At 44.6% G+C, this 56,749-nt stretch carries 59 protein-coding genes, 1 tRNA gene, 1 other RNA gene and 1 pseudogene (1 of these 62 cut by a window edge); 23 read left to right on the top strand and 39 right to left on the bottom strand.

Features of this window, described 5'->3' with window-relative positions:
- Positions 1-83 (bottom strand): helix-turn-helix domain-containing protein (locus H6F44_RS23505; RefSeq protein ID WP_190350305.1); only part of this gene is annotated, 83 nt, incomplete at its 3' end.
- A gap of 197 nt (positions 84-280) precedes the next feature.
- Between H6F44_RS23505 and H6F44_RS06990 the strand changes: the two genes are divergently transcribed.
- A complete protein-coding gene (locus tag H6F44_RS06990; protein ID WP_190350241.1) occupies positions 281-553 on the top strand; it encodes a TIGR03643 family protein in 273 nt (90 codons plus the stop codon).
- Positions 550-3,474, top strand: coding sequence for a CHAT domain-containing protein (locus tag H6F44_RS06995; protein WP_190350242.1), 2,925 nt, complete (start codon positions 550-552; stop codon positions 3,472-3,474). The genes H6F44_RS06990 and H6F44_RS06995 overlap by 4 nt, the downstream gene beginning before the upstream one ends.
- A gap of 66 nt (positions 3,475-3,540) precedes the next feature.
- On the opposite strand, the gene ssrA is transcribed toward H6F44_RS06995, so the two are convergent.
- Positions 3,541-3,930, bottom strand: a transfer-messenger RNA (tmRNA) gene (gene ssrA, locus H6F44_RS07000).
- 133 nt (positions 3,931-4,063) lie between these two features.
- Here ssrA and H6F44_RS07005 point away from each other — a divergent pair.
- Complete coding sequence (locus H6F44_RS07005) at positions 4,064-6,712, top strand: ATP-binding protein (protein WP_190350243.1); 2,649 nt, start codon at positions 4,064-4,066, stop codon at positions 6,710-6,712.
- A 33-nt stretch (positions 6,713-6,745) separates the two neighbouring features.
- On the opposite strand, the gene H6F44_RS07010 is transcribed toward H6F44_RS07005, so the two are convergent.
- From H6F44_RS07010 to H6F44_RS07095, 18 genes and pseudogenes are all read right to left on the bottom strand, one after another.
- Positions 6,746-7,549, bottom strand: coding sequence for a DUF6671 family protein (locus H6F44_RS07010; protein WP_190350306.1), 804 nt, complete (start codon positions 7,547-7,549; stop codon positions 6,746-6,748).
- A gap of 83 nt (positions 7,550-7,632) precedes the next feature.
- Positions 7,633-8,085, bottom strand: a complete 453-nt coding sequence (locus H6F44_RS07015; protein WP_190350244.1) for a cupin domain-containing protein — start codon at positions 8,083-8,085, stop codon at positions 7,633-7,635.
- A 246-nt stretch (positions 8,086-8,331) separates the two neighbouring features.
- Positions 8,332-8,562 (bottom strand): hypothetical protein, encoded by a 231-nt coding sequence (locus tag H6F44_RS07020; protein WP_190350245.1) that lies wholly within the window; start codon positions 8,560-8,562, stop codon positions 8,332-8,334.
- Positions 8,559-8,834, bottom strand: coding sequence for a hypothetical protein (locus H6F44_RS07025; protein ID WP_190350246.1), 276 nt, complete (start codon positions 8,832-8,834; stop codon positions 8,559-8,561). The genes H6F44_RS07020 and H6F44_RS07025 overlap by 4 nt, the downstream gene beginning before the upstream one ends.
- Positions 8,835-8,977: 143 nt before the next feature.
- Positions 8,978-10,471 (bottom strand): LCP family protein, encoded by a 1,494-nt coding sequence (locus H6F44_RS07030; protein WP_190350307.1) that lies wholly within the window; start codon positions 10,469-10,471, stop codon positions 8,978-8,980.
- A 165-nt stretch (positions 10,472-10,636) separates the two neighbouring features.
- Positions 10,637-11,560: an ABC transporter substrate-binding protein gene (locus H6F44_RS07035; RefSeq protein WP_242016477.1), complete on the bottom strand. Its 924-nt coding sequence runs from the start codon at positions 11,558-11,560 to the stop codon at positions 10,637-10,639.
- A gap of 68 nt (positions 11,561-11,628) precedes the next feature.
- Positions 11,629-12,162 (bottom strand): hypothetical protein, encoded by a 534-nt coding sequence (locus H6F44_RS07040; protein WP_242016478.1) that lies wholly within the window; start codon positions 12,160-12,162, stop codon positions 11,629-11,631.
- 94 nt (positions 12,163-12,256) lie between these two features.
- Complete coding sequence (locus tag H6F44_RS07045; RefSeq protein WP_190350247.1) at positions 12,257-13,807, bottom strand: type ISP restriction/modification enzyme; 1,551 nt, start codon at positions 13,805-13,807, stop codon at positions 12,257-12,259.
- 12 nt (positions 13,808-13,819) lie between these two features.
- Entirely contained in the window at positions 13,820-14,044 is a 225-nt protein-coding gene (locus H6F44_RS07050; RefSeq protein ID WP_190350248.1) for a type II toxin-antitoxin system HicB family antitoxin, read from the bottom strand.
- Between the two features lie 10 nt (positions 14,045-14,054).
- A complete protein-coding gene (locus H6F44_RS07055) occupies positions 14,055-14,330 on the bottom strand; it encodes a type II toxin-antitoxin system RelE family toxin (protein WP_190350249.1) in 276 nt (91 codons plus the stop codon).
- Positions 14,311-14,739: a DUF433 domain-containing protein gene (locus tag H6F44_RS22800; protein ID WP_199302037.1), complete on the bottom strand. Its 429-nt coding sequence runs from the start codon at positions 14,737-14,739 to the stop codon at positions 14,311-14,313. Before H6F44_RS22800 ends, H6F44_RS07055 begins: the two co-directional genes overlap by 20 nt.
- 112 nt (positions 14,740-14,851) lie before the next feature.
- Positions 14,852-15,166 (bottom strand): XisI protein, encoded by a 315-nt coding sequence (locus tag H6F44_RS07065; RefSeq protein WP_190350250.1) that lies wholly within the window; start codon positions 15,164-15,166, stop codon positions 14,852-14,854.
- On the bottom strand, positions 15,136-15,570 hold the full coding sequence (locus H6F44_RS07070) for a XisH family protein (RefSeq protein WP_190350251.1): 435 nt from the start codon (positions 15,568-15,570) through the stop codon (positions 15,136-15,138). The genes H6F44_RS07065 and H6F44_RS07070 overlap by 31 nt, the downstream gene beginning before the upstream one ends.
- Before the next feature lie 23 nt (positions 15,571-15,593).
- Positions 15,594-16,928 (bottom strand): annotated as a pseudogene (locus H6F44_RS23955) (N-6 DNA methylase); the annotation flags it as partial.
- 93 nt (positions 16,929-17,021) lie between these two features.
- On the bottom strand, positions 17,022-17,843 hold the full coding sequence (locus H6F44_RS07080) for an ABC transporter ATP-binding protein (protein WP_190350252.1): 822 nt from the start codon (positions 17,841-17,843) through the stop codon (positions 17,022-17,024).
- A gap of 2 nt (positions 17,844-17,845) precedes the next feature.
- Positions 17,846-18,859 carry a FecCD family ABC transporter permease gene (locus H6F44_RS07085; RefSeq protein ID WP_190350253.1) on the bottom strand — a complete coding sequence of 338 codons (1,014 nt, stop codon included), beginning with the start codon at positions 18,857-18,859 and terminating at the stop codon, positions 17,846-17,848.
- Positions 18,860-19,476: 617 nt separating this feature from the next.
- Positions 19,477-20,085: a Uma2 family endonuclease gene (locus H6F44_RS07090; RefSeq protein WP_190350254.1), complete on the bottom strand. Its 609-nt coding sequence runs from the start codon at positions 20,083-20,085 to the stop codon at positions 19,477-19,479.
- The gene (locus H6F44_RS07095) at positions 20,082-20,438 is read right to left on the bottom strand and encodes a DUF4351 domain-containing protein (protein WP_190350255.1); all 357 of its coding nucleotides are present in this window, start codon (positions 20,436-20,438) and stop codon (positions 20,082-20,084) included. Before H6F44_RS07095 ends, H6F44_RS07090 begins: the two co-directional genes overlap by 4 nt.
- 108 nt (positions 20,439-20,546) lie before the next feature.
- Between H6F44_RS07095 and H6F44_RS07100 the strand changes: the two genes are divergently transcribed.
- On the top strand, positions 20,547-20,900 hold the full coding sequence (locus tag H6F44_RS07100) for a hypothetical protein (protein WP_190350256.1): 354 nt from the start codon (positions 20,547-20,549) through the stop codon (positions 20,898-20,900).
- A 43-nt stretch (positions 20,901-20,943) separates the two neighbouring features.
- On the opposite strand, the gene sufD is transcribed toward H6F44_RS07100, so the two are convergent.
- The 3 genes from sufD to H6F44_RS07115 form a co-directional block, all read right to left on the bottom strand.
- Entirely contained in the window at positions 20,944-22,329 is a 1,386-nt protein-coding gene (sufD, locus tag H6F44_RS07105) for a Fe-S cluster assembly protein SufD (RefSeq protein ID WP_190350257.1), read from the bottom strand.
- Positions 22,329-23,111, bottom strand: a complete 783-nt coding sequence (gene sufC, locus H6F44_RS07110) for a Fe-S cluster assembly ATPase SufC (RefSeq protein ID WP_190350258.1) — start codon at positions 23,109-23,111, stop codon at positions 22,329-22,331. Before sufC ends, sufD begins: the two co-directional genes overlap by 1 nt.
- Before the next feature lie 354 nt (positions 23,112-23,465).
- Complete coding sequence (locus H6F44_RS07115; protein WP_190350259.1) at positions 23,466-25,610, bottom strand: ATP-binding protein; 2,145 nt, start codon at positions 25,608-25,610, stop codon at positions 23,466-23,468.
- A gap of 375 nt (positions 25,611-25,985) precedes the next feature.
- Here H6F44_RS07115 and H6F44_RS07120 point away from each other — a divergent pair, with 375 nt between their 5' ends.
- Positions 25,986-26,501, top strand: a complete 516-nt coding sequence (locus H6F44_RS07120) for a TIGR02652 family protein (RefSeq protein WP_190350260.1) — start codon at positions 25,986-25,988, stop codon at positions 26,499-26,501.
- A gap of 78 nt (positions 26,502-26,579) precedes the next feature.
- Here the strand turns inward: H6F44_RS07120 and rseP are convergent, their stop codons facing one another.
- Entirely contained in the window at positions 26,580-27,668 is a 1,089-nt protein-coding gene (gene rseP, locus H6F44_RS07125; protein ID WP_190350261.1) for an RIP metalloprotease RseP, read from the bottom strand.
- A gap of 287 nt (positions 27,669-27,955) precedes the next feature.
- Here rseP and H6F44_RS07130 point away from each other — a divergent pair, with 287 nt between their 5' ends.
- Positions 27,956-29,485 carry a YcjF family protein gene (locus tag H6F44_RS07130; RefSeq protein ID WP_206754444.1) on the top strand — a complete coding sequence of 510 codons (1,530 nt, stop codon included), beginning with the start codon at positions 27,956-27,958 and terminating at the stop codon, positions 29,483-29,485.
- Positions 29,486-29,573: 88 nt separating this feature from the next.
- Here H6F44_RS07130 and psaK read toward each other — a convergent pair whose 3' ends face one another.
- Together psaK and H6F44_RS07140 are read right to left on the bottom strand one after the other, a co-directional pair.
- The gene (gene psaK / locus H6F44_RS07135; protein ID WP_190350263.1) at positions 29,574-29,849 is read right to left on the bottom strand and encodes a photosystem I reaction center subunit PsaK; all 276 of its coding nucleotides are present in this window, start codon (positions 29,847-29,849) and stop codon (positions 29,574-29,576) included.
- A gap of 203 nt (positions 29,850-30,052) precedes the next feature.
- Positions 30,053-31,189, bottom strand: coding sequence for a hybrid sensor histidine kinase/response regulator (locus H6F44_RS07140; RefSeq protein ID WP_190350264.1), 1,137 nt, complete (start codon positions 31,187-31,189; stop codon positions 30,053-30,055).
- A gap of 426 nt (positions 31,190-31,615) precedes the next feature.
- Here H6F44_RS07140 and rpsF point away from each other — a divergent pair, with 426 nt between their 5' ends.
- Positions 31,616-31,987 carry a 30S ribosomal protein S6 gene (rpsF, locus tag H6F44_RS07145; RefSeq protein ID WP_190350265.1) on the top strand — a complete coding sequence of 124 codons (372 nt, stop codon included), beginning with the start codon at positions 31,616-31,618 and terminating at the stop codon, positions 31,985-31,987.
- A gap of 111 nt (positions 31,988-32,098) precedes the next feature.
- On the opposite strand, the gene H6F44_RS07150 is transcribed toward rpsF, so the two are convergent.
- Both H6F44_RS07150 and H6F44_RS07155 read right to left on the bottom strand, forming a co-directional pair.
- The gene (locus H6F44_RS07150) at positions 32,099-32,974 is read right to left on the bottom strand and encodes a Cif family virulence factor (protein WP_190350266.1); all 876 of its coding nucleotides are present in this window, start codon (positions 32,972-32,974) and stop codon (positions 32,099-32,101) included.
- A 243-nt stretch (positions 32,975-33,217) separates the two neighbouring features.
- Positions 33,218-34,207 carry an FkbM family methyltransferase gene (locus H6F44_RS07155; RefSeq protein WP_190350267.1) on the bottom strand — a complete coding sequence of 330 codons (990 nt, stop codon included), beginning with the start codon at positions 34,205-34,207 and terminating at the stop codon, positions 33,218-33,220.
- 224 nt (positions 34,208-34,431) lie between these two features.
- On the opposite strand from H6F44_RS07155, the gene H6F44_RS07160 reads away from it, so the two are divergent.
- Complete coding sequence (locus H6F44_RS07160) at positions 34,432-35,034, top strand: tetratricopeptide repeat protein (protein ID WP_190350268.1); 603 nt, start codon at positions 34,432-34,434, stop codon at positions 35,032-35,034.
- A gap of 39 nt (positions 35,035-35,073) precedes the next feature.
- Here the strand turns inward: H6F44_RS07160 and H6F44_RS07165 are convergent.
- The 3 genes from H6F44_RS07165 to H6F44_RS07175 form a co-directional block, all read right to left on the bottom strand.
- Positions 35,074-35,146: transfer RNA gene (locus H6F44_RS07165), tRNA-Ala, on the bottom strand.
- An 84-nt stretch (positions 35,147-35,230) separates the two neighbouring features.
- Positions 35,231-36,358, bottom strand: a complete 1,128-nt coding sequence (gene lptC / locus H6F44_RS07170) for an LPS export ABC transporter periplasmic protein LptC (protein ID WP_190350269.1) — start codon at positions 36,356-36,358, stop codon at positions 35,231-35,233.
- Between the two features lie 43 nt (positions 36,359-36,401).
- Entirely contained in the window at positions 36,402-37,145 is a 744-nt protein-coding gene (locus H6F44_RS07175) for a glycosyltransferase (RefSeq protein WP_190350270.1), read from the bottom strand.
- 37 nt (positions 37,146-37,182) lie between these two features.
- Between H6F44_RS07175 and H6F44_RS07180 the strand changes: the two genes are divergently transcribed.
- Together H6F44_RS07180 and H6F44_RS07185 are read left to right on the top strand one after the other, a co-directional pair.
- Complete coding sequence (locus tag H6F44_RS07180) at positions 37,183-38,493, top strand: hybrid sensor histidine kinase/response regulator (protein ID WP_190350271.1); 1,311 nt, start codon at positions 37,183-37,185, stop codon at positions 38,491-38,493.
- Between the two features lie 64 nt (positions 38,494-38,557).
- Positions 38,558-39,655, top strand: coding sequence for a hybrid sensor histidine kinase/response regulator (locus tag H6F44_RS07185; RefSeq protein WP_190350272.1), 1,098 nt, complete (start codon positions 38,558-38,560; stop codon positions 39,653-39,655).
- A gap of 54 nt (positions 39,656-39,709) precedes the next feature.
- On the opposite strand, the gene H6F44_RS07190 is transcribed toward H6F44_RS07185, so the two are convergent.
- Complete coding sequence (locus H6F44_RS07190; protein WP_190350273.1) at positions 39,710-40,519, bottom strand: PhzF family phenazine biosynthesis protein; 810 nt, start codon at positions 40,517-40,519, stop codon at positions 39,710-39,712.
- Between the two features lie 381 nt (positions 40,520-40,900).
- Here H6F44_RS07190 and H6F44_RS07195 point away from each other — a divergent pair, with 381 nt between their 5' ends.
- Positions 40,901-41,122, top strand: a complete 222-nt coding sequence (locus H6F44_RS07195; protein ID WP_190350274.1) for a DUF4327 family protein — start codon at positions 40,901-40,903, stop codon at positions 41,120-41,122.
- A 348-nt stretch (positions 41,123-41,470) separates the two neighbouring features.
- A complete protein-coding gene (locus tag H6F44_RS07200; RefSeq protein WP_199302040.1) occupies positions 41,471-42,385 on the top strand; it encodes a cyanophycinase in 915 nt (304 codons plus the stop codon).
- Between the two features lie 47 nt (positions 42,386-42,432).
- Here H6F44_RS07200 and H6F44_RS07205 read toward each other — a convergent pair whose 3' ends face one another.
- The gene (locus H6F44_RS07205; RefSeq protein ID WP_190350311.1) at positions 42,433-43,410 is read right to left on the bottom strand and encodes an SPFH domain-containing protein; all 978 of its coding nucleotides are present in this window, start codon (positions 43,408-43,410) and stop codon (positions 42,433-42,435) included.
- Between the two features lie 164 nt (positions 43,411-43,574).
- Here H6F44_RS07205 and H6F44_RS07210 point away from each other — a divergent pair, with 164 nt between their 5' ends.
- From H6F44_RS07210 to rppA, 3 genes are all read left to right on the top strand, one after another.
- The gene (locus tag H6F44_RS07210; protein WP_242016479.1) at positions 43,575-44,474 is read left to right on the top strand and encodes a TIGR04168 family protein; all 900 of its coding nucleotides are present in this window, start codon (positions 43,575-43,577) and stop codon (positions 44,472-44,474) included.
- Positions 44,475-44,593: 119 nt separating this feature from the next.
- Positions 44,594-45,406 (top strand): hypothetical protein, encoded by an 813-nt coding sequence (locus tag H6F44_RS07215; RefSeq protein ID WP_190350276.1) that lies wholly within the window; start codon positions 44,594-44,596, stop codon positions 45,404-45,406.
- A 130-nt stretch (positions 45,407-45,536) separates the two neighbouring features.
- On the top strand, positions 45,537-46,241 hold the full coding sequence (gene rppA, locus H6F44_RS07220) for a two-component system response regulator RppA (RefSeq protein WP_190350277.1): 705 nt from the start codon (positions 45,537-45,539) through the stop codon (positions 46,239-46,241).
- Between the two features lie 20 nt (positions 46,242-46,261).
- On the opposite strand, the gene H6F44_RS07225 is transcribed toward rppA, so the two are convergent.
- From H6F44_RS07225 to H6F44_RS07240, 4 genes are all read right to left on the bottom strand, one after another.
- The gene (locus tag H6F44_RS07225; RefSeq protein ID WP_190350278.1) at positions 46,262-46,567 is read right to left on the bottom strand and encodes a DUF760 domain-containing protein; all 306 of its coding nucleotides are present in this window, start codon (positions 46,565-46,567) and stop codon (positions 46,262-46,264) included.
- A gap of 139 nt (positions 46,568-46,706) precedes the next feature.
- Positions 46,707-47,078 carry a single-stranded DNA-binding protein gene (locus tag H6F44_RS07230; RefSeq protein ID WP_190350279.1) on the bottom strand — a complete coding sequence of 124 codons (372 nt, stop codon included), beginning with the start codon at positions 47,076-47,078 and terminating at the stop codon, positions 46,707-46,709.
- Positions 47,079-47,194: 116 nt separating this feature from the next.
- Positions 47,195-47,998, bottom strand: coding sequence for a peptidylprolyl isomerase (locus H6F44_RS07235; RefSeq protein WP_190350280.1), 804 nt, complete (start codon positions 47,996-47,998; stop codon positions 47,195-47,197).
- A 104-nt stretch (positions 47,999-48,102) separates the two neighbouring features.
- The gene (locus H6F44_RS07240; protein ID WP_190350281.1) at positions 48,103-48,684 is read right to left on the bottom strand and encodes a photosystem I assembly protein Ycf4; all 582 of its coding nucleotides are present in this window, start codon (positions 48,682-48,684) and stop codon (positions 48,103-48,105) included.
- 347 nt (positions 48,685-49,031) lie between these two features.
- Here H6F44_RS07240 and H6F44_RS07245 point away from each other — a divergent pair, with 347 nt between their 5' ends.
- Positions 49,032-51,203 (top strand): glutamine synthetase III family protein, encoded by a 2,172-nt coding sequence (locus H6F44_RS07245; RefSeq protein WP_190350282.1) that lies wholly within the window; start codon positions 49,032-49,034, stop codon positions 51,201-51,203.
- Positions 51,204-51,284: 81 nt separating this feature from the next.
- Here H6F44_RS07245 and H6F44_RS07250 read toward each other — a convergent pair whose 3' ends face one another.
- The gene (locus H6F44_RS07250) at positions 51,285-51,590 is read right to left on the bottom strand and encodes a hypothetical protein (protein WP_190350283.1); all 306 of its coding nucleotides are present in this window, start codon (positions 51,588-51,590) and stop codon (positions 51,285-51,287) included.
- A 243-nt stretch (positions 51,591-51,833) separates the two neighbouring features.
- Here H6F44_RS07250 and H6F44_RS07255 point away from each other — a divergent pair, with 243 nt between their 5' ends.
- From H6F44_RS07255 to H6F44_RS07265, 3 genes are all read left to right on the top strand, one after another.
- On the top strand, positions 51,834-52,853 hold the full coding sequence (locus tag H6F44_RS07255) for a Light dependent period protein LdpA domain-containing protein (protein WP_190350284.1): 1,020 nt from the start codon (positions 51,834-51,836) through the stop codon (positions 52,851-52,853).
- Between the two features lie 21 nt (positions 52,854-52,874).
- Entirely contained in the window at positions 52,875-54,599 is a 1,725-nt protein-coding gene (locus H6F44_RS07260) for a R3H domain-containing nucleic acid-binding protein (RefSeq protein ID WP_190350285.1), read from the top strand.
- 282 nt (positions 54,600-54,881) lie between these two features.
- Positions 54,882-55,460 (top strand): hypothetical protein, encoded by a 579-nt coding sequence (locus H6F44_RS07265; RefSeq protein ID WP_190350286.1) that lies wholly within the window; start codon positions 54,882-54,884, stop codon positions 55,458-55,460.
- 3 nt (positions 55,461-55,463) lie between these two features.
- Here H6F44_RS07265 and H6F44_RS07270 read toward each other — a convergent pair whose 3' ends face one another.
- Complete coding sequence (locus H6F44_RS07270) at positions 55,464-55,703, bottom strand: hypothetical protein (RefSeq protein WP_190350287.1); 240 nt, start codon at positions 55,701-55,703, stop codon at positions 55,464-55,466.
- 9 nt (positions 55,704-55,712) lie between these two features.
- On the opposite strand from H6F44_RS07270, the gene H6F44_RS23510 reads away from it, so the two are divergent.
- The 4 genes from H6F44_RS23510 to H6F44_RS07285 form a co-directional block, all read left to right on the top strand.
- Positions 55,713-55,841, top strand: a complete 129-nt coding sequence (locus H6F44_RS23510; RefSeq protein ID WP_277874111.1) for a hypothetical protein — start codon at positions 55,713-55,715, stop codon at positions 55,839-55,841.
- A 133-nt stretch (positions 55,842-55,974) separates the two neighbouring features.
- Positions 55,975-56,271, top strand: a complete 297-nt coding sequence (locus H6F44_RS07275; protein WP_190350288.1) for a hypothetical protein — start codon at positions 55,975-55,977, stop codon at positions 56,269-56,271.
- 96 nt (positions 56,272-56,367) lie between these two features.
- Positions 56,368-56,658: a type II toxin-antitoxin system RelE/ParE family toxin gene (locus H6F44_RS07280; RefSeq protein ID WP_190350289.1), complete on the top strand. Its 291-nt coding sequence runs from the start codon at positions 56,368-56,370 to the stop codon at positions 56,656-56,658.
- An 8-nt stretch (positions 56,659-56,666) separates the two neighbouring features.
- A protein-coding gene (locus H6F44_RS07285) for an addiction module antidote protein (RefSeq protein ID WP_190350290.1) crosses the window boundary here: on the top strand, positions 56,667-56,749 show its 5' portion. 205 nt of this gene lie beyond the right edge of the window; the window shows 83 of its 288 coding nt (coding positions 1-83); its start codon is at positions 56,667-56,669; the stop codon falls past the right edge of the window.

A 56,749-nucleotide genomic window follows, 5' to 3' on the forward strand; every position in this document is an offset into this window, starting at 1 on the left:
CGAGCGCAACCCATCGTCCTCCTGAGCATGCTTTCTTGCGCCTGAGTTGGATAGAATCGGTACTTGAAAGCTTTTTGAGTCATACTTACATTATACTACTTGTTTTGTAAGATATCTAACTAATATAAAGCCGCACTAGAACGGCGGGGTTTTAAACCCATTTTTCTGATAACTAGCGACAACTTACAGCGCTTTGTATTTAAATCAAAACCAAGGAAAAATCACAAAGCATTGCTTCGCAGCGATCTAAGTTTTTTATAGACCCAAACTAGTCTCTATTATGAATCAGCAAGTACCGAAATTATTGAGCGCAGTTGATATCGATCGCATTGTGGAAATGGCATGGGAAGATCGCACCAGTTTTGATACGATCTATGACCAATTTGGGATTACTGAATCTGAAGTCATTCAAATCATGCGGCGAGAGATGAAGCGATCGTCTTTTTTGATGTGGCGCAAACGGGTTAGTGGGCGCAAGACTAAACACGCTAAAACCTCAAAGTCGCAAAGATTTCGTTGTGGCGAGCAGGATAAGTTCAAGAGTTCTCTATGATTTTAATGCGTAATTTGGCAGGATTGGGATTAACGATAGTGGCGATGATCGCCATGCCAGCGATCGCGGTTCACGATCTGGCGATCGCGCAGGAGATCGTACCGAAGCCAGCTAATAATGACAATCTGCGGACACAGGAAATTACGGAAGCAGTCTATCTCAAGCAATCGGGATATGATCGCCTCCAAAAAGCGGACATTCAAGGGGCGATCGCCGATCTGCAAAAGGCTTTGGCATTATTTCAAAAATGGCAAGCCACAGGGGGAGAACGGGATACTTTAAATTTTTTGGGAGAGGTGTATCTGGTGACGGGGCAGTATGCCCAAGCCATGCCTTACTTTGAAAAAGCATTAAAAATCGCCAAAACCATTGCCAAGGTCAATAACGATCCTAATAATGATCCTGATGTTGCCTATACATTGCAATATATCGCCGATGTTTATGACAAGCAAAGGCAATATCCCGCCGCATTACAGGTTTATCAAGAGGCGCTCACGATTTTTCGCGGTCTGCTCAAAGCGCAAAAGGGCGATCGCCAATCCTTGCTTGTCAGCGAAAGCGTGGTTTTGTCACGGCTGGCGGCGATTTATTTTAAAGCATCAAAGTATGACCTCGCCCTCGCCACTTACCAACAAATGATCCCCAATGCCGATGAACGGAGCGATCTCATTGGCAAGGTGCAGATTTTGAATAATAGCGGCGTAATTTATGCCAATCAAACCGAGTATGTCAAGGCTTTGGCTGCCTATGAGCAGGCATTAACTTTGGTGCGATCGCTCTGTTGCTATCGTGGTGATGAGGCGGCAATTTTAAATAATATTAGCTCCCTCTACTTCAGTCTTGGACAGAACCGCCGCGCTCTGGAAGTAGCAGATCAAGCTACCAAAATCTATTTGCGGCTCAGTACCGAAAAGTTTGCAGGTTTAAAAAAGACGGAAATCGAACTGCTCCACGATATTTTGGGCGAGGACAATAGCAACCCCACCCTCACCAGTCGGGGGCTGTCGGTGCGAGCAACCGTGGGCGATACTGCCAATAATGATGTGGTGGTCAAGGCAGGACAGGCAAATAATCTCACTAATCTTGCTCACCTCTATAGCAACAGTGGCAAGTATAACGAGGCGATCGCCTTCTTTCAAAAAGCGCGGATTATCTATCAAGAAATTGGCAATGATTTGGGCTTGGGCATCACCACCGACAATATTGGCAGTACCTATGCAAGATTGGGGCAGTTTGAACAGGCGATTAGCTTCCATCAGCAAGCGCTTACCCAATACGAAAAGGTGCGCGATCGCGCAGGGACGGGCGTGGCTTTGAGCAATCTCGGTCGCGCCTATGCCAATTTGGGCAACCGTAACGCCGCCATTGCCAATTATCAACAGGCTTTAAAAATTACTAGGGAAGTTAGCGATCGCAGTACCGAAGCAGTGGTGCTGGCAAATATCGGTGAACTCTTGGTACAGGCTCAGCAAATCGAAGCCGCGATCGCCTATCTCAAGCAATCGGTAAATGTGCGCGAAACCATTCGCCAATCGATCCGAATGCTGCCCCGCGAAGATCGTTCTGCCTATAAACAGAGTGTTTCCTATACTTATCGCACCTTAGCCAAAATGCTCCTAGAGCAGGGGCGGGTAATCGAAGCCTTGCAAATTCTCGATTTGCTGAAGGTGCAGGAACTGCAAGACTATCTCCGTGATGTCAAGGGCAGCGATCGCACCAGTTTAGGAATTACCCTATTTGCGCCCGAACAAGCTGTAATTAATGCTGATGTTCTTTCTTTAAGTCAAAATTCGGCAATGTCAGCGCAAATTCGGCAAATCGCCACCCAACAGGCGGCAAATCTTGCCACTTCGCGATCGCTCCTGACCAATTTACAAAAATTTGGCGATCGGGCGGCATTATTCTACCCCTTACTATTTGAAGATCAACTATTTCTAGTCGTTGTCCCCGCCAAGTCCGCGCCAATTCTCAAATCAATCAAGATTAAGTCCGCAGAGTTTACGGCGTTAATGAGAGACTTTCGAGCGGATTTACAAGATGCTGGCTCCAATGATGTCGAGAATTCTTCCTATCGGTTGTATAAGTATCTAATCGAACCGATCGCCGCCGAACTAGCCAAAGCCCAAATCGAACTGATTCTCTATGCCCCCGATGGACAGATGCGCTATATCCCCCTAGCGGCGCTCTATGATGGCAAGCAGTGGCTAGTCCAACGCTATCGGTTTAATTACCTAACCGCCCTAGGACTGCTAGATATGCCGCCCCCTAAAAGCTCGCAGCAGTTATCAACCAATCAACCCAAAGCGATCGCCGCCGCCTTTACCCAAGGACAAATCCAATTTGCGATCGGCTCTGAAAAATTTACCTTTACGGGCTTACCCTTTGCGGGGCTAGAAATTGAGACAGTTGCAAAGATTTTCCCTAACACCACTAAGCTATTAGACAATCTATTTGACCGCAAAACTGCCATTTCCGAGTTTGAGAATTATAATCTCATCCATTTGGCAACCCATGCCGCTTTTCTGAACGGTACACCCGAAGACTCCTTTGTGCTGATGGGCAACGGCGATCGCCTCAACCTACGTGAATTGCGAGAATGGCGCTTACCCAATACTCAATTGATCGTTTTGAGTGCCTGTCAAACTGCGGTTGGTGGTGTCCTCAGTAGTGGCGAAGAGATTCTAGGTTTTGGCTATCAAATTCAACGCACTGGTGCAAAAGCGGCGATCGCCTCACTTTGGACAGTCAGCGATCAAGGCACAAGTCTATTGATGGATAGTTTCTACAGCCAATTACAAAAGGGTACAGACATCATTAATTCCCTCCGCCAAGCCCAAATAGCCTTGATCTCCCGCCCCGATAACTTTCAGCATCCCTATTTTTGGTCAGGTTTTATTCTGGTTGGTAACGGTTCACATTAGAACGCAATATCGCAACTTGTTCTCAAAACAAAAAGAACACGCGAAGCGTGTTCTTTTTGTTGTTAGTTATGGAATCGGGCAGAGTCGAACTGCCGTCCGTACCAGCGCCTAACTTCCCAGTCATTCACAGGTTTATCTGATCTAATCCTCGCAGAGGGAATTGCTAATTATCTCTAGCAACCAAAGATGCACTGATAAAGTCTTAAGCCTTCAGCTTACCAGAGAAAGCTAAGGGCAGCATCCGTTGGGGGTTTGTCTGATTTGTTTAACGGAGTCACAATTCAGACCTCGAAACCGAAATTAGGTTCTTAGGCGGCTACAGGAGCGGCTTTACGAGAGAAGGATACGATGTTGTTCGCATTTACTTTTTTGAGCCATTGATTTACGAGAGGTAGCTCGCTCTCGACCTGCATCAAAGGATAGCTTCTACTAACACGTCGAAACCCTTACGATCCCAATTAACTGGAGTATAGCATATATTTAAGTATTCGAGAGATATTTTTGAATGACACTTTGCGTCATTCAAAAATATCTTAATAAAGCTGCAAAAATCCTATAGCCCTCTGCGTTCAAGACCAACAGACAACCTATGAACAATGCCATGCCCCGCCGTGAGAGTTTAGTCAGTCGCTTGATCTTTGGACTGACGACCAGCACTTCCTTACTAGCGACTGCGACCCTAATTTTGCTGCTGCATATTCAACAGGGGACACCTGAGCTAGAGGCTTTTACGACATGGTTAGCAGTGGTGATCCTTTCTGTGGGGTTGGGGTCTAGCCTATTTGTGGCTATTTCAATTATTCGGAGTATTCAGCCGCCTTTGCTGGAATTGTCGGAAACGGCGGCGGAGCTATCTACGGGCAATCTATCGGCGCGATCGCAGCTAAATCGGACGGATGAAATTGGCGAATTTGCCAAAGCTTTTAACGAGATGGCGGCGCATTTCGAGCTTAAGACAGCCACCCTTGAAGCTAGGGATATCCAGTTTGCGCTGCAAGCGATCGATCGGGTACTGGTTAATACCACCGATCAATATAAATTAATTAAAGCAAGTCTAGAAGAAATTTGTAAGCTTACGGGCGCACAGTTGGGCAGTATTTATTTATGGGAAAGCTCTAGTTCGCGTCCCGATGGTTGTTTGGTATTGGCGGCGGAATGGGGCTATAAGACCAGTCAGGCGCTGACCGAGATTAATTTGGGGGAAGGAATTATTGGGCAGGCGGGGCAGTTGGCGGAGGCGATCATTTGGGAGGGCGATCGCCTCAAAGGGCAAACCCTTGTATATCGCACTCCCGTTGGCGATTTGTTGCCCCAAAGTCTGTCTGCCTATCCTTTGCTGTTGCGCCAGAGCCTAGTGGGGGTTTTGTTTTTAGGTAGTTTGATCCCATTGGGCGATCGCAGTCGGAATATTTTGCAATCCATCGGTCGCCGCCTTGCCACGGCCATCAGCAACGCCCAGAGCATTGACACGATCGCCCGCCAGCGCGAAGAGCTAACTACGGTTTTTGAACAGCTTGCCGATGGGGTTCTGCTCAGCGATCCCGCAGGTAGGATTCTGAAAATTAATTCCGCAGGTCGTAAAATCCTCAGTGCTAATAGCAACAGCGCCAGCACCATTAATAGTAATGTGCCAGCATCTCCTGTGATTGCTAAGTCGATGGAAGAGATTGTGAAGCAATTTGACATTAGGCATCAGGATGGGGAACCCGTTGATTTGGCAAATTTGGTCGTATTTCGGGCGATGTCTACGGGGGAAGTGGTGGAGGATCAAGTGGTATTGCGGCAGTCTGATGGCAAGGAAATTATTCTCAGCACGAAGGCGGCTCCCCTCGTGGGTACGGAGTCAGAACTAATTGGCAGTGTGATGATTTTGCGCGATGTGACCGAACAGCGCTATCGCGACAAGATGATGCAGGAAACCAATAAAATCATGATCGAGCAGCAAAAGCGCATGAGCATTTTGCAACGCTTGACTAATTTGATCAACCAGCAGTTGCAGGATCTAGATGTGTTGTTGGAGTCAGTGGTGGAGGCAACCTGCGACGCGATTATGTGGACAGAAATTTGTGTGTTGCTGCTCTATGATGCTAAGGAAAATCGCCTCACCCTTTCTGCCACCAATGGACTACCTGAAGACTTTCCATTGCAAAAATCCTTTGATCTTGATGTTCCCAATTTGATTACACAGGTATTTAAAGAAGGTATTCCTGTGGAAATTAAATCTGGGGAATCACAGCTTTTAGATGATCTCATGGTCAAAAGCGCTCTTTGTGTGCCAATTGAGTCAAACCGTTCGGGGCGTTTGGGGGTATTGGCGATTGGGCATAGTCGTTTGGAGAAGGCGAGTTCCCGTGAAGATTTGAATCTATTGGCTTCCTTTGGCATTCAGGCAGCGATCGCGATCGGCAATGCTCAGTTAATCAATCAAATTGAAGCTCAAAATGCCCAACTACTAGAGGCAACTCAATTAAAGAGCCAATTTTTGGCAAATATGAGTCATGAGCTAAGAACGCCCATGAATGCGATTATTGGCTTTTCGCAGGTGTTGCTGCGTCAGCGCCGTGAGGTACTTTCCCCTAGCCAAATTGACATGGTGGAACGGATACTTCGCAATGGCAAAAATCTTTTGGATTTGATTAACGATATTCTCGATCTTTCCAAAATTGAAGCGGGCAAGATGGAAGCACATCCTGAGTTCTTTAACATAGATGAGCTAATTCGTCATACTTATGAAGGACTTCAGCCCCTAGCCACCATTAAAGCTTTAAACTTTACCTTCCAAAATCATATTGGGGTCTGTACGATTTATCACGATCCAACGCGGCTGAAGCAGGTTGTCACTAATTTAGTTTCTAACGCCATTAAATTTACTGATGCAGGGGAGGTTTGCATCGAACTGAAATATGTAAGTCCCAATAATTCTGGGGCGATCGCCAAAGAACCAACTGAAGTGACTGAAGCTATGGATATAGCTGCTTTGCCGCAGGTTGCGAAGTCTAATATTCTCATATCGGTGCGAGATACGGGCATCGGCATTGAGCCAGAGTTTCAGCGCACTATTTTCGAGCAGTTTCGGCAGGTGGATCAGTCTTCGACCCGCAAGCATGGCGGTACGGGCTTGGGCTTGGCGATTACGGAGCAGTTGGTGTTAATGATGGGTGGCACAATTTGCGTGGAGAGTGGGGTTAATCAGGGGTCGATTTTTACAGTGGAGTTGCCACCTAAATTGCAGGAGTGATACAGCCGATGAACAAAAATCTGCTGGGTTTGGCTAAGGATTACAATAATTACAGTACATCGCGTCAGCAACCCTTATGCCTGTGGGAAATAATATTTCTTGCTGAAATTCGCAGCGATCGCACTTGTATATATGGGCGCGGATCATTTGGGTTGGTAAACCACACAACTCGCATGGCAGACCTTTTAGGAGTTCGCCAACATCAAAATTCACAAAATTACAATTGGGGCAGAGTTGCTGCAATTTACGAACGAGATCTTCTGTCGCTTTGACAATATTTTTCATACGGGTGGGATTGTAGAGCGCTCGCATATCAGTTTCTATATGAATGGTGGGATATATTCTCAGTAGGTCTATGACAGTATTCTCAAGAATCTCCATTGAAGTAATGCCCTTATATATTGAAGATTTTGCGGTCTGGGCATCTGGCATTAAGATCACGGCATGATCGGGGAAGCCAATTTTGAGGGCAAACTCGTAGGCTTGGTCGTAGCTGGAAATTTCCTGATGCCGAAAATTCGTGTCTGTCGAGAGATATTCACCATATACAGCGAAATCATGCTTTTGATCTAGCAATAAAACTAGTTCGCGATTGTAGGCTATGCCTAAAATTGGATGGGGAAAGAAACTGCCTTCACTGGCGATCGCCAAATCAAGGCCACTTAATTCTAATGCCCTTGCAGCCTTGAGCTTGGCTGTTTCGATTTGACTTGCAGGGCGATCAATGTCGCGGGTAAAAGTCCCAAATAAGTCGCTATCAAAATCTTGAAGGACTAGAGACTTTATGCCTAATGATGACTCTAGAATCGGCGCGATCGCTAATTCCTTGCGGTGCATGGTGGCAATTACGGCTAGGCGATCGGCAAATTCAATAGTGTTGCTAACCAATATTTTCAAGGCTTTTCTGGTGAATCGTTTGATCAGTAGTTGCTGGATGCGTGACTAGCATCGTAAATGCTTGGATCATAGAGAACAACATTTTCTTGTTCGTTGGGATCATTGCGCGAGACGATCGCATGGGCTGCTTCAGTCTTACTGAGGTTATGGGGTTGATGTGGCACGCCTGCGGGAATAAAGATAAAATCCCCTGCCTCGTTGATTACAGATTGGCTCAATCCTTTGCCATAGCGAGTTTCGACCCTTCCCTTAACTAAATAAATCGCAGTTTCATAATCACGATGAAAATGAGGTTCGGCTTTACCCCCTGCGGGAATAATCACCAGATTCATAGAAATTCCCCGCGCCCCCGCAGTGGAGCCAGATATGCCAACAAAATAAGGTAGCCTTTGCAGAGTGGCGGTTTCACAGTCAGGACGAACTGTGATGATTTGGCTGGAATGGTCAGGTAAATGCTCGGAGATAGAGTTAACCATAATAGATGTGAAGATGTGCTATGGCTAGCGTAACGCATTTACAATACTTTTCGCTCAGACCCAAACCACAAAAATCTTAAAAATGTTGCTAAGCCATACTTGCCATGCTTTTCTATTGTGGCAAAGCCTTATTTTGCTTAGGTTTGCTGTATAACCAGCGATCGCTAAGATTCACGTATTGTGTGACTCTTTTTGTTTTGGGTAATAGATGCTGCGGGATTCGCCCACCATATTCCTTGATGTGAATTAGTCAGGATGGTAGGCAGTGATCACTACTTTCTTGTCAGGCGAATAGACAGCTTCGACCCTACCAAAGGATGAATGTACAAAATATACAAACCATCTACCTTGAAAAGTAGGAGCGCTACCAGACCGAAAATAACCAGCCTCTACCATAAGTTTTTCAAAGGTAGAAGCTGGTAAAGGCTTGATTTGCTTTAAGGTTATGCCCTTGATCTCATGTTTGCCTAGAGTCATGCAGCAATGTCCATGAGATCTGCTGACTTATTCTTATCGGTTAGCTTTTTGAACTTGCTGAAAGGTGTATGCCAAGAAATGTAGTTAGGTAATACATACCCAAAACCGACAAAGGTAGGAACAATGTAAGGGTAGGTGGTATTAGAACCTGTAAGGTCTATCCCTCCTATTCTGAGAGTGAAATCACCTAGCCAAAAGTAAAAGCCTACATAGCAAGCATCAAGGCTATGGGTAAGAGATCTCTTTGCGTCTTGAGAAAAACTAACATTCATATTATTTTTACTCTTTACTATTAGCTCTGTATAGATTTTACCTTAACTCAAAAAAGGCTTCCATCGCTAGATTTAACCATCATCCTGTGCTGAATCAGGGACAAATTTTGGGGGCGGACTAGGCGGTATATGTATAGGACAATTTAGGTTTTAGGTGTAACACTAGGCTTGAGCGGTTTGAGGGGAATATTATGCTCAAGTAGCCAATCCTTGCCAATTCGCACCGTAATATCCGACTCAATATCCCCTGTTGACTCCACCAAAATTTCCCCCAACCCCAACGCATCACGCAACTTTTCCGCAGTCTCGCGATCGCCGTTTTGAGCAATAATCTGGGTCTTGGCTAGAGGCTTATTCCAACGCTCATTGGCGGCAAATACTTGACCATATCCCGACTTCGACAAAGTGGTAATCGCCTTTTTCGAGCCTTCAGGCTGGGGCATACTGTCCTGTACCGATATGCGTAAAGCTTGCGGTGAGCTATCCATCAAACTTGATTCGGCACGTTGATAAACCCCAAAGTTTTGATTCATGATCTTGGCAAGGCGCTGATTGTCGAGAATCCAATAGCTGAGATTGTCAAACTCCCCAGGATTGCTAAATCTGCCTGGAGCCATGTGCATTTGAATGTTCTTGCGATCAATTTTGGCAGTATAACCAGCGATCGCTAGAAGTTCTTCCACCGACAAATTTGTATCAATATTATCTTTAACGATATTCAAAACTTCAGGTAACTTGCCAATGGTTTCGGGTTTGATTTTTTGTTCGACAAACGCTCTAAAGAAAGCTTGCTGGCGCTGTACCCGCCCAATATCACCTAGATCATCATGGCGGAAACGCATATATTGAATTGCCTTCTTGCCATTTAGCTTTTGCTGTCCCGCGTTGAGATTGATGTACAGCCTTTGGCTATCATCTTGATATTTCATCCGCTTAGGGACGTAGACATCCACACCTTCGAGGGCATCAATGATCTTGCCAAAACCATTGACGTTAAAGCGAATGTAGCGATCTATAGGAATGTCGCCAAGCACTTGGCTAACGGTACGCGCTGATAAGGATGCACCACCTGCATAGTTGGCAAAATTAATCTTGGTGTTGCCTATGCCTTGGATGTTCACACGACTATCACGGGGGATTGACAACACTGCCACTTTTTTAGTCGCAGGATCAAACCGAATGAGTAACATCGCATCGCTTAACCCATTGAGATTATCCTCAATCTCGGCAAAATGCTCGCCTCTTGCCTTGGTCGGAGCATTGGGCAGATCGGTACTCAAAACAATTGTGCCTAACACCAAAATGTTAACGGGACGGGTTAGGGTCGGGACACCCGCGATCGCCGAGGTCATGTCATTGCCATTGCGATTAAAAGCGCCTTCATCTGTAGACTGACGCTGAAATGGTCTACTGCTTAATACATAGGCAACACTTGCGCCTAGCCCCCCAGACAGCAGCGCCACAAACAACACCAAAAACAAAGACCATTTATGCTTGAACTTAGTATTGGGTTTGCTAACAATCTTATTTGTACCAGTATTCAAACCAGTATTTTTGCCTAGATTAATGGGATTACTTGCCACAGGTAGGTGATACTCCTCACGACTGAATATGGTTTTCAGCGATCGCCCACCCATAAACAAAGATGGGACTCAACACGATTAGGATAAATGCACCTGCATAGTTTCAACAGGCTTGTACTCAACTTTAGCACTATATTGTAATTATTCGTTACAATATAGCGCTAAATAGGGGCAAAGTTGCGAATTTATTAATTTTTCGACATTCCTAAGTTTCATGCATTAGGCGTTGACTTTCACAATTTCTTGCAACTTAGTACAAGCTTTAGCAATTGCATCAATACTTCCAGGATTGACTAGTCCGAAATAGTCGAAGGTGTAAACGCGATCGCTGGTCACGGCATCGAGCTTATTCCAAAAGGGAGTTTCCTTTAATTTATTAATTGTGCCATCACCCACATCTACGAGAATGAGAACCTGAGGATTTGCTTCTAAAACTTTTTCGGCTGAAAGGGTAATGTAGCCACGCATAGGGCTTTGACCTTGCAGCTCAGCTGCCGCATTGTTAATTTGGAACTGAGTTAATAAATCCCCTGCCCAGCTATTTTTATTAGGTGCAAGAATTGGTTGCGAACTGACGAGAACAAGGGTTGATTTGGGATTGGTCGCCTTTGTGGAAATTAAAGATTGATAGGACTGAATTAGGGCAGTGGGGTCAGCCTGTATTTCGGTGGCGATCGCTTTAGTTAATTCTTCTAAGGACTGCCAACTGGTGATACTAGAGGTCATGGTTTTTATGCCTAACCCCTTCAACTTTTCCAAAATTTGATCGTGAAATCCCGTTGCTCCAATTACCAAGTCAGGTTTAAGAGCAATGATTTTCTCTAAATTTGGCGGGGTTTGTCCTTCGCTAACTTGAGTGATTTTGGATATTTCGGCATTCTCTCTCAATAAGCGACTTCCAGGAATACCGACTAGTTTGTTTTTGTCTAAGCGATAGATAATATCGGCAGAGAGTGAAGTTAAGGCAACTACCTTAGAAGCGCCTACGGGTTTAACTTCGGCGGTGGATGACTGTGCGGGTGTGGTGGGAGCCACAGATTGAGGAGGAGAAGCGGGGTTGCAAGCTACGGTAAATATGGCGATTAAGGTAATAATTACCCAATTTCTGAGCGATCGCATAAGTTGAAATACTCGATAAATCATAATTATAGGCTATTAATAATTTGGATCTTGCGTAGGGTGCGTTAGCAGAGCGTAACGCACCCTACAAATTACTTGTTCAAAACCTTAGCGATCGCCTGTTTCTGCTCTTCGTCATAGCCCCATTTCTCAAGGAAAGCGGCATATTCGCCAGCATTGGTCTTTGCCGAATCTTGCATCTGAGTAGCGATCGCTTGCACTTCAGATAGATCAACTTTCTCAATTAATAGAGCCGTGCGTTTCGCCACGCGATCAGAACTTTGCGCCTGTGCCTCATCACCATTGCGGCGATGGGTGATTGCCATAGCGGTTGACATGGCGAGGTTTTTGACTAGCAATTCGGCGATCGCATTGGGGACGGCGTGCAAGGCTTGAATGATCGCGGGGCTAGGATTGTCGGCAAGCTCCCATTCACCTGTCAAGAAGCAGACAAAAAAGCCTCTAGCTCCATTGGCAGTTTTGACAAGGTTGGTGATTTCCGCTTGCAACTGAGCGTCATTGAGATCGCTGCGCGATAGCAGGGTTTCGGTATAGGCGATCGCTTCTTCAAAGGTCATGGGCTGCTCATTGTTCATCAACGTAATGTGTCGAAATTGAATACTCATTTTTAATTGCTCCAAAATTTAAAAAGTTATATATCTCTGTCGCGCCATGCGTTCATGATTTTATCGGTCTGTGGATGTCGCATATTTGTCATGCCTAATTTTTTGGTATTCCCAAATCTGATAAGCCTTTGACTATTTTAACGGTTTCTAAACTAACAGTGATTACTTGCTTAATCAATCTCACGATGTATTCTTCGTCATCAAGGCGATTGGGATCGTTGGTGATGCCGCTTCGTTTGTCGGTGCTGACTTGGTATTGATCGATGATCCAGTCTAGGGCGGAACGGTTGCCTAGTTTGTATTCAAAGGTTTCTGGGGGAATACCTGCAAGCGTGAGGAAGTCGTTATATTTGATTTGGGTTTTGTCTTTGCTAAGGCGCATTTTTTCGACTCGCCAATCAATTGGCAGGTCTTTATTTTCAATATATTTGAGGCGATATTCTGGTTGTTGTTCGTAGTTGATATGGATTTCGGTGAGGCGTTTTCCTGCTGTGGCAAAGGGATGAAACTCTGGTGCGAAAGGGATGCGCGGTAGTTCGCGTTTGAGGTTGGCGGCGTAACGTTGACGATAGTGGGGATGATGGAGTAGGGCGTAGGTGTAATGGAAGATGTCCCATTTGGTAATTTTGGGATCTTGATAATGGGTTTGAAATTGTTCTAACGCCCAATCAGTGATGTTTTCGCGGCGGTTAGTTCCATCTTCATCATAGAAATAGAAAGGGAAGCATTGAGTAGTACATCCAGATCCATTTAGATGTAAATCACTAATCTGATTTGAACCAATCACCAAAAATGGTTTCTCAGATCCTGAACCTGTAAGACAAATTACCTGATTCTTTTTTTCTATTTCAAGGTTGGGGAAGATGTAAGGAAATAGCCCACGTCGATCATTTAGAGTGTCGTCAAAGTATAGAAATTGCTTACAAAACGGACGATACAAAGCAAATCTAATTTGCTCAGAATTGTAATTATTTAATACCCCTCTTTTTAAATATATTTTGAGGGTACTACTCCAGCTAATTTTTGAGTCATCGTAAGTTACAAAATCATCAGCATTAGTTAGTTTTGCTCCTTTCTGATTCCATCGATTTACCTGTTCGTTATAAGCATCAATAGTTTTCTGGATATTACTAGATAGCTCATCTGAGTTAAAGTTGTAAACCCAAGCATCACGGCTAGAATGTAAACCATTGCTAAATACCTGAAAAATTGAATCTACAGAATCATCTTGTCGAGATCTAGAATCTTTATTGCCAATTGAGATGAACTCACTAAATTCATCTTCCATCCCATTAGTTAGCCAAATATATTTTTTGTCTGGTTGAATCTCTTGCCAATCAACATTTTGAAGACTTTCAAACTTCTCCAAACAACTTAACTTCTGTTCCTTGCGCCAAAACTCATCCATCCGCGCATAGTAGATTTCGGCTCTTTTGACATCCTCTGGTTTTAGCCCCGTTTTTTTAGCAATGTCAGTGAGCTTAGTCGCTTCGATTAGATCGTTATCGGCAAAAGTGAAAACATAATCATCACAGCCGTCACGTTCTAGAATCTTGTGCGATCCAGTTTGACGCTTAACTTTCCATCCAATTTTTTCTAGTGCGGCTAATACTTTTCTTGGTTTTGCAGACGACCATTGACTCATGATAATAAATTCCTACATTGCCACAAAGTCAAAACTAGTCAAACCCAAAGCCATTTCTCCATGCTCTAACTTGTCAGCAATAATCCGTAACGCTAGAGCTTGAACATTTGCGATCGCCTGTTGTTGACTATTTCCATAGACTAAAGCGCCCGAAATTTCGAGGATTTCAGCAATCCAGCGACCATCATCTTCTTGCTCTGTTTCAATGGTGAAATGATTAGAAATATGTTGTGTCATAATGCTTTCCTTAATAAATATCTCCCCTAAAATCTATCGCATAAATGAGTAATTCATTTTGTTCAAAATCAATTACATATATAACCCTGATTTTCCCAATCCTTAGCCTTGAGAAGCCATCCCAAGAACCTTTTAATGGCTTGACATCAAGTTCTTTAGAGATAATTGAATCTGGCTTTTCCGCTAAATCAAGTAAATAGAGAATTTTAGCTTTGATTTTTTCGCTATCTTTGGGTGGAATCTTTTCAAGAAACTTGATCGCATTTTTACTTAAAACTAGTTTCATTTCTCACCCAATCTGTCATATCTACAAATTCGGATCTGTCATAATCAGATGGCGAACCAAAATGATCCTCAATATCCGCTTGTTCTTCATCACTGACACAAGGCATCTGAGAGAAGATAAAAGCAAATTTCTCCTTTCTCAAAACCTCGTTCATTGTCTCTTGGACAGTCTGTTGAACAACCTCTTTGAGTCCTTGAGTCTCTAGATTGACTCTTAATGTCGTAGCCACATACTGTAGAACCTCTTGTATGTCCTCTGCCTCTAAATCAGGGAATGCCTGTAAAATTTCTTGATCCCGCATTCCATCAGCAAACATATCAAAGATAGTGGTAACAGGTATTCTCAAAGAGCGAATACATGGCACACCACCCATTTTTTGAGGATTAGTTGTAATTCTCGCAAATTGCATAGCTGATTTAACCTCTAACGCTTTCTTACAAATATATTAACATTTACCCAAACTTGGATGTCAAACACATTGTAAATAGATTTGGAAGTGTGTTTACGGATATTATCACAAATTAAACAGCTTGAAATTCAGGTAAAAAAGCAAGCACAATATCTCGTTCAGGAATCCCTTTCTCTATCAAATCCTGAGTAATTCCACTCTCAATTCCATCATATTCAATTAAAACTTTATTGTCTTTGATACTCACATAAATCAAATTACCACGCACACGTCGATCTCTATCCCAACCGAATTGCATTAGTGCATAGCGACTATTCACATCATCAAATATCGGCTCTAAGTGAATATTGCCATGAGACGGACGGAACTTAGCATATTCACTAATTACTTGCTTGATTACTGCTTGGTAGGATTTGATGGTATCCATTGAGTTATCTCCTTAGTACTTAGATTTACGATAACAAGTTTTAACGGGATTTCAGCGATCGCTAGTTTACCAATTGGTTCATTAAATATATCGCTATAAGTTGCCTCAGAAATTGCCAAATACAGATCACGCTCTGGGTCAATCTGATTGAGCAATATGCGATACAAAGAATATTGCCCGATCGCTTGCTCTAAGTCATTAACTTGAGACTGACCTCGAAACTGTTTGATTTCGATGGCAATTTGTTTATTTCCTTGCTGAAGCCCAATAAACCCACTTGCACCAAGATCAACAAACAAAAAGCGATCGCCATAGGAAATAACATAGGGATCGTCAGTAATTTCCCATCCATCTTTAATAACTGCTTCTTTTACAGTTTCATGAATGGAATCTCTAGCTGGCAAATTGTTTACTCCTCATCTATTACTTTTCTTCTTATAAAAATATTAACACTTACCCCAACCTGAATGCCAAAAACATTATGAGTTGTACCTGATAATTTAGGGTTCTTGCGAATATTGCCGCCTAAATCAAACACATAAATTTGATCAAATTCCTGTTCTAAATATTGACGCATTCCATCAAACGCAATCCCATCAATAAAACTGTTGTTAGTCACAAATGCAACCACTCCTTCATCACCAATTCTATCCGATGCCCAACGAATTGCTTTCACATAGGGATCGGAAAGAGAATTTTTTAAAGTTGCCTTTGAAGCTTTGGCATAGGTAGCTGCCACGCGATCGTCAATCCCAGTCTTGTTTTTAGTCTGGTACTTGCGATTCTTATTGTTATCATTCTCATTCAACTGTCCCACATTGTATGGAGGATTCCCAATCACCACAAATAAATCTGACTCCCTTTGTCTCTCCACCCGTTTCATATTCTCAGGCGTAAACAACCCCAACTGCTCAATACGCTGATCCTCAAACGTATCCACCAAACAAATCCCCTCAAACGCCTCATACTTCCCAGTCTACTCAAAATACTCATGCTCAATATTCATCGAAGCAATGTAATAGGGCAACAACATCACCTCATTGCAATGCAACTCATGCTCATACTTGTGAGGCAAAGCCGACTTCTGGATTTCCGCAATCTCGCGCATCACCCGCATAATGAAATTTCCCGTACCCACAAACGGATCGAGAATATGCACCCCCTTATCTACAAGCGACTTGCCAAACTCCCGTTGCAAAATCTCCTCCACACTCTTCACCATGAAATTCACAATCGGCTGCGGTGTATACACAATCCCATGCGTATCCGCCACCTTTGTCGAAAAGCCCTGAAAGAACTTCTCATAGACCGTATTCAAAAAATCCTGCTTTTGCGAAAAATCATCAATCGTAGCCGCCGTCTCCTCGATCGCCCCATAAAACCGATCCAAACTACTCAAAAAATGAGCGCGGCTGAAATGCTTAGAAGTCAAGGCATTGATCACCTTCTCAATCTCAACCGCAATAATATTTCTCTGAGCAAAATCAGGATTATTAAACACACTCCGAAAAATTCGTTCCGTTAGCAAATGCTGAATCAACATCTCCTCAACCGCCGATTCTGCCAAATTAGGATTAATCGACTGCCGACACAGCAACATAAACGCCGCAAATGCATCGATAAATTTTTTGTTAGTTTTCTCCTGTACCCGAATTAGCTCCAGCAAAGCCGTAGCATGATCCTTCACGCGATCGCCAAATTCTTCAGCCGCCTTTTCCCATTGCGCGATCGCTGGCGCACGATATTCAAAAAACTGGCGGACGATAACACTACTATAGACTGTGTAAGAAAATAAATACGATCGCTTCGGTGAATTATTGACCTATTCAAGGGATGATTGCCATCTCCCTAATACTTATTCTAAAGTATGCGATGGCGAGAGCAAACAGATCTGCAATCCCACAGGCGTAATGATCGTCACCGCTTCCACATCAAAAACTTGACGGAGATTGTCAGGAGTGATGACATCAGCCGATCGCCCGATCGCTATGATCTCACCCTGCTTTAACATCACTAGGCGATCGCTATAACGAACCGCCAGATTAATATCATGCAGCACCGTAATAATCGACAATTGATGTTCTTGGTTGAGGGTCTTCAGCAGTTCTAATAGTTCTAATTGATGATGTAAATCCAAAAATGTAGTTGGTTCATCTAGTAAGAGAACTTGAGGATTTTGGGCTAGGGTTAATGCTAGGAAAGCCCTTTGGCGCTCACCACCCGAAAGCTGTTCGACAGGGCGATCGCTTAATGCCGTAAGTTGCGTTTGGGCGATCGCTATCTCCACCATTTGCCGATCCTCTGCATTCAGATCCCATTGCCACCAAGGTTGATGGGGCGTGCGTCCTAGACTCACTAGTTGCCTTACCGTCAAACCCGATGGAATCGTCTGCTGTTGTGGCAAAATCGCTAACTGTCGGGCGACCACATTGGCGGGCTGTTGATGAATGGCTTTCCCATCCAGTAAAACCACGCCTGTTTGCGGTGTCAGAATTCGACTGCATAGCTTCAACAAAGTTGATTTACCAGAACCATTTGCCCCCACCAAACTCAACCATTCGCCTTTATGGAGAGATAGGGACACATCCTGCAAAATTGTCTGCTTGCCATAGCCACCGACTAGATTTTGTACCTCTAGCAATGCTTCAGCAAGATTATAGGAATCATGATTATCCATTACTAACCTCTCTGACCGCGCCGATAGAGTAACCAAATAAATAATGGCGACCCCAGTAGCGCCGTCACTGCGCCCACAGGTAATTCCACCGTACCGAGTCGCGATAGCAAATCCGCAAGCGTCAACACCCAAGCACCACCAATCGCGGAGCATGGCAAAATCCATCGGTAATCAGAACCGACGAGCAAGCGCACACCATGAGGTACGACTAAGCCGACAAAACCGATTAGCCCCGCCATGCTGACAGCACTCGCTGCCAGTAAACTCGCCACTGCGCCGATCGCTAAACGCGATCGCACTAACGAAGTTCCCAATCCTGAGGCGAGGTCGTCGCCAAGATTCAGCAAATTCAATGGACGAGCTAATAGACAACCTGCGATTAGCGCCATACCCACATAGAGACCAACATTATTCACCTCAGCCCAGCCGCGCCCATTGAGGCTACCAATTAGCCAATTCAATGCCGATTGAATCCTGCCATCATCCGCAAGCAGGAGCAGCGTAGTTTGGATTGCGCCAAACATGGAACTAATCGCCACACCCGCCAAAATCAAGCGCTCAACGGATAGCCCCCCGCCCAAATAGCCAAGGGTATAAACGAGAGTTGCCGTAGCGATCGCACCTACCCATGCGCCTATGGGAACTAAGGTTTGGACTACGCCAAGGGTAATCATGGCGATCGCCACGAGTCCCGCCCCTGCGGAAATGCCCAACACAAAGGGATCGGCAAGTCCATTTCGCAACATTCCTTGCAGCAAAGCTCCTGACATTCCCAGCGCCGCACCGACCACCATCGCGGCAATGATGCGCGGTAATCGCAATTCCCAAATAATCGTTTGATTGACCGATTCGCCTTGATGCCAAAGCGCTTGCCAGAGTTCGTTCCAACTCAGGGGAACAGCCCCTTTGCATAGGGAAACTGCCATTGTCAATAGCAGTCCAATCGTCAACAAACCTAACGTGGGTAAGAAGCGATCGCGCAGCAAATAATTAAATTTAACTTTCTGAACTAACATTGACTCAAATTAACCTAAGGACTCTAATACTAGCTTGTGCCATAAGATAAGTTGTTAGACTTAAACGTAGGATGGGTTAGCGAAAGCGTAACCCATCATTAGGTATAATTGAGGCTGTTTATAATTGATTCGTTACGCAGCACTAACGCATCCTACACATAATTAAGCTTTTGACTGGATCTCTTCAGCCGCGCTCTCAGTATTACCAGTCTGAGTCCCAAAAAACAAACCAATCTTAGCCACAATATTTTCTTCCTGATTTAATTATTAAAACTTGAATGCAATGTCAAATAGTGATTCTTCCAGCTAATTAAGCCATCAAGTCGTAGTTAATTTAAAGCTCTTGTCATCGTTACTCTTTAATGAAAACATGATGACACTTTCGTTAATTGAAAACCAAATCCAGCAAAGGTTTTTACATTCAGAAACGGCGTAGTTGTGTCTGAATTTAGTATTAGCGATCGCCTGTAGTAGATTCCCAATGATAAATATCAAAATAGAAAGGTGTAAGCGTAAAGACCGAAAGAGTAGATCCGTAGATCTATGCTATGACCCCGTTAAGCTATTAATTGCTAGTTAGTAAGCAATTGATTCAAAACATCTTTACTAGAGCATAATCAAAACAATTCTTGCCACTCAAACACCACATCATCAAAGGCAAGTATGGAGAGGCGATCGCCTTGAGTATAAAGACAGGTTTGCTTATAGCCTAACTCTGAGGGTTGCGAAAAGCCTGTAATCGTTTTGGTATTCACATCAAATAACCACATCTGCGGAATCCCTGCGACACCATAGAGCTTTGCCTTCACATCGCGATCGTATTCAAGGGAGCTATCAGCAACCTCAATAATTAACAAAATATCCGCAGGCGTTGGCAAACCCTCCTCATAAAAATCATCACGATATTTCAAAACCACAATATCTGGCTGTGGCTGTGATTTGTTACCAAGATCGATAGGGTTCTGCACCCAGATAATGACTTGCTCCCTTAGCTTTGACTCAAGCTTTTTAGAAAATCGCCCTACAGAAACGGCGTGTTTTAGCCCAATTGGTGACATCGCAATAATTTCTCCGTTAATTAACTCATAGCGATCGCTATCGGCAAATACACCGCGCTCATACATCAGTTGAAATTGGGCGATCGTAAATCGCATTACATGGGGCTGATCTGGATTTGGCACTTCCTGATTAGGCGATAAGCTGGGTACTAATAGTTGTGCAGTCATAATCTTGCTAACCGATATCTTTGGGCGCTGATTTTTTTAGATGCTGATTTTTTAGATTGTGTTTTAGGACTTAGCCAAACCGTCACATCATCGAGACTCTGAAAATCTAACAACGCCTCCCCAAAAGCCTCTAAACGTTTTAGCGATAAAGCTTTAATTTTTTTGACTAAGCGATCGAGCAGATCCCCAAATTTACGCCGCAATAAACGTAAAGCCAAATCTAGCTCGCCCTGCTGAATGCCCTGCTGCACACCTTTGGCAAGTAAATCTTGATAAGTTACTGACTCGCGCATGATTTCTTCTCTCAGCAATTGACGCAAAATCTCCTTGCTATATCGTAACCCACCCAACATAATTGCGGATAAAGCTTGAATAGGCTATATATTGCTAAAATGTTACATATCGCTTGAAAACGCAATATAAATTAACTTCCTGTAAAAATCTAGAAAAAGGTAATCTCTATGGCACTTTTTGGTTTGTTTGGTAAAAAGGATAACAATAAAGACTCTGAAAATTCTGAGTCTTCTTACTTTCTCGATCAAGATGCCGCTAAGACCTTTGGCGATATCAACTATATGCGAACCCCTAAAGCAGTAAAGAAAACCTTTCCAACCGTCAATGGGGTGAAAGGGGCTGAAATCATAGAGTCGGTTTCGGCAACGGAAAAAGCCGAGGTTGATGAAGTTGCTGAAAATTCTAACAAGACATCGGAAGCGATCGCCCAACCATCCTTTGAACCCAAAAAGATTAATACCCGCGTTGATTCTAGTATGGATATTTTCCTGAATATGGCAAAGGACGTTAAAAAGCGTTAACCAAAGCAAATTCCCAAATGGCATAGCCATTTGGGAATTTGTTTTAAATGGTTTTTGTCTTTTCTAAAACAAACTGACCTAGCGATCGCTGGATTGACACCACGGGGATGTAATTAATCGCTTCGGCGGCAAAGGCATAGGTAAGCAGTTTGGCGGCACTCTCCGCATCGATCGCCCGACTTTGTAAATAAAAGATCTCATCGGCATCAAGCTGGCTGACGGTTGCACCGTGAGCGCATTTGACATTATCCGCAAAAATTTCTAGCTGCGGTTTGGTATCCACCCTTGCTTGGCGCGATAGCAATAGGCTGCGGCTAAGCTGCGATGAATCGGTTTGCTGTGCCAACTTAGCAACCTGAATTTTGCCATTGAATACGGTACGCGATCGACCATCGGCAATACATTTATGCAACTGCTGGCTAGAGCCATAGGGATAGTTATGGGCGATGCAGGAATGGGTATCGGCAAGGCGATCGCCATCGGTAAGAGATAGACCAGTAAGGGAAGTTTCGGTCTGCTCTGCCATTTGCTGCACTAGCAAATTGTGGCGGGACAGCTTTGCCCCTAAGCCGATCGCCTGATTTTTGTAGGTGCTATTTCTTGCTTGGGCGATCGCGGTGGTGCTGATATGCACCGATGCTGCCCCCTGCCACTGCACTTTTGTATGGTTAACTTGAGCGCCTTCCGCCAACCAAATTTCGGTAACGGCATTGGTGACATAGACTTGATCCTCAACGCCGACAAAGCTCTGCACTAGGGTGAGACTGCTGTGATTTTCGGCAACCACTAAACAACGGGGTTGGGTGATTAAGGTTTCTTGACCAGATGCGGGCGCGGTGATGAATATCACTTGCACAGTAGCTTCAATCACAAGATTTTTAGGAACGATAATAATCGCCACATCGTTGATACTAGCTGTATTGAGACTGGCGAAATAGTCTTGGGTGTCGGGGTGCTGGGCAAGGTGCGATCGCAGTTTTGGCAAGATGAGATCGTCAAGGGTGGTCAAAGTGCCAACTACTAGCCCCTGAGCGATCTGGGAATAGTCCGATAACTCTGGGCTGTATTTGCCATTGACAAACACAAGGCTAGAGCCGATCGCTTCGGGGGCGCGGTGTTGCGCCAATAGAGCAATAGCTGCCTGCATATCAACAGGGCGATCGGCAAAGCTAAGCTCTCCCAAACCCGATATATCGGTATATTTCCACTCTTCGTCCTTGGTGGTGGGGAAGGTCAAAGCACGCAGGCGATCGCTGGCAGCTTGCCGCAACTCCGCCACCACCGCAGGGGCAATCTCAGCACTCAACCCCATCACCTGCGCCGCAAACTGCTGACCATTGACAGCCCGCTTACTGCGAATACTTGCCGCACCCTTGAGATCTTGGGCATCAACTAATTCAGAAACCGATTCAGAAATTGGAATAGTCATTATGCCAACACCGCCTCTTCTTCCTTCAGCCAGTCATAGCCTTTTTCTTCCAATTCCAAAGCCAAATTCTTATCACCTGTCATGATAATGCGCCCATTTTCCATCACATGGATAAAGTCTGGAATGATGTAATTTAGCAGCCGTTGATAATGGGTAATTACCAGTGAAGAATTTTGGGGGGTTGACAGCTTATTCACACCATTTGCCACGATTCTGAGGGCATCAATATCTAAGCCCGAATCTGTTTCATCAAGGATCGCCAAGGTAGGGTCTAGAATCGCCATCTGCAAGATCTCGTTACGCTTTTTCTCGCCACCCGAAAATCCTTCATTAACGCTGCGGCTCAGAAATGAAGGATTCATTTCCACAATTTCTAACTTCTCTTGGATAAAATCATCAAAATCGATAATATCCAGTTCCTCCAATCCTTGATGTTTGCGAAGATTGTTATAGGACAAACGCAAAAAGTCAGAATTAGTTACCCCAGGAATCTCCAATGGATATTGAAATGCTAGAAATACACCTTCCCTAGCCCTAACTTCAGCTGCTAGTTCTAAAAGGTTCTGCCCCTTGTAAATCACTGCGCCGCCTGTGACGGTGTAGGCAGGATGCCCAGCTAATATTTTAGAAAAGGTACTCTTTCCTGAGCCGTTGGGACCCATAATTGCATGGACTTCACCCGCTTTAATTTCTAGGTTCAGCCCTTTCAAAATCTGGACTCCATCCACATCCGCAGTCAAGTCCTTGACCGCTAAAATTACTTCACTATTCTCGACAATCATCTCTTTTCTCTTAACAGTTGCTTAATATTGTACAGTAGTTTGATGAAGCTACGCAAACTGCCGCCCTGCTCCTGATTGGGCGCTGCACATATTCATTTTGCACATATTCATAATGTTATTGGTAGGGGCAATCCCTCCGTGGTTGCCCGAATCCCTCCGTGGTTGCCCGAATCCCCCCGTGGTTGCCCGAATCCCTCCGTGGTTGCCCGAATCCCCCCTTAGTTGCCCAAATTCCTACGGGGGTAGGCACAGGGGCGCGACCCCTACATCTAATAATTTTTTGTTTTGCAGCCGTTTCATTATGAATATATGCAACGCCGCTCCTGATTGACTGACAGAAGCATAAGGGAGTAATCAGTCAAATGCTTTGGGTTGCAATAAGGGAATGTCGATGATAAATTCTGTTCCCTTGGTCAATTCTGAATTAAATGACAGCTTGCCATGATGCACTTCAGTCACAATCTGATAGGAAATCGACAACCCTAGCCCAGTCCCTTTGCCCACAGGCTTGGTGGTAAAAAACAGGTCAAACAGGCGATTACGAATATTGTCTGGTACACCATTGCCATTATCGGCAACCTTAATCAGCAGGCGATCGCCATCTTGCAATTCAGTTTTAATGACAATCTGAGAGACTTTACCATCGAGACGCACCCATTGGGGGCGCTCGCTAATAATTTGCCAAGAGCCATTGTTTTTAGCATCCTCATCTAAGGCATCAATGGCATTGCCCAAAAGATTCATAAACACTTGGTTGAGTTGCCCTGCATAGCATTCTATTGGAGGTAAATCTCCATAGTGCTTTTCCACCAGAATTTCAGGACGCAGGCAAGAGGCTTTGAGGCGACTTTGTAAAATCAGAAGTGTGCTATCAATCCCCTCATGAATATCCACAAACTTACAGCCCTCCTCATCACTACGGGAGAATTTATTCAAAGACTGGACAATTTTTTGAATCCGTTCTGCGCCAAGGCGAATGGAACTCACCAGCTTGACAAAATCCTCCGTCAGAAAATCAATATCAATCTCCGTCAATTTTTCGGCGATCGCCTCTGTTGGCTCAGGATAAGTCTGTCGGTACATTTCCACCAGACCCAACAATTCTTTCGTATAACTATCAGCATAGGACAAATTGCCATAGATAAAATTTACAGGGTTATTGATCTCATGGGCAATACCCGCCACAAGCTGCCCTAGTCCCGACATTTTTTCCGCCTGAATTAGTTGCGACTGAGTGCTTTTTAGCTCCTGCAAAGCTAGTTCGAGCATTTCCGCCTGTAGGCGATATTTCTCCTCTGAAGCCCTGACTAATGCCTCCGAAGCTAGGCGTTCTGTAATATCGCGCAGACTCCATACCCGCCCCGCACAGCTATCAAAAATATGTTGCGGTTGCGAGTAACATTCTAAAGTGCGCCCATCATCTAGTTGCACCACCTCAAAGCTATTTTGGTCATCTTCTAACCCCTTGCCAAAGGTATGTAAATATTTCGCCGACTTTACCCGTTTAGCCACATATTTCAAAATGTGGGAATCATCATGGGATGAGAAAATTCTTTTGGGAATTCGCAATAAATCCACAAATTTTTGATTGCAGATGATGATATTGCCGATCGCATCGAGTACCAAAATACCATCAGCCGTTGCCTCTAGGGTTGCGCCCAAGGCGGCAAAGCTTTTATTGATTTCCGCCTCTGCTGCCTTGCGATCACGAATATTCGTACAAACATAGGTGGAACCAACCACTGTCCCCATATGATTTTTAACAGGATTGACCCGCAAAAATACAGGAATGGCTTGCCGATAGCGATCGTACATATCCAATTCACTTGACCAATTACCGCCATGCATCACCGCGTTATGAATCGCCTGTGCGATCGCTTCATTGGCAAACAGCCTGATAAACTGTGATGAATATTGCAATTCCCGCAGCTCATAGGCAAACAATTCGTTAAATGCCAAATTTAAATAGATTGGTTGTCCCCTTTCATCAGTAATACATACAGCATCATTAGCACTTTCTAAGGCTGTCCCCACCTTATGAAAAGATTCTTCAAAATGCTCACGCTCCGCAATCTCCTGTGCCAACTGCTGTTGGAGTGATTTGACATCCTGCGTAGGACTCAGCGCTAATACGATGCCCCCCGTTGAGCCATCGTCACTATACCAAGGCTGCACCTGTAACTGATAAAGTTGCAATAGGCGATCGCGATTTTCTAGCTCCACCTCAGCGCTATATCGCATTTGTCCACCACTCAAGCACCGTTCTAGGGCATGGCGATGATTAAGGGCGATCGGCAAAGAATCGTAAATACCAGTTCCGATCAATTTCAGCCTTGGTACACCTAACAACTTAACCCAAGCTTGACTAACCAACACATAACGCAAATTGCAGTCCAACATGGCGATCGGCACAGGACAAAAATCCACAAAGCAACGCAGATATTTCTCTGCGTAGCTGACTCGCGACTCCCACTGTGTTTTAAGATTGGTCTTTGCCATGTAGACCTTGCATTAAAAAAATATTGAAATTGACAGCAACAGCATCACCAGGCAGAGACTCTGACCAAAATTACTGCACTGCGACAATTGTAATGGCTTCCAGATTTTTAGATTGTGTCATCTGAACCAATAATCAAGATTTTTCATCCTCAATGCCACCTCAAGTCAATAAGACTGTCATTATGTACAAACAAGTCAAACTACAGCCAATTGAGGTTTAACTTGTCCAGAAATATTTTGTCCAGAAATATTTTTGAAAGCAGTGCTTTGCGCCGCGCCGTCTAATCTTTAACTAGGAAGGGAGTATATACTGAGAAACGTCCAGAGATTAGCACTTAACTCATATCCAGCGAAGTTTGCTCAATCCCTGTTGTAATGTTTTTTAGAGTAAAACCAACAGCTAATAACACTGTGTCACAATATCCTATTTTTGGCTCCGAGATTAAGTGTCCCCATTGTCAAGAAACTATTCCCGCCCTAGTCTTAACTGACACCTATCTCTGCCCAAGACATGGCGCATTTGAAGTATCCACCAACAACCGCGATCTCGTCCATCTACAGTCCGATCGCCAATGGCGGCTGTGGGATGATCAATGGTACAGACAACATAACCACCCCGACGGCATTCGCTTTGAGATCCATGAACACATCGATCAGCTCTATACCCAAGGATATAGAGCCATCAAAGTCATCATAGCCGATCGCTACAGCACCATCGTCAAACCCTACCTAGAATCTAGCGACAATGACCCTGACCAATTGCGCCTATATGGTCTAAGCGTGGAGTTTAGCCCACCTGAGACCGAAGAGCCACGCTGGGGAGTGATCAATTTTGAGATTGAAAAAGAGTTGGGCAACCACAAGGCATACTCTTACTTTCGCTCTATTTGACAGTAATTACAAGGCTTGCAAGGCTTGCTATTGTGGTGTGTCAGATCGGCATTTTTTGCATATTCACAACTCTTGCATTTACAGAGGTGAAATGCCACTTTGCTGGATCAGATTGAAGGAATCCTTAAAAATCATCACCACACCCAAACCTAATAACAACACCAAACCACCCTGCATTACGTTATTTTGAAACTCCTCTGGCAGTGGCTTACCACCGCGCAGCGCCTCGATCGCCAAAAACACTAATTGACCACCATCTAAGGCAGGCAGGGGCAAAATATTAATAATTGCCAAATTGATGCTAATAATTGCTGTGAAATCAAACAAAGCTGCCGCATCCGACTTAACCAACTCCGAACCCATCGCCACGATCGCCACAGGACCAGACAACTGCGAAGCCGTATTTTGGAAATTGGTTGCCAACTGTCGCAACCCTTGGACTGTCATCACCACCAATCGCTCAAAGCTCTGAGTGGCACTATCAAAAGCTTCGCCAAGATTACGCACAGCGCGGCGATGGGGCTTACCCGTAAAGTCTAAGCGCACTCCGATTTTGCCTTTACCCGCCGCTCCATTAGGCATTACCGTCAGATCAATTAACTGCTCCCCACGCATGACCTGCAAATCCACCTTTTCGTTTGCATTCTTAGCAATTAAGCTTTGAAATCGATCTAGAGTGGTCAGGCTCGTATCAAATTTAATGCCATTAGCCGATAAAACCACATCCTCAGCCTGTAAACCTGATATCGCGGCTGGAGCATTAGGTTCCAAAATTTTGGTGATCCTGACCCCTGGTTGATCGACTGAGCCAATGCCAACGCTCAAGGTCATGACTAGCAAAACCAAGTAAGCGAATACAAAATTGGCAATTACACCCGCACTAATCACGATCGCCCGATCAAAGATAGGACGATTTCGCATGAGGTTAGGATCGTCTAGGGGGATATTGCTCTCCTCATCATCGTCAGGAAATCCCACATAGCCCCCAAGGGGAATCGCGCGTAAGGCATACTCAGTTTGCTTGCCCTGATATTTCCAAAGTACAGGGCCAAAACCAATTGAGAAGCGATTGACATGGATGCCTTGAATGCGGGCAGCCATAAAGTGACCGAGTTCATGTACCAAAATCAAGATTGCCAGAACAGCAATGGCGGGCAAGGCGGACATAGGCTTGATGAGAGACTGTTTATGATTCAGAGATGCGATCCTAACACATATTGAAAATACAGCGTTTAGCGCTAACTTAAAACCCAGCAGATTTTTGGGAAGTGGTACTTTTCAAAAACCTTCTATAGATGAAATCGGCTTAGAGGTTCCCTATAAGCTATATAATCTTGCTTATGATTTTTGTTTGTAATTTTTGTTTGTAATTTTTGTTTGTAATTTCTAGCTTAAATTTTCGGCTTAATTCTTGGCTTAATTTTTGTTTCTAGGCGTAAACGTTGAATTGAATGTTGAATTTTACCCCCTCTTGGTCTCGTCAAAAAATCTGGTTAGGTGTCGGGATTGCTGGTGCGGCGGCGATCGCCAATGCTTTGTTTGGTCTTGAGCATGATTGGCACTTGCTCAGCATAATGACAGTGGCGGCGGGAGGATCACTGCTATTAGTCAACGTTAGGCGAAGTTGGGCGAATGTAATTGAGCAACCGCAGGAGCATAGTCGTGATGCCTTGGCGCGAGAATTGCAACGGGTGCAGCAACTTAGTCTGAAAATTGGAGATGAGGATCTGCGGACACAGGTGCAAAATAGGGCGGCAGCGATCGCCCTTAATCTTCAGAAAAACCATTTTCAAATTGTGGTATTTGGTACAGGTTCGGCGGGGAAAACCTCTGTCATTAATGCTTTGCTTGATCGTGCTGTGGGTAAGACCGATCCTGCCATTGGCACAACGAGCGCCCGACAGGAATATCGCTATTTAGATCATAATCAAAAATCAAATCAAAAATCAAATCAAAAATTCAAGCGTCAAATCTCGCTGGTGGATACTTCGGGCATTCAAGAGATGGGGCAGTTGGGGCGGCAGCGTGAAGGGGTAGCAATTCAAGATGCTCAAAATGCCGACCTCTTGGTATTTGTGACAGCAGGGGATTTGACCAATACAGAATATCAAGAGCTAGAAAGGCTGGCAAGGCTGGGGAAGCGGTTGATTTTAGCATTTAATAAAACTGATTTATATTTGCCAAGCGATCGCCAGTTAATCCTTGAACAGTTGCAAAATCACACTAAATCTTTTTTGCAGGCGATCAATATTGTTGCTATAGCTGCTAAGCCGAATCCGATCAAAGTGCGTCAATATGCCAATCCTGATCTTGGCAACTTAGGAATTACAGAACTCGCTCTTCAAGAATGGTGGGAAGAGCTACCTGCTGATGTCATGAGTTTAAAAGAACGCATTGAGTCCATTCTTTCTAATGAATGGGAAGATTTATTAATTCAGAATACACATTTGCAAATTGCAGGTTTATTGCAAGAAATTGAATCAGCGATCAACCAACAGCGCCGCCAAGATGCCAAGGTGATCATTCAACGCTATCAAGCGATCGCTGCCACTACGGTATTTGCTAATCCGATTCCTGCCCTTGACCTATTGGCAGGAGCCGCCATCAATACACAAATGCTCATGGATCTGGCAAAGGTGTACGAGCGTCCGCTCAATTGGTCACAGGCTCAGCAGTACGCCATGATTATCGCTCAGAATTTATTGCAGCTAGGCTGTGTGGAGGTTGCCACCTCAGCGATCGCGACTTGTTTTAAGGTGAATGCTCTTACCTATGCGATCGGTGGCTCGATGCAAGCGTTTACTGCTGCCTATCTCACCCATATCGGCGGCATGAGTTTTGTGGAATATTTAGAAACACAACCCCAAGCGATCAGCGTTGATAACCAAACATGGCAAAATATTTGCCAAAAAACCTTTAGTGGCTTCAAAAGCGATCGCTTTTTCATGAATTTGGTGAGCAGTCTGTCATTCTCTCAAGCTTAGTGTATGTTTGAAAGTGGCGCTTCGCACCACTTTCAAACATACTTCAAAAACATTGCTATACTGCTAAAAGCCTCAATAGGCTTTACAATTACAACAATCCAGCTTGAGCCAAGCCCAAAATTAGACCAGCGCCAAGTATATGCCCGAAGCTAGTAATACCTAATAACTCAGGTAAACCAAATCCAGCAAATAGCCCTGGCAACTGAACGGGCAAACTAGGTCCAACACCCTTGACTTTAATGCCGTAGCGACCGACAACCAACGCAAACACATTGGCAGTGATCATGATTAGGGCTACGTTGAATGACCAAGTTGGGGTTGTGGGTACTGCCGCAGCGAGTAAATTGAGGTTTAAAAGAGTCATAGTTTAGGTCTAATTACTTATAAAAAATTATTTTCATTATCCTATGGTTCAACTAGCACAATAACCAGTTGTTCTTAAGTTAAATTCATCAAACTTTGTAATTATTTACAGATTAACCTAAAAATATTGGCGCTTTTAGTTGAGCATGGCATAGAAAAAGCTAGGGCAATTCATGAACTGCCCCTGCCTTTCTATGGCTGCATTCATTTGAGAGCCGCAGTGGCGCTTGGTAAAACCACCGTGAATTTTGTCCCCACATTCACTTCACTTTCCACAGTCACCTTGCCCTGATGCGCCTCGATCGCCTGCTTCGCAATATATAGCCCCATGCCCAACCCCTTGACATGACCTACATTCTCAGCGCGTAAAAATGGCAAAAATAAGTTTTCTAAATATTCGTTAGGAATGCCAATGCCATGATCGCTAATTCTTAGGGTTAGGTGCTGACGTTCGCAGGTCAAATCCACATCCACAGTACCGCCATCATAGGAGTATTTAACCGCATTAGAGACTAAATTCATGACAATATGCCACAGCAATTTCTTATCGATTCTTAGTTTTTGACATTGACCATGACTATGAAATTGAATCTTGCATTTACGGCTATTTTCATCGTCCTGCAAGCTTTCTACCAACTGCTGACAATAGGCGATCGCATCCACATCTTCAGGATGAAAGGGGAATTTACCTGAATCAGAACAAGAGATAAACTTAATTTCTTCTAGTAGCCAGTTGATATCTTTGATTGCTGATTGAATTGAGGCGAAATTTTTGGCGCGGCTTTCCTTAGTTAATTGATCCTCAAAATTTTGCAACTTCCAAATCAACAGTCTTATTACGGACATAGGGGTTGAAAACTCATGGGAAGCCATCGCCAAAATACGCGATTTTAGATGATGCAGTTCTTTTTCTTTGAGAAGTGCCTCTTGCAAAATTTGATGCTCGCGATATTCTCTCAGGGCAATATTAATAGCCACATTCACCTCCGCATAGCGCAGGGGCTTCGTAAAGTACCCATAGGGAGAGGTGGCAAGGGCTTGGGCTTGGGTTTCAGGATCACTAAAAGCAGTTATGTAAATAATGGGTACTTGGATAATTTTCTGGATCTCGTGAGCCGCAGTGATGCCAAAGTCTGAACCTCTTAATTTGATATCCATTAAGATAATGTCAGGAATTTGCTGATGAATTGCGGCGATCGCCCCATCTGTACTATCAACAATCTTTAGAACCCGATAACCTAACTCGCCCAAAACATCAGAAAGCGCATGGGCTGTCACTAGCTCATCTTCAACAATTAAAACATTAGCAATGACTTTATTCTCAATTACAGTTTTTAGCATTTGGGGTTATATTTTCTTACTTTCTGGTGCTGAACATATTCGCAAGTCAAGATTTTTATGTCAATATTATATCATGATCAAGAATAAATAAAGACGATTGTTACTTGCTGTTAATCTATTTTTAGGATTTAATAAAGTTTGCCCGATGCAAAGTTTGTAAATCTGAAAACATTGCAGTGGGTGTGGGCTGATCTTCTGTATAGTAATTTTCACAGAGCGCCTTGCATTTACTTAAAACCCAGAAATATCTTTAAAATGGCTTCTATACTACTGAAAGCCTCAATAGGCTGGGATTTGGAAATGTGACTTACAAAGTGATTCGCAAATATTTTTGCTGTAGATAGTCACGCTCAGGTTATAATGACAGATCCTTGCTTCTGTGTTCTATGCTTAGAAGCCAACTAATGACCGTAAGGAAATAACTAAATGACTGTCAAACGTTTGTACGAAACCATGTATATCTTGCGTCCCGACCTGCCCGATCAGGAAATTGACGCAGCGATCGCTAAATATCAAGATTTCTTAGTACAGCATGGCTCTGAAGATCTCACGGTGCAACACCGTGGCAGACGCAGACTTGCTTATGACATCAAGGGACATCGCGAAGGTATTTATATTCAAGTAAACTATAGTGCTATCCCTAGTACCATTGAGAGTCTAGAAAAGACCATGCGTCTTGGTGATGATGTGATTCGTTACTTGACGGTCAAATTGGAGCCAGAAGCTGTTGAGGAAGATTTGGATGCTGAAATTCCTAACGCTGAAGATGTAGTAGTCACTGAAGAAGTTGCCGCTTAGCAAAAGTGCAAAGGCTTAGCCTTTGCACTTTTGCTTTAACTACAGTTCTATGAATTGACAACCCAATAAAGCAACAGCATAGCTATTGCTTTATTGGGCTTTATTGGATTTTTATAGTGTCTGACGATTGTCATTGCGGGGGCGGACACGGGTGGGGGTAGTATCTGGCTCTGGCAAAGGTGTGTATTGATTGCCAGTAAAATCACGGCTCACCCGTAAGCGTTGACTCGCGATTGTGACACCCGACTCGCGGACTAGCACCACCGAAATCCAGCGATCGCCCGATTTAAAGGGCGCTTGACCAATTTTAAAGACTCCGCCAGCCCTGAGAGGACGCAAATTAATCGTATTTTCATTCAATAAATTTTTGGCATCCACTGCCTCCTCGATCGCCGCCCCTAACAACAAACCTGTTCCCAAGGGTTCCGTCACGATCGCATCAAGGACATATTGCCGCCCGACACCGATCAACTCAGGCATATTTAGCTGTACCGATGGTGGAGCCTCTCCCGAACTCAAGGATGACTGCTCAGACAAAACCTGTTGAGATACCACCTGCAACTGACCATTCACAGATTTATAGGTTTGGGTCGTGACCATGCGCCCATTGAGCTTGAAGTCATCGCTTTGATCCCCTTTCTTGCCCTGAATCATCGTGATCGTTTCCGCAGTGATCAAATCCCCCTGCTTCTGCCACTTAGAAATTTCTGTCCGATAACTAATATTGGTATAGCTCTGCCACAACTCTCGGAGCGCTTTTTTGTATAGATCGCGGTTCAGCCCATCGCCATGACTAAAACTAGGCGCATAATATTTCATCACTGCTTCAATATCTTGGGCGCTTGCGGCTCGGTCTAAAGCCGCCACAACATTTTCTAGCTCGGCAGGAGCTGGTTTAGAAGATTGAGCCGCCAAGGATGCAGGCGCAAAGGAAGCAAGGGTCGTAACTGCGACGGCGGCAATTAGCCAATTAATTTGTTTTAACATCCGTAACCCTCATCAAAAACTTTTGCAGATCGCTGGGGATTACCATTATTTTGTCACAAATTAGGCAATCTCTTTAGCTTTGTCTATCTTAGTTTAGTAATTCGACTTTTGAAGCCAAGATTTGTAATTTGCAACAATTTTAGGTTTTTTGTGCATCATGAGCCAAGGGGGTTTTGCTAGGTAGCTCATGAATACACTAAAAACCGAGAAAGCTATACCACCCGCGATCGCCGCGATCGCAGTTTAAACAATCATCACATTGCGCTGCTGACTGGTGTTGAGATTTTCTAAAGGATAAAGAAGATCCCATTCATGCAATTCTGCGTAATGCTTATAGCCTAGTTCGAGGAGCAGTTGTTTGAGGCGATCGCCTGTCGCCCCTGCGGCTTTGAGGCTATTGGGATGCACCTCAATGATCAACTTGGGCTTGAGGGATGTGATCATTTGCCTTGCACCTTCTAAAAATACACATTCGCTACCTTCCACATCTAGTTTAAGCATTACCCTCCCCGTGAAGTTTTGCCAATCGACCAACTGATCAAAACGGCGTAATGGAACCTTAATCGCATTGTGATCATGGGTGGCTGAATGTTCGGGAAATATACCTGCTGAGCCAGATGTGCCAATGGGAACTAATAGTTCAATTTCACCGTCGCGATCGCCTACCGCTAGGTTATAAATATGGAACTTACATAAAGCATTGGCACTTAAAGACTTTGCGATCGCCTTTGCTAGTCTTGGCTGCGGCTCTACCGCAATCACCAAGCCATCTGCACCTAACAATTTGCTGGCAACGATCGCAAAACTACCATGATTTGCCCCCACATCTAAAAAAGTATCCCCTTCCTTAAGCAAATGTGATAGCACGGCTATGTCAGTATCGCGTTCAGACAATTCATTTACCACCTGAAACAGCCGCATATCTGTGGGATTGAGGAACACGCGATAGTTAGTTAGTTCTAATTCAAGATCGCGGTCGGGATAAAATCTCGAAAAAACCTTTGAGATGAACCGAAATAGTCCTCTACCCCCCTTGAGATAATTCTGCTTTGTCAGTTGGAAGTATAGATGACTATACCAACCAAAAATTTGATATGGAAGCGGTAATTGGGTAGTTAAAGTGGAATTAGAGAGCCATTGTAAAACAGCGCGGTCATACAGCCAGTCGTCAGGTTGTAGGCGATCGCTTGCATTGGCATGATGATCAAATTGATTGGGAAGGTTAGTAATCATCTTGCTTTGATAGGTTTCATTGATACAGCCACTAACTCAAACATGAAATGTAACGAGTTTCGATGCAGCAAACAATACTTGGTAAGGGGTACGGTAGTCAAGGGTTTTAGGGCTGCTGACTTACAGCAGTTTTCTAAGTTGGCTGCAAATTATTCAAAGCGTAATGGTGTGACGGCATTAGGTTTAGATGCAATTGGCAAGTTACGCTGTGTTGCAAAAAATTGATGAATTGGAATCAGTTAGCAATTTTGAGCATAGCTAAACAAAAGCCAAGAGAAGCTGAGGAATGGTTTCGCAAGACAGTGCGCTATTTCAAGGATATTGGAGATAAACCAAGTAATTCTAAGGCAATCAATAACCTTGCTACTGTACTGGAAAAATTACCAGAGTCACTCAACGAAGCAAAGCAGTTAGCAGAAAAGGCACTAAATACTCAGCAAACTATTGATCCTGCGGCATCTGAGATTTGGCTAACTTACGACACCTTAGCAAAAATTAGTGATAAACAAGGCGATCCAGCCAAAGCAAAGGAATATCGCCGCCTTTCTCGCACCGCCTGCGCCAATTTTGCAGGCACTGAGTACGAGCTAAGCCAACACGCCCCGCTTATCGACTGTGTAGTGAGAGCGGTTGACGATACTGAGGTTAGACAGCAATTAGAAACTGAATTACAAGAAGTCGATCCAGAATGTCAAAACATTGTCTGGAATGCGATTCGGCAAATCCTCAACGGAGAACGGGATGAAGATATTCTCTGCGAAAGATTGGATAGTATGGAATATCTAATTGTCCTTGCCATCCTTGGGCAAGTAAAAAGTAAAAAGTAAAAAGTAAAAAGTAAAAAGTAAAAAGTAAAAAGTAAAAAATGGAGAATAGGAGGCTCGAACCCCTGACCTCTGCGGTGCGATCGCAGCACTCTACCAACTGAGCTAATTCCCCATACGGCTTGCCATTCTAACACAAATATGCCAACGAAAACCTAAAATATAGCGAAAATAATTCTCGATATTGAGCAGATGTCTGTTAGGGCGTGAGCGTGGTCAATACATTTGCCCCTGTGACCGTCACTGTTTGCTGTTCGAGATTTGCCACAGCGCGATCGCCCTGCACATTTAGATCTTTGTCAGGCTGTCGATAGTTGATATTGCCATCGGCAGTAATGGACTTATTGGGAATTTGCCATTCCACGCGATCGGCTGTTACCAAACCCTGTGTCGACTGCAAACTTGCAGATACCTGTCCCATAAGATTAATCTTTTCTTCCTTTACCTGCGCCTCTCCCCTTTGAGCATTGATCACAATTCCGCGCCCTTTGCTAGTTGCCGTAAAAGCTTCGGGCAATGTAATTAACTCCTTGTCCAAATTCCATGCAGCAATGCTAGCAGTGATATTCACATCTAAGGTCGGATCTTCAGCTTGAATGTCGCCTGTAAACGTAACTTCCTGCTTAGCAATATCCCATTTACCTTGATTTGCCTTCAGTTGCAGCTTATCCTGCACTTGGATCACCGACAAAGGCACATCGGAAAAGACCAGACTTTTTTGGGCTTCCCAAGTGATTTTTTCACTTTGCATCTTCAATGGTGGCTTCACCATCGTGACAACCACATCTTTCTCAAGACTGTAAACATCAGTACTAGGCTTAGCCGTTAATTCTTTGCCAGTCATTTTTAGCTTATCAGCCTTGCGTTCAATCTCAATATTGCCCCCAGCCTTGAGAAGATCCGCTTCTGACTTCCAAACCATGCGATCGGCTTTCATATTGATCTTTTCCTGCACAGCGATCGCCTCAATACTACCCTGCAAAGAAATTTCCCTAGATACCTGATCAATAGTTCCTTTATCGCCGACCGCTTCCATCAGCAGTTCCCCCCCACGATAAAACTTGCCCTTCACCGCTTCCACATCCGCAATTTTGCGATCCTCTCGATAGTCAGCCTGCTTGGCAGTAATTTCCCATAGCAGCTTGCCATCAGCATCAAACTCAGTCAATGTGATATTTTGCAAAGTTGAGCCAGCGATCGTTTCTGTCCTATTCAGAGTTGGCAAGGGTGGACGCAAAAATATGAACCATCCCAACCCAAAAATAGCGATCGTCAGGACAAAAAGAATAATGAACAGGCGCAGATTTTGGCGGCTAAATATTTTCATGTAAATATTTTCCTATACAACTGTAAGTATTTATCAGTATTTATCAGTATTTGGTATTAATGCTATAGCGCTTTTCGTAGAGGCGGTTGAGATGTTTAGGATCGATTTTGAGATGATAGCAGAGCTTTAATAATTGATTAAGCAGGGCATGGCGATAAATGCCCCTTTGTCGAAAACGCCTTGCCGAGGTAATCACCGTACCATCCACTAGCATAGGTTTGGTAAATTGACAGAGGCGATCGCTCAGAACTGTATCTTCAAAAATATCTAAATCAGGAATATTGCCGATTTTTGTGAGCAAATCACGACTCACAAAGGGACAATGATCAAAATAAACAATCCCCTTTTGCTTCGCCCTAATATGGCTAGAATACCAAGATGTGAACTTTAACAGCCAATGCTGATCGTCAAAGCTATGGTAAAACGCTCCCCAAATAATATTAGAATATTCAGGCGCTACGGCACTAAGCGATCGCCTAATGATCGCCAAGACTCGCACCTCTGGCAAAAGGGTCGCGGGATGATGTAACAAAATCGTCTCTCCCTGACTAATCGCAATGCCATCATTAAATCTTTGGGCGCGGTTTCTCGCAAGCGATCGGGCAACTTTTAAGTTAGCATAGCGTTGGGCATAGTTATTTACAACTATTTCCGTGTCATCTTCGCTAGGGCTAACTACAGCAATAATTTCAATATCACCAACTTGATGAACTAAGTTGGTGAGAATGCGCTCCAGATATCCATGCCTGATTTCATTTAGGCATGGCAAAATAATCGAAAGTTCCATACTGGCTATACAAATTAGATTGGGGTTGGATTTAATTATGAATGTAGATCGCGAAAATCATGAAACAAGTGATGCAATAAACAACGAAAAGGCTAGATCACCTAAAGATAACTTGGTTTTGATTGTTGATGATACTCTCTATAATATTCAGTTGCTATCTCTAATGCTATTGCGGCAGGGCTATCAAGTAGAGCAAGCTAACAACGGACTAGAGGCTTTGGCGAAAGTAAAGGAAAGACCACCAGATATTATCTTATTAGATATTCGGATGCCTGATATCAATGGCTATGAGGTTTGCTCACGCTTGAAGGCTGATCCATTCACAGAAGATATTCCCATCATTTTTATTAGTTCTGTAGAAGATGCATCAGATAAAGTAGAAGCCTTTTCTGTTGGAGGTGTGGACTATATTAGTAAACCATTTCAGTTAATTGAAGTGCTTGCCAGAATTGAAACCCACCTGCGTTTATGCTCTCTACAAAGGCGCTTGCAAGAACAAAATGAACAGCTACAGCTATCGGCAGAAGTATTGTCGCGATCGCTCAAACAAGAAAGAGAGCTTAGTCAGATGAAAACAGATTTTATTTCCGTTGTTTCCCATGAGTTTCGCACACCCCTAACGACAATTCAGAGTGCCTCAGAGTTGTTAGAATATTATGAATGGACTAAGGAAGAGCAAATAGAACAATTACACCAAATTCAAGCGGAAGTCAAACATATGACAGCATTGATGGAAGATGTATTATTTTTGAGTCGGGCAAATACCAATAAATCCAAAATCAATCCCACGGAATTTGATCTATTAAAATTCTGTAATCAACTGCTCAGGCAAATGCAAAGAACCTTTGCGAAAAACTATACTATTAACTCTCGGCTTCAAGTCCATGTCATTGATGATGCAAACAGAAATCTCGCGAATAGTCCCCCTGATATAGTTATTGAAAATCTGCACCTTCAAAATGAGATCGCTCCCCTCATGGTGAATATGGATGAGAAGTTATTGCGTCAAATTTTAACCAATTTACTGACCAACGCCTTCAAATATTCGCCAGAGCATAGCCAAGTTAAATTTGATTTGACAGTCACACAAGAAACTGTTACTTTTTCTATTTGCGATCAGGGAATTGGCATTCCCAGTGATGATCTAGAACATTTATTTAATGCCTTTCATCGGGGTAAAAATGTCGGGATATTGCCTGGCACTGGTTTGGGCTTGTCAATTGTCAGAAACTGCGTCAACCTTTGCAAAGGAAGTATATCGGTAAATAGCCAACTAAATGTTGGCACAGAATTTGTGGTGACTTTGCCTATCCATCATCTAGCTGATGATGACTGTGATACCGAATAAGTCACTCAATATCATTATCAGAATCATTATAATATTAGGTTAGACACCATCATAATTTGTAGATATGAAAAAAATCCTACTTATCGAAGATAACCCCAATGTTCTGCTCAATACAGCCAAGATGTTGCAGGCAGAGGGTTATGCGGTTATCACTGCCAATAATGGACGCGATGGCATTAATCTAGCACAGCAGACCATACCCAGCTTGGTCATTTGTGACATCATGATGCCTGAGGTTGACGGATATGGTGTTATTCAGGCTTTACGAGCTAACTCTGCTACCACAGCAATTCCATTTATGTTTTTAAGCGCCAAATCTGATAAGGCTGACTTTCGGCATGGCATGGAACTAGGTTCTGATGACTATTTGACTAAGCCATTTACCAGAGATGAATTGCTAAGTGCCATTAGCGCCCAGTTTAGAAAGCAAGACATTATTAGTAGCTATTACAAGCAGGAATTAGACAATCTGCGTAGTAATATTTCCAAATCACTGCCTCATCAGTTATTATTCCCTGCGATTGAGGTGATGGGCTTGGCGGACATTTTGGTTAAAAACTATCACGCAATGGAATCCCATGAAGTCCCTGATATTGGGCGGCGAATTCGCAAGGCAGGGCGGGATATGCACGAAATGGTGAAAAAATTTTTGTTGTATGCGGAACTGGAGTCAAAGGAAAATTCTACGGAATGGAATGATCAGGTTGCTAACAGCAAAACAACTTTTGTGGATATTGAGATTGCTAGCTGTGCCAAGGATATCGCCAACAATGCTAACCGTTTATCCGATTTGCAGTTGCATATTCAAGACGCTAGCATTCAGATCTCTGACTCCTATCTCAATGTGATTACCAAGGAAATTATTGATAATGCTTTTAAAGCATCCCATGAGGGCAGTCCTGTTAATGTGTTAGGAACCTATGATGATCGCGAATATTGCCTATGTGTGAGCGATCATGGTCATGGCTTTGAGTCTGAGCAGATGACAAATCTGGGGGCATATGTCAAGTTTGAGAAAAAGCTTTATGTGCAGCAGGGTACTAGTTTAGGTTTACCCATTGTCAAGCGCCTAGCCGAACTCCACAAGGGCAGGCTAGAGATTGAGAGCATTCCCTATGAACTAACTACGGTCAAAGTGTTTCTGCCCTTATATTTGCAATGAAAATATTTGCCAGTCAATCGGTAGGACGGCACATTTCAGCAACGTAGTTATAGATTAATTTAGATTAATTTGACCCCGCAGGAAGGTTTTGGCTCTGCCTTTGAGAAGTACCCGATCGCCGCGATCGCTAACCTGCAAAATGCCAGTACGTTTTGATAGCTGTTTGGCAATTAGGTCAGCTTTGCCCATACGTGCTGCCCAATAGGGAACAAGACAACAATGGGCAGAACCAGTTACAGGATCTTCAGGAATGCCTGCCTTGGGCGCAAAAAATCTCGATACAAAATCATAGGGATGATTGTGATCGGCGATCGCGGTAATGATCAAGCCCAAAGCATCTAGCTCCGCGATATGCCCCATCTGGGGGCGAAAGTTTTGAACGGATGCCTCAGATTCTAGTAAAACCGTAATGTAATCAAGGCTGCGCCCCAAACACTCGTAAATCTTGCCTGTGAGCATCTCTGCTAAAATGCGCTGCGATCGCGTTGAACATTGATGATATTTTGCTGACGGGAAGTCCATCACAATTAAATCCTGCTCGAAGCTAATGTGCAAGTCACCACTCAAGGTCGAAAAAATTAAGGGGTGCTGAGGATCAATCCCCCCCGACTCACGCAAATTATGGGCGATCGCTAGGGTCGCGTGACCACAGATTGGCACTTCCTGTGTGGGGGTAAACCAACGCAAATGAAAGTGATTTGGCGCTAGGAGTTTTGTAAAAGCAGTTTCTGATAGGTTAATCTCAGCCGCGATAGACTGCATAACTCGATCTTCGAGAAATTCATCAACGATCGCGGTTGCCGCAGGGTTGCCACAAAAGACCTGATCTGTAAAAGCATCAATAATTGCGATCGGGATTTGCATAAGTTTTTTGGAAAGTTTTCAGAAAGTTTATCAAGAGAAAGTTTATCAAGAGATTTTATTACAGAGACTAGCGATCAAACCCAACCAAGCAAAACTTTAGAAGTTTTGCTCCGCGATGATTTTAAAGTTTTCGCTGTACTATTCAAAACCTCAACAAACTGTATATCGAATTTATGTTAAGTTTTGGATTCTCCGCAAAATTGCGTGGCAAGATAAGCTTAGTCTGTATCCTTAATCACAGACACCAAAGATATACATCCAAATTATATCTAGAAATTTTATATTTAAATTATGATTGTCAATATTTTCTATCGTTGCCATTGACGGTCTTTTAACCCCATAGCCACAGACAACTAGAAGAATTACCTTAAGAGTTTAGTTATGCTGCAAACACTTTATTATTCAATTGGTGCAATCCAAGACGAGGCAAAGCATTTGATCGAAAGCGGCAAGCTTAGCCGCAGTCAGCCGATCCATAATCTTTGTCGGTTCTTTCGCGATCGCGAATGGTGTCAAATCGAACGCGAACTAGAGGATCATCAATATTTACTGCGCGATCGCATTTGTGACTTAATTAGTCAAGAATGTTGGCAAAACGACTAGAGTTACAGCCCATAGTTGCTTTGATTCCCTAGCCCCCCTTTCGTAAGGGGAGAGATTAAAAAAGCTCCCCTTTGTAAGTGGGATTTAGGGGGATCAAAACTTTCCAAACAGGCTCTTAGTTAAGCTTTCAACATTTTCTCTAGGTTTTAATCCAGTTTAAAACGCTGTAATTCTCATACAAGGATATACAATGCTATAGGAAAGTATGTAACTATATTCAACCATTTCCCGCTAAATTTAGTAAAATCTAGGGAAATATCTAGCAGAAAGCTATGTTTAACAGCATAGCTAGTTAACCAATCATCAACGGATTTAATTCAATCTGTTGGGGAGTCAGCAAAAGCAAAAATGAGTCAAGGTATTAGCTTAATTAATCGCCTCAAACAATTTGTTGATCAATCTGCTAGTATGCTGAACTTAGACGAAGATATAGCAATAGATAGGGGCATGACTCAAATTATCAAATCGGCGGTAATGGTAATAGGTGGTGGCGAGGATAAGGTTCAAGATCGCAAGATCCTCAAAGCTTTTGTAGAAAATTGTGGTGGTTCCCAAGCCTGCATTGCTATTATTCCCTGCGCTTCTAGAGAGCCAGACATTATTGGGCGAATTTATCACGATATTTTTACCGATTTGGGAGCCAAACAGGTTGAGGTTCTTGATATTCGTGAGCGCCCTCACCACGACTATCCACAAGCCGAAGCTTTGGTGGATCGGTTTACAGGTATTTTTATGACAGGCGGCGATCAGTTGCGCCTATGTGGTTTGATCGCTGATACCCCCTTTGCAATTACGATCGCCAAGCGGATTAATGAGCAGAAAATTGTCTTGGCGGGTACGAGCGCGGGGGCGGCGGCAATGGGTTATCACATGATCTCAGGGGGCAGCAGTGGCGAGTCACCCCATAAGGAATTGATCAATATGAGTACAGGCTTGAATATTTTGCCTGAAATTATTGTCGATCAGCATTTTCATAACCGCAATCGCATGGCACGTTTGATGACCGCGATCGCTGCCCATCCCGATCGCCTTGGCGTGGGCATTGACGAAGATACGGTTGCCATTTTTGAACCCAATCATATTTTGCGAGTGATGGGACGCGGCACTGTCACCGTAATCGACCCTGGCGAAGTCTCCTACAGCAATCAACTATGGGTCAGTGGGTCAGCACCGCTTACCATTCATAATCTGCGGGTACATATTTTGGCAACGGGTTGTAAATATCACCTGCTCAAACGCATTCCCATCAGTCCTTCTGTGTAATCCAAAAAGAAAGCGGCGCGATGCGGCGCTTTCTTTTTGGTTTGGTATTATTTACGGTCATTTAACATATCGCCACTTTCAGGCACATCAACAATCGACTTCAGCCCTTCAAGGGTTGAGGGCAGCGATCGCGGGTCCATAAACATAACCTTGCTGCTGGCGCTAGAGCCAATGGTTGTACCCATAGAAATATAATTTTGCGCCAGTAAAAATTGCAGCGCCTCCTGTGCTTGAGCATTACCCTTCATCGACTGCAAAAGTACCTGCATCGCTTGGGCAGTACCTTGTGCCTTGAGTACTTGCTCCTGTCGCTCTGCCTCTGCCCTCAAGATCCGTGACTGCTTCTGCCCCTCCGCCTCCAAGATCGCCGCTTTTTGCGAAGCCTCAGCATTGAGCAATTGCGAATCCGCTAAACCTTTAGCCTTGTTGATTGCTGCCTCCCGTTCCCCCTCAGAGGTGAGGATCGCGGCTCTTTTTTTACGCTCGGCGGTCATTTGCAATTCCATTGACTCCTGCACCGCCTTGGCAGGCAAAATGTCCCGTAGCTCCACCCTTGTCACCTTGACCCCCCAAGGATCGGTGGCTTCATCAAGATCGCGCAGTAAAATTTCATTAATTTTATTACGGGCAGTAAATGTCTCATCTAACTCTAAACTACCCAGTTCAGCGCGAATTTGGGTGAGGACAATGTTGGTCATGGCTTGGTGCAGGTTGTCGACCCGATAAAAGGCTTTCTCCATGTCCATAACGCGCCAATAAACCACTGCATCCGCCGTAATCGATACGTTATCGCGGGTAATACATTGCTGGGGCGGAATATCAAGCACTTGCTCTTTGATCGAGCCACGATAGGTAACACTATCGACATAGGGCAGGATAAAATGCGGCCCTGCGGGTAGTTTGCGTTTATATTTGCCAAAGGAAGCGACCAACGCCTCTTCCCCCTGATTGACAATTTTAAAAGAGGCTCCACCAACGGTGAAAAATACCCCTGCACCGATCGCAAAGCTAACTAACAGATCCATCATAATGGTTTACCAATGAGTGTATTGCTTATCGTTTTGCCAAACTTGGCTTTATTTTATGGCTGGGAATGTCTGTGGCAACTTTTCGATCTTAAAAATTAATCTTAGATGCGGTCATCATCCTCAAATTTTTCATGTTCCAGTTCCCATTGATAAGTAAATCATTGATTAAAATTGCTGTGGTTGGCGATGTCCATGAATTATGGCAACCCATCGAGGATCGGCTGGCATTGCAAGCTTTGGGTGTGGATTTAGTGCTATTTGTGGGGGATTTTGGTAATGAGGCAGTAGAGGTGGTGCGGGCGATCGCCAGTCTCGATATCCCCAAAGCCATAATCTTAGGCAACCATGATGCTTGGTACAGCACAGGCAATCCTCACAGCAAAAATCCTTCTAAAAAGCAATGTCCCTACGATCGCACCAAGGAGGATCGGGTACAGCAGCAGTTAGAAATTTTAGGAGAAACCCATGTTGGTTATGGCTGGCTAGACTTTCCCGAATTGCGGCTGTCGGTGGTGGGCGCACGTCCCTTTAGCTCTGGCGGCTCCAAATGGAAAAAGCAACATTTTTATCGCGATCGCTATGGCATTAATTGCTTCACCGAATCCACCCAACGTATTACTGAGGCGGTAAAGCAGACTAGTCAGGATACGCTGATTTTTTTGGGGCATAGTGGTCCTTGGGGGTTGGGGGCTGATGAGCATTCTCCTTGCGGTAAAGACTGGAAGCCCGTTGGCGGCGACTATGGCGATCCAGATTTAATGGAGGCAATTTCTAAATCCTATGGCATGGGCAAACAGATTCCCCTCGTCACCTTTGGGCATATGCACCATCGTCTGCGGCATAATTCGCAACGTACCCGTGAGGCGATCGCCACTAATGACATGGGGACAGTTTTCTTGAATGCTGCTTGCAGTCCGCGCTTGATTATAGAAAGCGATCAAACCTATCGCAGTTTTTCCATCGTCACCCTAGAGTCGGGGCAGGTGCAGCAAATATCACTGCTGTGGCTTAAAGGGATCGATCAAATTAGCAATGAGATTGTGCTTTTGGCAAATAACTAATCAGAGATTATGCTACAATCGCGCCCAACTTTCCTAAACCGCCTAAAATAGTTTTTCCCTACTTTTACTTTAATTTCCACTTTAATTTTCACTCTTCGCGACCTTTAGCTGGCAAGCAAATGAAACTCCACACACAGAAGCCGATCCATAGTTCATATCTTCGTGGTTTTGCCATTGGGTTAGTATCACTTATCGGTATTAGCGCTAGTCCATTGCTCAATTACGTCAAGCCTGTTGCTGCTCAGACTGTGCCTAGTGCTAGTCAATACCTTGTTTATTCGCCAAATGTCGCCAATCTCCAACGCGCCAGAGCGATCGCGCCCGATGCGTTTTTGAGCCGCCTCAATACTGGTGAGCAGGTGGTGCAGTTAGGGCGATTTAATAACCTCAATCTGGCAGAACGCCGTGCTGCTGAATTTAATCAAGCTGGCGTAACGGCTCAGGTACGACCAGTGCAGGGGCAGTTGGGCAGTTTACCTGCACCTAGCAATCCACCCATCACTTCATTGCCAACTCCTGTCGGCTCTATTTTTACTCCCAATCCTGCGGTTAATGAGCCTTTGCCAGGCGTACCAGGAGCAGATTTCCCTAATAATTCCATCGAAATTGTGCGATCGCCACAACCCATTCCCCAACCTGCCATTCCCCAACCTGTTAGTTCTCAGCAGCCAGCCCCAATCCAGCCCATCCCCATAGTCACCGCAAGTCCCACAGCCCCATCGGTAGGGCAGTTACGCTATTTTGTCATTATCCCCACAGGGTTAGTATCAGAATTGCAAAGGGTAAAGGCGATCGTCCCCACTGCACAGTTACGCTCATCCTATCGCGGCACATACATTGAGGTACAGGGCTACCCCGATCGCAGCAGTGCCGAAACCTTAAATGGCACAATTCGCCGCCAAGGATTTGATAGTCGGGTTGTATTTTTCTAATTGCCGCGCAAAATAACGTGATTTTTGGGCATCGGTATAAAGCGCCTATGCTCAAAATTTGTTTTGGGTTTTATGTCACCCCAAAGCGCTGTAACTTGTTATTCATTGAACAGATCCTTGATGCCTAGTTATGCGAATTCTATTGGTTGATGATGAAGAAGAATTGGCGGAGCCATTACAGCGCATTTTGACCAGTCAAGGATATATAGTTGATAGCGCCAATAGTGGCGATCGCGGTTGGGAATTGGCGCAAAGTAACGATTACGATTTGCTGATTTTGGACTGGATGATGCCTATGATGTCGGGAGTGGAGATTTGTAGTCAGTTGCGCCAAAGGGGGCATAGTACGCCCGTATTAATCCTCACCGCCAAAGATACCCTTGACGATCGCGTGGCAGGTTTAGACAGTGGAGCCGATGACTATCTCGTCAAACCCTTTGAGTTGCGCGAGTTATTGGCGAGGGTAAGGGCATTGTTACGGCGTATTCCTGCCCCAGATTCTTCTTCAGTATTAATTGCTGAACCAAATGGCTTGCCAAATAGCTTGATCTATGACGATCTCAGGTTAGATCGTCAAAATCAGTTGGTGTATCGCCAAGGAGCAGCGATCGCCCTGACGGAGAGGGAATATCAGCTTTTAGAATATTTTATGCAACGCCCTAACCAGTTGCTCAGCCATGAATTGATCGGGCAGCATCTATGGCAAGAGGGAGAAGATATGCCAACTAGCAATGCCCTTGCTGCTCAAATCAAATTATTAAGGCGCAAAATTGACCGCGATCGCCCAGTTTCCCTAATTAATACGGTCTATGGCAAAGGCTATCGCTTTGGGTAAGCAAGCAATAGCCATTATTTCTAAGGGTTATTTGTATCTGCCAAAGAATGGTCTAACTGCATTCTGGTTTCCATTTGGCGGATGAAGTAACCCGTCATCATTGCCGAGCCGATCAAGCCTGCCAAATTTTCGCGATCGGTGGTGATGCTCACGTTGAAATGAGCAGGGGGTAGAATGCCCAAGAGGTTTTGAATATTTTGACTAATAATTTGCTGGGCTTCAGGACTAACCGACTGAGCAACCGTCGCAAGGGTTTCGGGAGTTTGATTTTTGAGATAGTCCAGTAATAAATTATTGCTGGAGTTAAGTTCGCCAAGATTAAACATAATTACATCCCCTCAGTCACGGTATTGCGTGGCTAGATATGTGTTCTATGTATATTCTTACCAATGCCATCAAAAATTTTCCAGTCGGAAAACCGTAAAAAAGATTGAAGAGAGCTGCAAAGCGTCTCTCTTCAATCTTTTAAAAATCATCGTCAGGGTTGCTGCCGCCAAAGGAAGATGCTTCATTATCGCGGCGGGAACTTAGCAATTCGAGGCGATCAACCCGAATCACTGACTTTTGGCGTTCTTCGCCTGTGTTGCGATCAGTCCATCGATCAAATTTTAGTGAACCAGTGACCCCGACAAGTCCGCCTTTCTTGACATAGTTAGCAGCGATTTCTGCCGTTTTGTCCCAAATTTCCAAGTCAAACCAATCGGGCGGATCGTCACGATTGCTACTATTGCGATTGACCGCGATCGCAAAATTACAGACCATTTTGCCCGACTCAAAATGTTTGATATCAGGATCACGTCCTGCGCGACCCACTAAATGCACTTTGTTTAGAGTCATATCACCGCCTTGCCTAGAATGCCTTTCAATATATCTCAAAGTCCAGCCCTTTGCGCTGGCTTAAAACCCAAAAAAATATAAAAGCGCTGCTTGGCAACGCTTTTAAACTTCATGGACTAAACAGGCTGTTTGATATTTTCTGCACCTTCGGTGATGGTCATAGACTCGATCACATCGCCAACGGCAATATTTTGAACTAGCTCCATGCCCTCAGTCACATAGCCAAATACGGCATAGGAGCCATCAAGAAAGTAAATATCATCAAGGGCAAAGTAAAACTGACAAGATGCCGAGTTGGGCGACTGCGATCGTGCCATCGCGATCGCACCTTTGCTATGGCGTAGCTTCGGCTTCTGGGTTGGTGGTAACACCTCACCATAGACAGGGCGCTTAGCCCCTTCAGGCAAAATTTCTAAAGGGATATAGCGAGGCTGTGAGGTGACAGGATCGACAAAACTGCCAGTTCCATTACCCAAAGGATCGCCGCCTTGGGCAACAAAGGGACTAGGCTCTTTGACCACGCGATGAAAGGTCAAACCATTGTAATGACCGCGCTGTACTAGGTCAGCAAAGTTACCTGCGGTCAAGGGTGCATTTTCGCCATCTAGGGCAATTTTGACCAATCCCAACTTGAGTTTTAGCTCAATGGTTGCCTTGCCCTTTAGCTGCACAAACTTAGCCAGCGCTGCCGCTAACTCATCTTGAGGCTCGGCTTGGGGGCTGCTGTTAGGGCTAGGTTTGGGATCGGTTTTAGGATCGGCTTTGGCATTGTCCTTATTATCTTTAGCATTGGCGATCGCGGAGGGCGTACTGAGCGCCCCACTAGGCGATGAAGATGTGGCTGAGACACTACTGCCATTACTACAGCCAGTGAGAAAAAGACTCAATGCCAGAAAACAGCTAAAAATCCAACGAAACATAGTGATCTTACTCTAAATTTTTGATAAATTTTACTCTGTAAAGTTTGACCGCACGCAATGTAATCAAAGTGCGATCGCACTGTACATCGGACTTTAAAAGGCTTTTACAAACCTTCAAGGGGGACTGCCAAAAACTTCGCAATCTCAGCCGCCCGATCTTCAAGAGCTGTCAAAGAAATGGGCTGACCAACCTCCGTCAAAGGCAGATCACCCTTGCCCTTTACCCGCAAATATAGCGATCGCTTAGGATTTAACCCATTGCGAATTTCCACGCGCAAAGCCTGCACATCGGCAACTTTGTAAGTGAATTCCAGATTTTTGTTTTTGTTGCGTCCACGTCTAAAAATCGTGATTTTGCCACTGTTGCGATCAAACTCGTTATAGCCACCGCCATAGTCGATTGCCATCACATATAACAAATAAATCTCAAGCAGCGTACCCGCAACACCATAAAAAGACAGGGCTAGACCTTGGGGGACAAAATCTAGCTGCAATGGTTCTGAAAATGGCAAAAGATTTACCTTAAGGAAACTAGATATTCCCGCCAATAAAAAACCCGAAGCGCCGATCGCCACAATTGCCGCAAAGCAATAATTACTAAAGCGTCGCGCTCCAATAATGTTGTATCGCAGGATCTGGGACTGAGAAGACTGAGAGGGAGAAGATTGAGATTGTGTGGTTGCCATCTAAAAAAATATTTCTAATTTACAAAATTAACTTCTAAAAATAAAGTATACCTTTCTCCAAACTTCTTACAGCGTCAAGCGCTCATTTGAACCTGTAAAAATAAACCCATAAAAAAATCGAGGCAAAGGCACGGTTCTTTTTTCGGTGAAACCAAGATAGAAAATTTTCTGGTTTTCCAGTCCACGCAAAGTGCCATACAGTCTATCGCGGCTTTATCTGGGTTTTAAACAAGCGCAAAGCGCTGTATACCAATCAAGTGCAATCGATTTAGTATCCTTTTTACCCGTTTCCAAGATCTATCCTTAGTATGATTGAGTAAATTTAAAAAATAAACTCCAAAATCATCATGAGCGGAAACGAGTCGCGCATTCAAGCCATTTATCAAATCACCAATCGCGAGCCAATGCCCAAGAAAGCACCTAAGCGCTTGGAAGAAATGTGGGCGACTGATGTGTTTACTCTGAGTAAGATGCAAGAATGTCTTCCCAAGACAGTCTTTAAGTCGATCAAGAAAACCATTCAAACAGGTGAACCCCTCGATATCACTGTTGCCGATGCGATCGCCCTCGCAATGAAGGACTGGGCGATTTCCAAAGGCGCATTGTACTACGCCCACGTTTTCTATCCCCTCACCAATGCCACTGCGGAAAAGCACGATGGTTTTATTTCCGTACAGAGTGACGGTTCCGCCATCTCCGAATTTGCAGGTAAGCTCTTGGTACAGGGTGAGCCAGACGGTTCTTCCTTCCCCAATGGCGGTATTCGCTCCACCTTTGAAGCCCGTGGCTATACCGCATGGGATGTCACCAGCCCCGCCTACATCATGGAAACCGACAATGGTTCCACCCTCTGTATTCCTACTGTTTTTGTATCTTGGACTGGTGAAGCCCTCGACAAGAAAACACCTTTGTTGCGCTCCAATGCAGCCATGAACAAGGCTGCCACCAGAGTCCTGAAAATCTTGGGCGAGAAAGACATTGCCCCCGTTAACTCTAGCTGTGGTGCTGAACAAGAATATTTCTTAGTTGATGCTAATTTTGCCAATGCTCGTCCCGACTTGCTATTAGCAGGGCGTACCCTATTTGGTAAGCCCTCGGCAAAGGGTCAACAATTTGATGACCATTACTTCGGTGCAATTCCTGAGCGCGTACAGGTCTTCATGCAGGATGTGGAAGAGCGCCTCTATCGTCTTGGCATCCCCGCCAAAACCCGCCACAACGAGGTTGCCCCTGGGCAATTTGAAATCGCCCCTTACCATGAAGCTGCTAACGTCGCTACCGATCATCAACAGATGATCATGACCATGCTGCGCTTTACCGCCAAGAAGCATGGCTTTGTCTGCTTGCTCCATGAAAAGCCCTTTGCTGGTATTAATGGCTCTGGTAAGCACGTTAACTGGTCAGTCGGTAATGCCACCCAAGGTAACTTGCTTGATCCTGGTGATACACCCCACTCCAATGCTCAGTTCTTGGTCTTCTGTGGTGCAATTATTCGTGGCGTTCACACCTATGGTCCATTGTTGCGCTCAGTGGTGGCAACCGCCAGCAATGATCACCGTCTTGGTGCAAACGAAGCTCCTCCTGCAATTATCTCCATGTACCTCGGTTCACAGCTTGAGGATGTGTTTGAGCAGATCCGTCAAGGCGAACTCAAGAGTTCTACGGGCAAGGGCTTGATGAATATTGGTGTAGATACTCTGCCTGTTTTGCCAACTGACCCAGGCGATCGCAACCGTACTTCTCCCTTTGCCTTTACAGGCAACCGCTTTGAGTTCCGCGCTGTGGGTTCTGGTCAGTCTGTGGCTGGTCCCTTGGTTGCCATGAATACCATTTTGGCAGATTCCTTGACTTGGATCGCCGATAAGCTAGAGGCAGAACTTGCTAAAGGTGTTGGACTGCCCGCAGCCATCAGCACCGTTTTGAAAGAGGTCATGGAACTGCATGGCGCGGTTATCTTTAACGGCAATGGTTATTCTGAAGAATGGCACAAGCTGGCGGTTGAGCGTGGTCTAGCCAACCTTCGCACCACGGCTGATGCTTTGCCTGTACTTAAGGAATCTTACATCGAAGAGTTGTTTAGTAAGCTAGGGGTTCTGTCTCCTGTTGAGCTAGCCAGCCGCTTTGAGACCTATGCTGAGCAATATATTCTCTCCATTGAAGTGGAGGCAAAATTGGTTGTCAGCATGGTCAAGACAATGATTTACCCTGCGGTAACTCGCTATTTGGCAGATTTGGCAAATACCGCCTTGAGCCTTAAGGAGATTGGTGTTGACTACGACAAAGAACCCATCGACAAAATCACGGCTCTCTCTAAGTCGATGATGGCTGGGGTTAGCAAGTTGTCAGAGGCTTTGACTAAGCATGATTTCGCCTCCATTGAAGATCATATGCAGTTTATTTCGCAAACTATGCGATCGCTGATGGATGGTATTCGCGCTGATGTTGATGCCCTTGAGGGCGAAGTGGCTGACGACCTATGGCCATTGCCCACTTATCAAGAGATGCTATTTATTAAGTAATTTCCAGCAATTAAACGGCGGAGCCGTTTAATTGTTATCTCCCAAAAGAGAGGGGCAATGCTTCGCATTGCCCCTCTCTTTTTAGCTAACCTTTAAATGCCTAATGGCGCGATCGCTGCTAACACGGGCTTGGTTCATGTCATCTTGAATATGCTTCCATGTGCGGGAATTAAGGAAAGTGGGCAGTTCTATTTTGCTGGTGGGCGTAATTGCGATAGTTTGATTTTGAGGCGATCGCTGAAACTGCTGCTCAGAGATTTCCCCAGTAAGGGCATAGGAGTCATCCTGCTCCATTTGTTGCAAAACCTGTAAAGCCAGATGGAGATGTGCTTCTAAATATCTAACCCGACTTTGCAAAGCCTCAATGGTTGCTTCTTCATTAGTCATATCCATAACCTCCATCAAAATGGCGATCGCTGCTGTTTTTTTATGTCAATTTGTGGCATTGAGTTTAGCGTTCTCACCTATGGGGATCATCCTACCAACGTATGATCCCCCTCAATCTCCTTAAGAAGAGGGAAAAAGGGGAAGTTTCACGTAATATCAGTTAACATCATGAATGTGGTGGGTAGATCATCACACTCATGATTGAAAATTTTAACTAAAAGTTTTAAACAAAATAATTAAGGCATGGGACTTGAGGCTCTTCGATCGCGGCATTGGTTTAAACTCATTTGTGGCGCAAGTTATCAACATTTACCCGCAATTCGCCATTTGGCATTGATCTATACATTAGCAGGAGCCGACTGCATCGATATGGCTCCCGACCCTGCCACGATCGCCGCCGCCCGTGAAGGTATCGCCGCCGCCCTGAAGCTAAATCCTCAGATTGCTGCCCCCTTGGTGATGGTCAGCTTTAATGATGGCGAAGATCCCCACTTTCGCAAAGCCTTCTTTGACCCGCAACTTTGTCCCGCCGATTGTCAACGCCCCTGCGAGAAAGTATGCCCCACCACCGCCATCAAGTTTGGAAATGATTACAATGGGATCATGCCTAGCCTTTGCTATGGCTGTGGTCGTTGCTTACCCCTATGCCCTGTGCAGATTATCCATACCCGCGAGCAGGTTTACCAGCCTGAAGATATCTTTGAGCTAGTGACTAATCAATCCCAATCTAGTCAATCCCAATCTAGTCAATCAATCGATGCGATCGAAATCCATACTCAACCCCATCGCACTCAAGAGTTTGCTGCTTTTTGGCGGCGCTTGAGTGCGATCGTGCCACAGGTAAAACTGATGGCGGTGAGTTTTCCTGACTGCGAAAATTTGCATGAATATCTGTTGTCATTGCTGGCGGTGATGCAGCCAATGCCGCGATCGCTGATTTGGCAAACCGACGGTAGACCGATGAGCGGCGATATTGGCGATGGCACGACTAGGGCGGCGCTCAAGCTAGGGCAGAAGGTATTGGGTTTTGATCTGCCCTTGGGCTTTGTGCAGGTAGCAGGTGGCACTAATGCCAGCACCGTTGCCAAGTTAAAGCAAGCAAAAATACCCGTTTCTGGGATTGCCTATGGCAGTTATGCTCGTAAAATCATCACTGATTTTCTGGATGCCCAACCAATACCCGATCGCCTCGAAGATTGCCCAGAACTGCTATGGCAAGCAGTGGCGATCGCTAAGCAGCTAGTTTCCCAAATCAAAAATTAACCGTAAACCCCAGCAATCCTAATGGACTCAATCCGTAAGCAAGTTACAGACAATCTCGATCAACTCCTTGAAATATTGCCCCCCCGCATTAAACATAGTTTGGAACTTTGTGGCGGTTTGGAACAGCTAGTAGAAATCGTGATGGATCTCGGCAGATTGCCCGAAGCCCGATATTTTGACAGTACTAAATATTTAACCGATGATCCTGTGACTAGGGAAGATTTGGCGCTTTGTGTGCAGCAGGTGGGTGAATTTGGCGGCGACAATCGCGCAGGGATCGAGCGCACTCTGCACCGCATTAGCGCCATTCGCAACCGCAAAGGGGAAATCATCGGGCTGACCTGTCGGGTGGGCAGGGCAGTCTATGGCACGATCGCCATGATTCGCGATTTGGTGGAAACGGGTAAATCGATCCTTTTGCTTGGTCGCCCTGGCATGGGCAAAACTACGGCATTGCGGGAGATTGCGCGGGTACTGGCGGATGATCTCAATAAACGAGTAGTGATCATCGACTCATCCAACGAGATTGCAGGGGATGGCGATATCCCCCATCCCGCGATCGGCAAGGCGCGAAGGATGCAGGTATCCCAACCTGAGTTGCAGCACCAAGTCATGATCGAGGCAGTGGAAAACCATATGCCTGAAGTAATTGTGATCGATGAAATTGGCACAGAGTTAGAAGCCCTTGCCGCGAGAACGATCGCTGAGCGGGGGGTACAGCTAGTTGGCACTGCCCACGGCAATCAATTGGCAAATTTAATCAAAAATCCCACCCTCTCAGACCTCATCGGCGGCATTCAGTCAGTCACCCTTGGCGATGAAGAGATGCGGCGGCGCGGCTTGCCCCAAAAGAGTATTCTCGAACGTAAGGCGCAACCCACCTTTGACATTGCGGTAGAAATGTGGGAGCGCTACCGTTGGGCGGTGCATCAGGATGTCGCCGCCACCATCGATATGCTCCTGCGCGATCGCGACCCTGGGCGACAAATTCGCGCCGTCAGCGATCAGGGCGAAGTCACCACCACCGAAGAGCAGCCTAAAAATCCTGAAGTTGTCCGCAATCCTGTAGTTAAGGGTTGGCGGTCTTCGGGACGGATGAAACCCATTCCCCTTGATCCGCAAGTGCAGATGCGAACGGAAGCGATCGCCAATCCTGTCAACAATGGCGCTACGGTCAGCGCGATCGCCCCTCCCTTAGAAAATCTCGAAGCCACAGAATATGAAGCCATGAAGGAGCGCTTCGGCACGCTCTATGTCTATCTCTATGGGGTCAGTCGCCATCAAACGGAACAGGTAATTCAATCCACTAATTTACCCATCGAAGTCACTAAGGATCTCGATGAAGCGGATGTAATCTTGGCATTGCGATCGCAGATTCGCACTAGCTCCAAAGTGCGACAAGTAGCAGAAGCGCGGCAAATTCCCATTCACGCTATCAAAACCAGTACCCTACCCCAAATCACCCGTTCCCTCAGACGTATTCTGCACATCGATGAAAGTCCTGCCGATACCATTTCCGATCTAAATATGTTCGCCTATGGTGACTCTGAAGATGAAATCGAAGCTTTAGAAGAAACCCGTCTAGCCGTGGAACAGATTGTAATTCCTAAAGGTCAACCCGTGGAACTGCTACCCCGTTCTTCCATCATCCGCCGTATGCAGCATGAATTAGTGGAACATTATCAACTGCGATCGGAAAGCTACGGCACAGAACCCAACCGCCGCCTCCGCATTTTCCCTAATTGAGCAGGTTAATGAAACTATCCAGAAACCAATCTAAATAATACACTGTACTGTCGGGCTAACACACTATTTGGTTGATTAGGCAGGATTTTTCTGTATAACACGCTGTATAGGGTAAATAGCCAGAATTTTTCTGTATAACACCCCCTACAGGGTGATTAGCCAGCATCTTGACTTTCAGCCTATATCGCCTATAGTTACATTAGACAGAATTTTTCCGTCTAATACATAGTTGACTGATTTCCATCTCAGTAGGTAGAGAAATACAGATTCTTGGGACTTTAGATGATAGAAAATTACAAACTGCCAAGAAAGATACGCAAAAATTTAGAAAAAGAGATTGAATCATCTGAAGTGATTCAATGGATTGAGCAACCTATTCCCCGTATTTTGACACGATCCACGGTGGGTACTTGCTTGGTTTTGCTGTTTTCCTTAGCCTTCTTTTCGTTTGTTGGTTATGGTACGTATGAGCAATTCAAAAATGCACGAATACCTATAAATGAATTTCCGCAGGTAAGCGGCGTTTTAATCCCTCTAGTTGCAGTTGTTATTCAGTTAATTCTAATCGTACTAATCCCGTTTCTTAATTGGCTAGAAGCAGTTCAAAGCGTCTATGTAATAACTAATAAACGAGCCTTTGTTCTTAAAGTTGGAGCATCTAAAACAGTGACATCTTTCTTTTTTCCCGATCTTAGGGTTATCTTGCGACGTGAGAATAAAGATGGCAGCGGTGACATTATTGTCTATATTCATCAATCAAAGGACTATGATGGAGATACGGTAACTGAGGAAATAGGATTTAAGCAGGTTCGCAACGTCAAGTCATTCGAGAATATGTTGCGTTACCCAAATGGCACTTAAATACTAACCCTTACTAGCAGTGCGATCGCGGATCTTGTAGGGTGGTGCGATTCGATTAGCGCGAAACACGGTAAACAGTCCGTAGATAAACGCTAGAGCCAAGTCTCCTAAGACTAGCTTAACCGTCCAGACGATGAGAGTGAAAGTCTCTCCGTCTAAACTCAAGACTGACTCCTTACCTGCCCACATTGAGTAAGCTCGGACTTTACAGGATGAAGTTGGGAACAGGGTGAAAACAGACACTAATTGCAAATGACACTGGCGCTAACAGAGAGTCCCCAAGATGAAACCGAGCCTAAAAAAGCAACCTACGAGAAGGCAGCCGCAATATTAAAGACTGACCTCGCCAGAGATAAGTATCCCGCCGCACCATCACCCTAGTAGCGGCAAGAGTGCGATCGCCTATCTTGTAGGGTGCGTTAATCAAATCTAACGAACTTTTTTTAGTGCAAAATGTAAGGATTCATAGTTATAGAAAGCTATAATGGCATTGTAAATTAACAACGCAAAATCTATGGCAGTTCGTCAACGGCGCTACAGCAAAGAAGAATTAGCTCGGCGTGGACAAGAACTCTATGAATCCACCATTCGGCAGCAAGTTGAAACTGGCAACTCTGACAAAATCGTAGCGATTGATATTGAAACAGGAGCCTTTGAAGTCGCCGATCATGTTTTGCCAGCAACTAACCAATTATTCAAGCGATATCCTGATGCTCAACCTTGGGTTATCCGCATTGGACATCGTGCAGTTTATCACTTTGGCTCACGGAGTTTGGTGAAGTGCGATCGCCGATCTTGTAGGGTGCGTTAATGAAATGTAACGCACCTTATTTTTGTCGTAACAAAAGCAGTTAAGCAAGTTTTCTTGCCGCTTGTTTTTCCGTATCTCATAGGATACACTTAAAGCATGATTGAAATTCGGGAAACTGAAATCTATTTGCGGTGGTTTAAATCACTGCGCGATCGGGAAGCTAGGGCTCGTATCGACATTCGTATTCGGCGGTTGTCTATGGGTAATCCTGGTGACGTGAAACCGATAGGAAAAGGTGTATCAGAACTTCGCATTGACTATGGTGCAGGATATCGAGTGTATTTCATCCAACGAGGGGATACGTTAGTTATCTTGCTTGCAGGCGGAGATAAACGTACACAAGATCGGGATATCAAAACAGCTTTAGACTTATCACAAAACCTATAGGAGATCTTATGAACAAAGTTTCAACCCATCTTTGGGATGTAGCAGAACATCTGGAAACCAAAGAAGATATGGCAGCTTATCTTGAAGCAGC

It is taken from the genome of Pseudanabaena cinerea FACHB-1277 (assembly GCF_014696345.1).
GTDB classification, from domain to species: domain Bacteria; phylum Cyanobacteriota; class Cyanobacteriia; order Pseudanabaenales; family Pseudanabaenaceae; genus Pseudanabaena; species Pseudanabaena cinerea.

Excerpts from the sequence above, each read along its gene's own strand:
- H6F44_RS06990 (WP_190350241.1), top strand. The coding sequence starts at position 281 with ATGAATCAGCAAGTACCGAAATTATTGAGCGCAGTTGATATCGATCGC.
- H6F44_RS06995 (WP_190350242.1), top strand. The coding sequence starts at position 550 with ATGATTTTAATGCGTAATTTGGCAGGATTGGGATTAACGATAGTGGCG.
- H6F44_RS07005 (WP_190350243.1), top strand. The coding sequence starts at position 4,064 with ATGAACAATGCCATGCCCCGCCGTGAGAGTTTAGTCAGTCGCTTGATC.
- H6F44_RS07010 (WP_190350306.1), bottom strand. The coding sequence starts at position 7,549 with ATGCACCGCAAGGAATTAGCGATCGCGCCGATTCTAGAGTCATCATTA.
- H6F44_RS07015 (WP_190350244.1), bottom strand. The coding sequence starts at position 8,085 with ATGGTTAACTCTATCTCCGAGCATTTACCTGACCATTCCAGCCAAATC.
- H6F44_RS07020 (WP_190350245.1), bottom strand. The coding sequence starts at position 8,562 with ATGACTCTAGGCAAACATGAGATCAAGGGCATAACCTTAAAGCAAATC.
- H6F44_RS07025 (WP_190350246.1), bottom strand. The coding sequence starts at position 8,834 with ATGAATGTTAGTTTTTCTCAAGACGCAAAGAGATCTCTTACCCATAGC.
- H6F44_RS07030 (WP_190350307.1), bottom strand. The coding sequence starts at position 10,471 with ATGGGTGGGCGATCGCTGAAAACCATATTCAGTCGTGAGGAGTATCAC.
- H6F44_RS07035 (WP_242016477.1), bottom strand. The coding sequence starts at position 11,560 with ATGATTTATCGAGTATTTCAACTTATGCGATCGCTCAGAAATTGGGTA.
- H6F44_RS07040 (WP_242016478.1), bottom strand. The coding sequence starts at position 12,162 with ATGAGTATTCAATTTCGACACATTACGTTGATGAACAATGAGCAGCCC.
- H6F44_RS07045 (WP_190350247.1), bottom strand. The coding sequence starts at position 13,807 with ATGAGTCAATGGTCGTCTGCAAAACCAAGAAAAGTATTAGCCGCACTA.
- H6F44_RS07050 (WP_190350248.1), bottom strand. The coding sequence starts at position 14,044 with ATGACACAACATATTTCTAATCATTTCACCATTGAAACAGAGCAAGAA.
- H6F44_RS07055 (WP_190350249.1), bottom strand. The coding sequence starts at position 14,330 with ATGAAACTAGTTTTAAGTAAAAATGCGATCAAGTTTCTTGAAAAGATT.
- H6F44_RS22800 (WP_199302037.1), bottom strand. The coding sequence starts at position 14,739 with ATGCAATTTGCGAGAATTACAACTAATCCTCAAAAAATGGGTGGTGTG.
- H6F44_RS07065 (WP_190350250.1), bottom strand. The coding sequence starts at position 15,166 with ATGGATACCATCAAATCCTACCAAGCAGTAATCAAGCAAGTAATTAGT.
- H6F44_RS07080 (WP_190350252.1), bottom strand. The coding sequence starts at position 17,843 with ATGGATAATCATGATTCCTATAATCTTGCTGAAGCATTGCTAGAGGTA.
- H6F44_RS07085 (WP_190350253.1), bottom strand. The coding sequence starts at position 18,859 with ATGTTAGTTCAGAAAGTTAAATTTAATTATTTGCTGCGCGATCGCTTC.
- H6F44_RS07090 (WP_190350254.1), bottom strand. The coding sequence starts at position 20,085 with ATGACTGCACAACTATTAGTACCCAGCTTATCGCCTAATCAGGAAGTG.
- H6F44_RS07095 (WP_190350255.1), bottom strand. The coding sequence starts at position 20,438 with ATGTTGGGTGGGTTACGATATAGCAAGGAGATTTTGCGTCAATTGCTG.
- H6F44_RS07100 (WP_190350256.1), top strand. The coding sequence starts at position 20,547 with ATGGCACTTTTTGGTTTGTTTGGTAAAAAGGATAACAATAAAGACTCT.
- sufD (WP_190350257.1), bottom strand. The coding sequence starts at position 22,329 with ATGACTATTCCAATTTCTGAATCGGTTTCTGAATTAGTTGATGCCCAA.
- sufC (WP_190350258.1), bottom strand. The coding sequence starts at position 23,111 with ATGATTGTCGAGAATAGTGAAGTAATTTTAGCGGTCAAGGACTTGACT.
- H6F44_RS07115 (WP_190350259.1), bottom strand. The coding sequence starts at position 25,610 with ATGGCAAAGACCAATCTTAAAACACAGTGGGAGTCGCGAGTCAGCTAC.
- H6F44_RS07120 (WP_190350260.1), top strand. The coding sequence starts at position 25,986 with ATGTTTTTTAGAGTAAAACCAACAGCTAATAACACTGTGTCACAATAT.
- rseP (WP_190350261.1), bottom strand. The coding sequence starts at position 27,668 with ATGTCCGCCTTGCCCGCCATTGCTGTTCTGGCAATCTTGATTTTGGTA.
- psaK (WP_190350263.1), bottom strand. The coding sequence starts at position 29,849 with ATGACTCTTTTAAACCTCAATTTACTCGCTGCGGCAGTACCCACAACC.
- H6F44_RS07140 (WP_190350264.1), bottom strand. The coding sequence starts at position 31,189 with ATGCTAAAAACTGTAATTGAGAATAAAGTCATTGCTAATGTTTTAATT.
- rpsF (WP_190350265.1), top strand. The coding sequence starts at position 31,616 with ATGACTGTCAAACGTTTGTACGAAACCATGTATATCTTGCGTCCCGAC.
- H6F44_RS07150 (WP_190350266.1), bottom strand. The coding sequence starts at position 32,974 with ATGTTAAAACAAATTAATTGGCTAATTGCCGCCGTCGCAGTTACGACC.
- H6F44_RS07155 (WP_190350267.1), bottom strand. The coding sequence starts at position 34,207 with ATGATTACTAACCTTCCCAATCAATTTGATCATCATGCCAATGCAAGC.
- H6F44_RS07160 (WP_190350268.1), top strand. The coding sequence starts at position 34,432 with ATGAATTGGAATCAGTTAGCAATTTTGAGCATAGCTAAACAAAAGCCA.
- lptC (WP_190350269.1), bottom strand. The coding sequence starts at position 36,358 with ATGAAAATATTTAGCCGCCAAAATCTGCGCCTGTTCATTATTCTTTTT.
- H6F44_RS07175 (WP_190350270.1), bottom strand. The coding sequence starts at position 37,145 with ATGGAACTTTCGATTATTTTGCCATGCCTAAATGAAATCAGGCATGGA.
- H6F44_RS07180 (WP_190350271.1), top strand. The coding sequence starts at position 37,183 with ATGAATGTAGATCGCGAAAATCATGAAACAAGTGATGCAATAAACAAC.
- H6F44_RS07185 (WP_190350272.1), top strand. The coding sequence starts at position 38,558 with ATGAAAAAAATCCTACTTATCGAAGATAACCCCAATGTTCTGCTCAAT.
- H6F44_RS07190 (WP_190350273.1), bottom strand. The coding sequence starts at position 40,519 with ATGCAAATCCCGATCGCAATTATTGATGCTTTTACAGATCAGGTCTTT.
- H6F44_RS07195 (WP_190350274.1), top strand. The coding sequence starts at position 40,901 with ATGCTGCAAACACTTTATTATTCAATTGGTGCAATCCAAGACGAGGCA.
- H6F44_RS07200 (WP_199302040.1), top strand. The coding sequence starts at position 41,471 with ATGAGTCAAGGTATTAGCTTAATTAATCGCCTCAAACAATTTGTTGAT.
- H6F44_RS07205 (WP_190350311.1), bottom strand. The coding sequence starts at position 43,410 with ATGGATCTGTTAGTTAGCTTTGCGATCGGTGCAGGGGTATTTTTCACC.
- H6F44_RS07215 (WP_190350276.1), top strand. The coding sequence starts at position 44,594 with ATGAAACTCCACACACAGAAGCCGATCCATAGTTCATATCTTCGTGGT.
- rppA (WP_190350277.1), top strand. The coding sequence starts at position 45,537 with ATGCGAATTCTATTGGTTGATGATGAAGAAGAATTGGCGGAGCCATTA.
- H6F44_RS07225 (WP_190350278.1), bottom strand. The coding sequence starts at position 46,567 with ATGTTTAATCTTGGCGAACTTAACTCCAGCAATAATTTATTACTGGAC.
- H6F44_RS07230 (WP_190350279.1), bottom strand. The coding sequence starts at position 47,078 with ATGACTCTAAACAAAGTGCATTTAGTGGGTCGCGCAGGACGTGATCCT.
- H6F44_RS07235 (WP_190350280.1), bottom strand. The coding sequence starts at position 47,998 with ATGTTTCGTTGGATTTTTAGCTGTTTTCTGGCATTGAGTCTTTTTCTC.
- H6F44_RS07240 (WP_190350281.1), bottom strand. The coding sequence starts at position 48,684 with ATGGCAACCACACAATCTCAATCTTCTCCCTCTCAGTCTTCTCAGTCC.
- H6F44_RS07245 (WP_190350282.1), top strand. The coding sequence starts at position 49,032 with ATGAGCGGAAACGAGTCGCGCATTCAAGCCATTTATCAAATCACCAAT.
- H6F44_RS07250 (WP_190350283.1), bottom strand. The coding sequence starts at position 51,590 with ATGACTAATGAAGAAGCAACCATTGAGGCTTTGCAAAGTCGGGTTAGA.
- H6F44_RS07255 (WP_190350284.1), top strand. The coding sequence starts at position 51,834 with ATGGGACTTGAGGCTCTTCGATCGCGGCATTGGTTTAAACTCATTTGT.
- H6F44_RS07260 (WP_190350285.1), top strand. The coding sequence starts at position 52,875 with ATGGACTCAATCCGTAAGCAAGTTACAGACAATCTCGATCAACTCCTT.
- H6F44_RS07265 (WP_190350286.1), top strand. The coding sequence starts at position 54,882 with ATGATAGAAAATTACAAACTGCCAAGAAAGATACGCAAAAATTTAGAA.
- H6F44_RS23510 (WP_277874111.1), top strand. The coding sequence starts at position 55,713 with ATGACACTGGCGCTAACAGAGAGTCCCCAAGATGAAACCGAGCCTAAA.
- H6F44_RS07275 (WP_190350288.1), top strand. The coding sequence starts at position 55,975 with ATGGCAGTTCGTCAACGGCGCTACAGCAAAGAAGAATTAGCTCGGCGT.
- H6F44_RS07280 (WP_190350289.1), top strand. The coding sequence starts at position 56,368 with ATGATTGAAATTCGGGAAACTGAAATCTATTTGCGGTGGTTTAAATCA.